The sequence below is a fragment of the Candidatus Zixiibacteriota bacterium genome (genome assembly GCA_036397555.1).
Lineage (GTDB): Bacteria > Zixibacteria > MSB-5A5 > WJJR01 > WJJR01 > DATKYL01.
On the sequence record DASWIS010000020.1, the window covers coordinates 57,672 to 108,162 of the forward strand.

Annotated in this window: 43 protein-coding genes and 1 tRNA gene (1 of these 44 running past the window's edge); 31 read left to right on the top strand and 13 right to left on the bottom strand. The window is 60.1% G+C overall.

What is annotated here, in order from left to right; genetic code table 11:
* The 9 genes from VGB22_06920 to VGB22_06960 all read left to right on the top strand — a co-directional run.
* Positions 1–283: the final stretch of a hypothetical protein gene (locus VGB22_06920; GenBank protein ID HEX9750996.1), read on the top strand. 353 nt of this gene lie to the left of the window's left edge; the window shows 283 of its 636 coding nt (coding positions 354–636); its start codon lies off the left edge, out of view; it ends in the stop codon at positions 281–283.
* Positions 267–458, top strand: a complete 192-nt coding sequence (locus VGB22_06925; protein HEX9750997.1) for a hypothetical protein — start codon at positions 267–269, stop codon at positions 456–458. Before VGB22_06920 ends, VGB22_06925 begins: the two co-directional genes overlap by 17 nt.
* A gap of 73 nt (positions 459–531) precedes the next feature.
* On the top strand, positions 532–762 hold the full coding sequence (locus VGB22_06930) for a hypothetical protein (GenBank protein ID HEX9750998.1): 231 nt from the start codon (positions 532–534) through the stop codon (positions 760–762).
* An 83-nt stretch (positions 763–845) separates the two neighbouring features.
* Positions 846–1,061, top strand: a complete 216-nt coding sequence (locus VGB22_06935) for a hypothetical protein (protein ID HEX9750999.1) — start codon at positions 846–848, stop codon at positions 1,059–1,061.
* 96 nt (positions 1,062–1,157) lie between these two features.
* Positions 1,158–1,403, top strand: coding sequence for a hypothetical protein (locus VGB22_06940; GenBank protein ID HEX9751000.1), 246 nt, complete (start codon positions 1,158–1,160; stop codon positions 1,401–1,403).
* 204 nt (positions 1,404–1,607) lie between these two features.
* Positions 1,608–2,729: an XdhC/CoxI family protein gene (locus tag VGB22_06945; protein HEX9751001.1), complete on the top strand. Its 1,122-nt coding sequence runs from the start codon at positions 1,608–1,610 to the stop codon at positions 2,727–2,729.
* 134 nt (positions 2,730–2,863) lie between these two features.
* On the top strand, positions 2,864–3,493 hold the full coding sequence (locus VGB22_06950) for a nucleotidyltransferase family protein (protein HEX9751002.1): 630 nt from the start codon (positions 2,864–2,866) through the stop codon (positions 3,491–3,493).
* Positions 3,494–3,544: 51 nt separating this feature from the next.
* Positions 3,545–4,372 (top strand): selenium-dependent molybdenum cofactor biosynthesis protein YqeB, encoded by an 828-nt coding sequence (gene yqeB / locus VGB22_06955; GenBank protein HEX9751003.1) that lies wholly within the window; start codon positions 3,545–3,547, stop codon positions 4,370–4,372.
* A 315-nt stretch (positions 4,373–4,687) separates the two neighbouring features.
* The gene (locus VGB22_06960) at positions 4,688–5,713 is read left to right on the top strand and encodes a fibronectin type III domain-containing protein (protein ID HEX9751004.1); all 1,026 of its coding nucleotides are present in this window, start codon (positions 4,688–4,690) and stop codon (positions 5,711–5,713) included.
* 342 nt (positions 5,714–6,055) lie between these two features.
* Here the strand turns inward: VGB22_06960 and VGB22_06965 are convergent, their stop codons facing one another.
* The 3 genes from VGB22_06965 to VGB22_06975 all read right to left on the bottom strand — a co-directional run bounded on the left by VGB22_06965 (position 6,056) and on the right by VGB22_06975 (position 12,087).
* The gene (locus VGB22_06965; GenBank protein HEX9751005.1) at positions 6,056–7,117 is read right to left on the bottom strand and encodes a hypothetical protein; all 1,062 of its coding nucleotides are present in this window, start codon (positions 7,115–7,117) and stop codon (positions 6,056–6,058) included.
* A 584-nt stretch (positions 7,118–7,701) separates the two neighbouring features.
* The gene (locus VGB22_06970; GenBank protein HEX9751006.1) at positions 7,702–9,894 is read right to left on the bottom strand and encodes a protein kinase; all 2,193 of its coding nucleotides are present in this window, start codon (positions 9,892–9,894) and stop codon (positions 7,702–7,704) included.
* 150 nt (positions 9,895–10,044) lie between these two features.
* Positions 10,045–12,087 (bottom strand): FG-GAP-like repeat-containing protein, encoded by a 2,043-nt coding sequence (locus VGB22_06975; GenBank protein HEX9751007.1) that lies wholly within the window; start codon positions 12,085–12,087, stop codon positions 10,045–10,047.
* Positions 12,088–12,377: 290 nt separating this feature from the next.
* Here VGB22_06975 and VGB22_06980 point away from each other — a divergent pair, with 290 nt between their 5' ends.
* Genes VGB22_06980 through VGB22_06990 form a run of 3 tightly spaced genes read left to right on the top strand, consistent with a single transcriptional unit; the run spans position 12,378 to position 15,360 of the window.
* Positions 12,378–13,709: a cytochrome ubiquinol oxidase subunit I gene (locus VGB22_06980; protein HEX9751008.1), complete on the top strand. Its 1,332-nt coding sequence runs from the start codon at positions 12,378–12,380 to the stop codon at positions 13,707–13,709.
* Entirely contained in the window at positions 13,706–14,704 is a 999-nt protein-coding gene (locus VGB22_06985) for a hypothetical protein (protein ID HEX9751009.1), read from the top strand. Before VGB22_06980 ends, VGB22_06985 begins: the two co-directional genes overlap by 4 nt.
* Before the next feature lie 17 nt (positions 14,705–14,721).
* Complete coding sequence (locus tag VGB22_06990) at positions 14,722–15,360, top strand: YigZ family protein (GenBank protein HEX9751010.1); 639 nt, start codon at positions 14,722–14,724, stop codon at positions 15,358–15,360.
* 86 nt (positions 15,361–15,446) lie between these two features.
* Here the strand turns inward: VGB22_06990 and VGB22_06995 are convergent, their stop codons facing one another.
* The 4 genes from VGB22_06995 to VGB22_07010 form a co-directional block, all read right to left on the bottom strand.
* Positions 15,447–17,207, bottom strand: a complete 1,761-nt coding sequence (locus VGB22_06995; protein HEX9751011.1) for a hypothetical protein — start codon at positions 17,205–17,207, stop codon at positions 15,447–15,449.
* Positions 17,208–17,423: 216 nt separating this feature from the next.
* Positions 17,424–18,074, bottom strand: coding sequence for a hypothetical protein (locus VGB22_07000; GenBank protein HEX9751012.1), 651 nt, complete (start codon positions 18,072–18,074; stop codon positions 17,424–17,426).
* Positions 18,071–19,999, bottom strand: a complete 1,929-nt coding sequence (locus VGB22_07005; protein HEX9751013.1) for a tail fiber domain-containing protein — start codon at positions 19,997–19,999, stop codon at positions 18,071–18,073. The genes VGB22_07000 and VGB22_07005 overlap by 4 nt, the downstream gene beginning before the upstream one ends.
* 275 nt (positions 20,000–20,274) lie before the next feature.
* Entirely contained in the window at positions 20,275–20,760 is a 486-nt protein-coding gene (locus tag VGB22_07010) for a tetratricopeptide repeat protein (protein ID HEX9751014.1), read from the bottom strand.
* Positions 20,761–21,357: 597 nt separating this feature from the next.
* Between VGB22_07010 and VGB22_07015 the strand changes: the two genes are divergently transcribed.
* From VGB22_07015 to VGB22_07025, 3 genes are all read left to right on the top strand, one after another.
* Positions 21,358–22,542 carry an acetyl-CoA C-acetyltransferase gene (locus VGB22_07015; protein ID HEX9751015.1) on the top strand — a complete coding sequence of 395 codons (1,185 nt, stop codon included), beginning with the start codon at positions 21,358–21,360 and terminating at the stop codon, positions 22,540–22,542.
* A 21-nt stretch (positions 22,543–22,563) separates the two neighbouring features.
* A complete protein-coding gene (locus VGB22_07020) occupies positions 22,564–22,794 on the top strand; it encodes a hypothetical protein (protein HEX9751016.1) in 231 nt (76 codons plus the stop codon).
* 264 nt (positions 22,795–23,058) lie between these two features.
* Positions 23,059–25,173, top strand: a complete 2,115-nt coding sequence (locus VGB22_07025; protein HEX9751017.1) for an acetate--CoA ligase family protein — start codon at positions 23,059–23,061, stop codon at positions 25,171–25,173.
* Between the two features lie 313 nt (positions 25,174–25,486).
* Here the strand turns inward: VGB22_07025 and VGB22_07030 are convergent, their stop codons facing one another.
* Together VGB22_07030 and VGB22_07035 are read right to left on the bottom strand one after the other, a co-directional pair.
* Positions 25,487–26,461, bottom strand: coding sequence for a hypothetical protein (locus VGB22_07030; protein ID HEX9751018.1), 975 nt, complete (start codon positions 26,459–26,461; stop codon positions 25,487–25,489).
* 522 nt (positions 26,462–26,983) lie between these two features.
* The gene (locus VGB22_07035; GenBank protein HEX9751019.1) at positions 26,984–27,640 is read right to left on the bottom strand and encodes a hypothetical protein; all 657 of its coding nucleotides are present in this window, start codon (positions 27,638–27,640) and stop codon (positions 26,984–26,986) included.
* A gap of 125 nt (positions 27,641–27,765) precedes the next feature.
* Between VGB22_07035 and VGB22_07040 the strand changes: the two genes are divergently transcribed.
* Positions 27,766–28,857, top strand: a complete 1,092-nt coding sequence (locus VGB22_07040; protein ID HEX9751020.1) for an ABC transporter ATP-binding protein — start codon at positions 27,766–27,768, stop codon at positions 28,855–28,857.
* 33 nt (positions 28,858–28,890) lie between these two features.
* Here the strand turns inward: VGB22_07040 and VGB22_07045 are convergent, their stop codons facing one another.
* The 3 genes from VGB22_07045 to VGB22_07055 form a co-directional block, all read right to left on the bottom strand.
* Positions 28,891–31,128: a M48 family metalloprotease gene (locus VGB22_07045; GenBank protein ID HEX9751021.1), complete on the bottom strand. Its 2,238-nt coding sequence runs from the start codon at positions 31,126–31,128 to the stop codon at positions 28,891–28,893.
* 151 nt (positions 31,129–31,279) lie between these two features.
* Positions 31,280–31,462, bottom strand: coding sequence for a hypothetical protein (locus VGB22_07050; GenBank protein ID HEX9751022.1), 183 nt, complete (start codon positions 31,460–31,462; stop codon positions 31,280–31,282).
* Between the two features lie 171 nt (positions 31,463–31,633).
* On the bottom strand, positions 31,634–31,801 hold the full coding sequence (locus tag VGB22_07055; protein HEX9751023.1) for a hypothetical protein: 168 nt from the start codon (positions 31,799–31,801) through the stop codon (positions 31,634–31,636).
* Between the two features lie 313 nt (positions 31,802–32,114).
* On the opposite strand from VGB22_07055, the gene hisS reads away from it, so the two are divergent.
* The 10 genes from hisS to VGB22_07105 all read left to right on the top strand — a co-directional run bounded on the left by hisS (position 32,115) and on the right by VGB22_07105 (position 44,370).
* Positions 32,115–33,398, top strand: a complete 1,284-nt coding sequence (gene hisS, locus VGB22_07060; GenBank protein HEX9751024.1) for a histidine--tRNA ligase — start codon at positions 32,115–32,117, stop codon at positions 33,396–33,398.
* A 155-nt stretch (positions 33,399–33,553) separates the two neighbouring features.
* A complete protein-coding gene (gene aspS / locus VGB22_07065; protein HEX9751025.1) occupies positions 33,554–35,374 on the top strand; it encodes an aspartate--tRNA ligase in 1,821 nt (606 codons plus the stop codon).
* Positions 35,375–35,929: 555 nt separating this feature from the next.
* Complete coding sequence (locus tag VGB22_07070; protein ID HEX9751026.1) at positions 35,930–37,012, top strand: PhoH family protein; 1,083 nt, start codon at positions 35,930–35,932, stop codon at positions 37,010–37,012.
* Positions 37,013–37,093: 81 nt separating this feature from the next.
* Positions 37,094–39,442, top strand: a complete 2,349-nt coding sequence (locus VGB22_07075) for an HDIG domain-containing protein (protein ID HEX9751027.1) — start codon at positions 37,094–37,096, stop codon at positions 39,440–39,442.
* Between the two features lie 128 nt (positions 39,443–39,570).
* Entirely contained in the window at positions 39,571–40,020 is a 450-nt protein-coding gene (gene ybeY / locus VGB22_07080; GenBank protein ID HEX9751028.1) for an rRNA maturation RNase YbeY, read from the top strand.
* An 8-nt stretch (positions 40,021–40,028) separates the two neighbouring features.
* Positions 40,029–41,309: a hemolysin family protein gene (locus VGB22_07085; protein HEX9751029.1), complete on the top strand. Its 1,281-nt coding sequence runs from the start codon at positions 40,029–40,031 to the stop codon at positions 41,307–41,309.
* A gap of 33 nt (positions 41,310–41,342) precedes the next feature.
* Positions 41,343–41,945, top strand: coding sequence for a SprT-like domain-containing protein (locus VGB22_07090; GenBank protein ID HEX9751030.1), 603 nt, complete (start codon positions 41,343–41,345; stop codon positions 41,943–41,945).
* Between the two features lie 173 nt (positions 41,946–42,118).
* Positions 42,119–42,195 (top strand) — tRNA-Met (locus VGB22_07095).
* A 505-nt stretch (positions 42,196–42,700) separates the two neighbouring features.
* On the top strand, positions 42,701–43,465 hold the full coding sequence (locus VGB22_07100) for a sugar phosphate nucleotidyltransferase (protein HEX9751031.1): 765 nt from the start codon (positions 42,701–42,703) through the stop codon (positions 43,463–43,465).
* Positions 43,462–44,370, top strand: a complete 909-nt coding sequence (locus VGB22_07105; GenBank protein HEX9751032.1) for an SDR family oxidoreductase — start codon at positions 43,462–43,464, stop codon at positions 44,368–44,370. Before VGB22_07100 ends, VGB22_07105 begins: the two co-directional genes overlap by 4 nt.
* Before the next feature lie 77 nt (positions 44,371–44,447).
* Here the strand turns inward: VGB22_07105 and VGB22_07110 are convergent, their stop codons facing one another.
* Positions 44,448–45,554, bottom strand: coding sequence for a hypothetical protein (locus VGB22_07110; GenBank protein HEX9751033.1), 1,107 nt, complete (start codon positions 45,552–45,554; stop codon positions 44,448–44,450).
* Positions 45,555–46,005: 451 nt separating this feature from the next.
* On the opposite strand from VGB22_07110, the gene rpmH reads away from it, so the two are divergent.
* From rpmH to VGB22_07135, 5 genes are all read left to right on the top strand, one after another.
* A complete protein-coding gene (gene rpmH, locus VGB22_07115) occupies positions 46,006–46,155 on the top strand; it encodes a 50S ribosomal protein L34 (GenBank protein HEX9751034.1) in 150 nt (49 codons plus the stop codon).
* Between the two features lie 80 nt (positions 46,156–46,235).
* Positions 46,236–46,643, top strand: coding sequence for a ribonuclease P protein component (locus VGB22_07120; GenBank protein HEX9751035.1), 408 nt, complete (start codon positions 46,236–46,238; stop codon positions 46,641–46,643).
* Positions 46,627–46,860, top strand: coding sequence for a membrane protein insertion efficiency factor YidD (gene yidD / locus VGB22_07125; protein ID HEX9751036.1), 234 nt, complete (start codon positions 46,627–46,629; stop codon positions 46,858–46,860). Before VGB22_07120 ends, yidD begins: the two co-directional genes overlap by 17 nt.
* Positions 46,861–46,870: 10 nt before the next feature.
* Positions 46,871–48,658: a membrane protein insertase YidC gene (gene yidC / locus VGB22_07130; GenBank protein HEX9751037.1), complete on the top strand. Its 1,788-nt coding sequence runs from the start codon at positions 46,871–46,873 to the stop codon at positions 48,656–48,658.
* Between the two features lie 161 nt (positions 48,659–48,819).
* A complete protein-coding gene (locus VGB22_07135) occupies positions 48,820–49,515 on the top strand; it encodes a hypothetical protein (GenBank protein HEX9751038.1) in 696 nt (231 codons plus the stop codon).
* Positions 49,516–50,491: the final 976 nt, after the last annotated feature.

Below are 50,491 nucleotides of genomic sequence, written 5' to 3' on the forward strand. Positions count from 1 at the left end.
CCTGTTCGTCGAGTGCGACGACCCGTACGTGGGAGCGTTTTCAGCGCACTTCGCGACGTTTCTGGTCGCGTCGATGTTCGCCAAGCCGCGCCTGTCGCCGCATTACCGCGACATCGTGCAGGCGGCGCACTGGGCGCACACGCAGCCCGGCCGGATCGACCGCGCGGAGTTGGCCGCGGCGCTCGCGATGTGTCCGATCCGCGCGCAGTGGGCGATCAGTGCGCTGGAACGGTTCGAATTCTTCAACGGCAACAGCAGAGGTCACGATGAACTCCGTCGCTAAGAACACCGAGACATCACAGACGGTCGCCGAGCGGAAAGACCGTCACGTCGTCGCGCGCATTCCGGCGGCCGACACGATGCCCGTGCCGATCATCCTCGGCGAACCGGACTACCGGCTCTTCCTGTGCTGCCGGGGACCGGAGACCGGCAAGAATGAGCAGAACGAGCAAAACTGAAAACCAGGCAGTCAGGTCATAACGGCTGTACCGTCGTACAAACACACAATCACCCAGAGGAGGAGGTGACAACATGGGCAAATTCACGTACAACGATTTCCGTTGGCTCGAGAAGACGCCGACCTCGCCGAAGCAGTTGCACGAGGGCGTCTGCAACCTGGTGTTCTCATCGGTGAACACGAAGTGCAAGGTCGAGGGCTGTAACGTGGAGACGGGCGAGTATCGCATCGTGCTGCAAGGCACGCTGGATATGGACAATAACCAGGCCATCTCGTTTGGTCACGGTTTCGGTCCCGGCTTCTAAGAGTATCAGCACCGTCAGTGTCAACCAACACCACCACCGGTCTGTCGCGGTGACGGAGCAGGCCGGTCAAGGGAGGATTCACAATGCCGTACAACTGGACAATCAAGGACGTCTACACGGTCGAGAAGAGCCCGACGTCCCCTTCGCGTCTGCAGTGGAAGATTTCCGAGATCATGTTCAACTCTTCGGCCTGCCGTTGCAAGGTCGAGTCGGTCAACCCGACGACGGGTGAGTATCGCATCGTGCTGCAGGGCACCCTGGACACCGTTGAAGGCAACATTCCCAATTTCAACGGCTAAACAAGCTCTGGATTTCCGATGTCAACGGGGAGACGTCACGCAGGTGGGGTCTCCCCGAATTTCACAACAGCGAACGCCATGGACAGTGAGGATGTAATGGCCACCAGACGCAAGAGTTCACGTACCGCCAAGTCCCGGACTCGTCGGACCGGACACAGTGCCGATTCGGCCAGTCACGCCTTTGGCGGCAACGGCACGACGCGCCGCGCGGTCCGTCGCGGCAGCAAGGGCAAGACGGCCCGTCGCCGCACACGCACCGTCGTGCGGCAAAACAAGCCGTTTGCCGTGAAGGTCAACGGCAAGAAGACGGCGGTCGCTTCGGCTTGGTTTTTCGGCGGCTGAACAAACCCCGTCTCGTCGATTGCACGTCTTTCGCCACCCACAGGACGTGGGCGGTTTTAACGTCCGAATGCCGATTCGGTCGTGTCGTGTCAGGTCTGCCCGCTCTCCGTATCGATTGCCTCTCTGCTCGCGGTTGTCACATACTGTTCTTTGCCGAGCATGTCGGGTTGCCGTACCGGCCCGGCCGGCATGGTGTGCTGAGTGATGACAGTCGACCATCCGACACAACACTGGCTGCCGCGCGCGTTGGCATCATTGCGTCGGGATGAGACGCTGCTGACGGCGCTCGTCATCGGCCCCGACGAACATCCGCGCCTGGGTGAACGGCTGATTGTCGAGGTTTGTCCGTCGCGCATCCCATACGGGCCGCTGTCTGATGCCGCCGCGGCGCTCGATGATTCGTTCGACAGGGTTATCGGCGAGGTCTCCGCGATGATTGTTGAAGCCCGATTGCCGGGTGATCACGCGCATGCGGCGCGTCTGCTGGTCAGCCGCATCGGGCCACACGACACCGCATGGATTTTCGGCGCCGGGCACATCGCGCAGGCATTGGCGCCGCTCCTGACGGGGCTGGGATTTCGCATCCATGTCTGCGACGATCGTGCCGAATTCGCGACCGCCGAGCGCTTTCCCGACGCGTCGCAACGGTTGGTCGATTCATTTCCCCGGATGGCTCGCGCCTGTGCGTCATCGCAGCGACCGTGGGTCGTTTTGGTCACGCGCGGGCATTTGCACGACGAGCAAATCTTGCGCGCACTGCGACACTCCGATTGCGCCTACCTGGGCATGATCGGCTCGAAACGGCGTGTGCGTTCGGTCATGGACCGCTTGAAGGGTGAAGGCGCGGCCGCGGAGTTCATGAATCGTATTCATGCTCCCATCGGTGTGCCGATCGGCGCCGATTCGCCGCAGGAAATCGCGGTCTCCATCGCCGCCGAGATGATCGCAGTCCGGCGCGGCGTTGACGCGGGGCAGCGGCTGTCTCCCGGCGCGACCGCCGACACCTCGGGAATCTCAGAGTTGTGGTCCCGTGTCGCCGAAGTGATCACAACGGGTCGGCCCGCCGTGTTGGCGACGATCGTCGAGCGCAAGGGCTCGACCCCACGCGGGCTGGGCGCGCAGATGGCGGTATTCGCGGACGGCGCCATCGCCGGCACGATCGGCGGCGGTTGCGGAGAGGAAGAGGTGCGGACAGCCGCCCGTCGGTTGCTCGTTGCCGATCAACCTGCGTCACTCCTGACCATCGATTTGACCGGCGATCCCCGTGCCGAAAGCGCCGACATCTGCGGCGGACGCTACGCGGTGGTGCTGGAACGACTTCCATAGAAACTTCGTTGATTTATTGTCATCTCCCACAGGGCGGGCCTGCCGTTTTCGATTGCGTCCGCCGCGCCCAGCGGACACATTCCAGCTAACAGAAGGCTTTGTCCCTTGGTCCTCACCACCGGGGGAGAGGGTTGATGATTTCCGGTCTGATTTGCGCGGCCGGGCTCGGCAAACGGCTCGGCGCACCCAAACCATTACTGCCGCACGAACACGCGACGATGCTCCAGATCGTCTTGGATCGCTATCGTCCAGCCGATCTGAAGGAGATTATCGTTGTGTTGGGTCATGATGCACGCCGTATCGTCGGTGAAATTCGCCTCGATGGGCTGAAAGTGGTTATTAACAGCCGTCCGAGCCAGGGATTGTCCAGTTCGATTCAGCGGGGACTCGCCTATCTCTCGCCGGGCGTTCGCGGCGTGATGATCGGAATGGGCGATATGCCGCTGGTGGCGACCGCGACCATCAATACGCTGATCGACGAGTTTCGAACGGCGCAAAAGGGAATCGTCGCGCCGAAGTACAAGAAACAACGCGGTCACCCGGTGATCATCGATTTGAAGTATCTGGATGAACTGTTGGCGCTGCGCGGCGATGTCGGCGCCAAATCGATCCTGGCGGCGCACGACGATGATGTGCATGATGTCCCCATCGACTCCGATGAAGTCGTCACCGACGTCGATACATCAGAGCAATGGGAGCACGTGCGCATCCGTCTGCCGCTGCCGCCCCCGGTCGAAGCCGACGAGATCTCATCGGATGAGTAGAGGCCGATCGAACGACGCCCCCTCGACACACTCCATCCCCCGTTCCGAATTATGAACACGTTTCGCCAAAGGTCCTCTATTGAGGATCGCGCCCTCATCCGTGGCGGCGGCGAGATGGGATCGGGCGTCGCGTGGCGCCTGCACCGTTGCGGTTTCGATGTCTTAATCACCGAAATCGAGCACCCCACCGCGATACGCCGCTGGGTCTGCTTCGCCGAGGCGGTGTATGACGGCCATCAGAAGATCGAAGGCGTCACCGCCGTCCGAGTTCGCACGATGTCGGAGTGTCAGGCAGCTTGGGAGCGCAACGAAATCGCGGTGATGGTCTCGCCGGACCCGTCACGTCTGCGGGAATTCAAAGCCGACGTTCTCATCGACGCGGTCCTGGCCAAGCGCAACACCGGCGTCGAAATCGGCATGGCCCGGCGCGTGATCGGCTTGGGGCCGGGATTCGTCGCCGGAGACGATGTCGATTGCGTGATCGAGACCAACCGCGGCCCAAACCTGGGGCGGGTCATCTGGCAGGGGCAGGCCGAACGCAACACCGGCGTTCCCGGTGAACTGGCCGGCGAGACGATCAAACGGGTCCTGCGCGCCCCCGGAACGGGCGTGATGGAAACGATCCTGTCAATTGGTGATGAAGTCAACGTCGGCGATCTGGTCGCCCGCATCGGCGACGTTGAGGTCTGCGCCAAACTCGACGGTATCGTGCGCGGACTGATGCGTTCCGGGCTGCCGGTCACTCCCGGCGTCAAGATCGGCGACATCGACCCGCGCAACAATCTGTCCCTCTGCGGCCGCATCTCCGATAAGGCGCTCGCCATCGGCGGTGGCGTGCTGGAGGCGATCTTTTCCAAACCTCCGTCAACTGATTCATAGGCAGTGTCCACCGGCTCAGTGGCGGCGGCGGTGTGGTCCTGACGGTGCCTCATCCGTCGGGGTCACATAAGCCACCTTGATGGGGCCACGTCAACTCCAGCGAGATCGCGTACCTTCGTATTGATGCACTTCAGAGTATCGATCGTTCCTTAAGCAAGCCCTGCCGTCGATCCCGTTTGGGGGACCAAAGGCTTGTCCGCCTCCGGCGGACGGTCATGGCAACTCGGCCGGGGGGGAATTCTTTCCACTCCCGCGGGTATTAGACGTATCTGTGACGCATGCGTGTGGGGGGAAGCCATGCGCTGGAGGCCACGATTGACGCATTCGCACGAAGCCGCATTGGCCGTTCTGATCCTCGTGCTGGCGGTTGCTTGTTCGGAGGAGCGCGCCGCTGATTCCGATGCCGACATCATTCCCCCGGCTGCCATCGTAGATCTGCGTGTGGCAATGGCAACAGACGAATCGATCGAGCTGATCTGGTCACCCTCGGGAGATGACTCATTGACTGGATTCTGCCCATATTATGAAATAGGTTACTCTGTTGATCCTATCAATGAGTCCTCATGGCCGACCACTGATAAAGTGCATGTCCAGATACTGGCATCGGCAGTGACTGACACCGTCACTGAGATCGTATCGGGATTGGCCCCAGCGAGGAGCTACTACTTCGGAATTAAGGGAATCGATGACGCGGGAAACCATTCTGCACTTTCCAACATCGTGAGTGCCAAGACGCAAACTCTTGATATTTCTGCTGACGAGTTCCAATTTGCACCTGGAACGGAGTGGTGTTACGAGGTCTCAGTTATTGTTCCCGACGCACCCGACCTCAATTGTATCGATACCATGACGATTTCAGTTCTCTCAGTGTCAACGAGTGCACTGAAAGAGCAGGTCGCCAGATGGAAGGTATCCTACAGCAGGTGTCCGCCACGTCCATACGGAAATGAAGATATTTCGACGGTATCGCACTTTGCCGACTCCTGCACGTTCGTTTCCGATCGTTTCGGTGATTGGTGGAATCCCCCAATTGTTCGCCGCTTGCTTTTTCCCCTGAAATCCGGACTGAGTTGGCGTGTCCCGTATGGCCCTCAAGGCATGTTTCGCGACACCAACGTAGTGTCTGAAGGCGGAGTTGTCTATTTGCATGGCGTTGGGCTTGATTCTGTGTTCAGCCTGAAAGTGTACTATCGTGCGGATATATTCAATGAGGTAGTATCTCGAGACTATTGGTTTACCCCTGATGTCGGACTTGTGAGAATGAATGCGATGCATTCGGTGTTTGGGGGCTATTCAATGACCGAGTGGAGGCTGATAAGATTCCATTCCCCTGGCATATAGATGCGGCGGCACTTGTCAGTCACCCCGCGCCTGTTGGCATTGCTGTCCTGTATCAGCCCAACTTGGGCGGATTCGTGTGATACGGACAGCACGGATTCGGATCGTCCGGCTCTGGGTAGCTCTGGTTGACGACCTGGCGGTGTGGCCCTGACGGGGCTTTATCCGTCAGGGTTCACATAAGCCACCTTGATGGGCCCGCGTTAAGCCCATCGAGTTCGCGTACATTCGAATTGATGCACTTCAGAGTAGCGAGCGTTCCTCAGGCAAGCCCTGATGTCGATCCCGTTTGGGGGACCAAAGGCTTGTCCGCCTCCGGCGGATGGTCAGGGCCACGCACCCGATTCAGGGGATTGGGCCTATTTCCACGTAATACGGAAAGTGTTCATAATCGTCTAATATCAGGTTTACTACTTCGCGTTTCCGCACATCAATTACGAGGACCGGGCCGGTAGAGTACTGCGTGTTACCCGCGGCGACGTACGCCTTCTCCCCGTCAGGGGTGAACACCATTTCCTGTGCGGACAGCGGTGCGCCATGATCCAGATATCCATAGAGCGATATGCTATCCCAGACAGCGCCCGTCAGCGGGTCGTGGACATAAACGTATCCGGTAATCAGCGGCCAGAGAACGTTGCCACGATCAGCGCGCCAAAGTTCGCACACATCGGGCGTGAAACGTAGATACCCAAATGATGTCAGAATTCGCCGCGACCAAACGAGTCCTTCGTCTTGCAGATTGTAGCAAAATGCGTATGAGGCCTCGGATGATCCACCTAAGCCGTACAACAATGCCTTGCCTGGCTGGATAGCTAATGAGTTCACTTGGAATTGCCCTCCCGGAAACGCGTCTGAAAGATTCCATTGCCCCCATACAGTGCGGTTGCGGTAATCCCAAGCCATGACCTCCCAGCGATCCACGGATGTCCCGCCAAATCGAAGGATTGTATAGGCCAACCCCAATTCCTCATCCAGCACGGGACGCGTCATCGTCGGTGATTCGTTCAAGGTCAGTGAATCCGAGTGCAGGAGTACAAAACCGGGGTATGAGATGCAGTCGATTCTACGCGGATAGAATGCGAGAATGAGGTTGTCGCTGCCGACAAACACCAGTTGTGAAGCGCAGCCAGGCAGTTCGCCGATGGACAACAGTGAATTCGCATCCAATATATCGGGACAGGTAAATGCCGAGCGCCGCAACAGGTACTTTCCATCGGGGGAAACCACCGAACGCGTCAAGGAATTGGCAGAGACTCCGCTGCTATCGATGAGTGAGTCCGTCTCAGTCTCTGCAACAAAGATGCGGCCATTGAAAGATCCGTCGCTGATATAGAGCCGATACTTTTGCGGGGCAGGCTCGAGTCCCCGCTCCGATACGCAGGCGAGCCAAAACGCCAGCGCCGCCAATAAAGCGAACGCGGCCCATCGCGAGCCCCGGCCCTTGGGTCCCTGAAGGCGGTTCATTTGCACTCCGATCTGCGTGGCAATCTATCACGCCCAGATCCTATGTCAAGCGAATCGCGCGCGAATCTGACAGATCGCTCATCGCCGCAATACCACCGAGTCGTCCCGATATTCCCGCCATATTGAAATCGCGGCTCGGCCGCAGCGAGCGACACGCACCGGGCAACAGCGAGCCTTCCCCTCGGCAATTTGTCCCATCTCAGACCAACCCGGATGGATTTGGCGTTTTAAAGTTGATGGATTGCGCCGGGCCTCCGAGCGAAACTGAGGAGCGGAAGACGATGTATGGACCCGGATCAGCAGGCGGGGTCGGCTCATGCGGAACGAATGGGCCGCGACCGTTAGCGGCTATTCACGCCGCGCCAGTAGCTGGGAATTCTGCGGGAAAGGAAGCTGACGGGCAACGAGCGGGGTTGGCGCGATAGTCGATGCCGTTCATTTTGCGACGACCAGCAATCCACGTCGATCTTTCGGAACCGGCCCGGGTCTTTGCCGCCGTCGCCTGGTCTGGCATTGAAGAAGCGGCCCTAATCTGCCAGCCCGATCTTCTCCAAAAACTTCGGCCAGCGCGGGTCGCTGTGCAGATTGGTGAAGACGTCGTGCAGTCGAATCGAATGGATCCCGGAATCGTGCAGCGTGAACGCGCGTTCCAGCCATTCGAACGCCCGGTCGTTTTCGCCGCGAAATGCGTACACCATCGCGAACTGAAATGCCCACTGATCGCCCTCTTTGAGCAACTCCCCAAGCGCGGCCTCCGACTTGGCCGGCTCACCGCGCGCGTGATGGATGATGGCCAGGCTGCAACATCGATATCCCGGCTTCTTCTCTTTCATGGCCTCAACCATCGCATCATCGAGTCGCCCCTGCTGCATGTCGATCCCAGCAAGGATGGCATGTACGCTGGTCAGACCCGGGCTGAGCTCGAGCGCTCTCCGATACGATTCGCGCGCCGCATCGAGCTGTCCGCACCACCACTGGATGCGGCCAAGGTACTTGTGCGCGATCGGATCGAGGGGATCGAGCTCGACCGCACGCCGGGCCAGCCGCGATGCCTCTTCGGCTCGGTCCCGAGTCGCCGCGATCGTCGCCAGTCCGGTCGACATGCGGCTGTCCCCCGGCGCCAGCGAGATGGCGCGGCGAAACTCCTGCTCGGCCTGGTCCCACGCGAACTCAAAACTCATGTAAATCCAGCCCATCATTTCGTGCGCATCCGCGAGGTTGTCGTCGATCGCCAGCGCCCTCAATGCCGCTTCCCGGGCAAGGGCATGGCCTTCGGCCACATCTCTGAAACCGTACCCGGCGCCGATCGCATACACCCGAGACAGCCCGGCCCAGGCCCGTGCGTCATCTGAGTTGATCGCCAGCGCCCGACGGAACAACTCTTCCGCCCGGAAGGCGGCCTCTTCGGTAAACCGCTGCGCGAAATACATTCCCTGCAGATACAGATTGTAACTTTCGACATTGACCTGCTTTGCCGGCGTCGCCATCCCCAGCAACGTGACATTCATGGCTGTCGAGACCGATTTGGCGATATCGTCCTGCACCGCGAAAATGTCGTCGAGCATGCGGTCGTATGTCTCCGACCACAGATGAAATCCATCGGTGACATTGACCAACTGCGCCGTGATGCGCACACGACTGCCCGCTCGGCGCACACTTCCTTCCAACAGCGTCTCGACGCCCAGTTTGTGTCCGATCTCGCGTAAATCTTCGCGTTTACCCTTGAATGCGAACGATGACGTGCGGCCTGTGACTTTCAACCCCGGATTCTTGGCCAGCACATTGAGCAATTCCTCGGAAAGTCCATCGGAGAAATACTCGTTTTCCGGGTCGGCGCTCATGTTGGTGAACGGCAGCACCGCGATCGACGGTTTTGCGGTGCTGGCTGCCGTCTCCGGTTCGATTGCGGTCTGCGCGCGGAATCGCTGCAACTCTTTGGCCAGCTCGGTGCAGTTTGCAAACCGCTTGGACGGTTTCTTTTCGAGACAGCGAAGGACCAGTTTCTCCAATCCCGACGGAATCTCCTTGCGGGATTCGCGCATCGGGCGCGGCTGCTCGTTGAGAATGCTGTAGAGCAAACCCGCCTCGTGATCGGCGTCGAATGGCAGCCGTTCGGTCAGCATCTGATACATCACCACTCCCAGCGAGTAGATATCGGATGCCGCTGTGGCGTCCTGTCCCTGCGCCATCTCCGGCGGCGCATAGGCGAGCGTCCCGACGGTGCTGCCGGTTTGCGTGAGCCGGGCCGCGCCGCGCAAACTGGCGATGCCGAAGTCGAGCACGCGCACACGGCCGCGCTCGTCGACCATGATGTTCCCCGGCTTCAAGTCGCGATGGATGACACCGGCGTCGTGCGCATGCTGGATGCCATCGGCCATCTGCAACGCCAGGCCGATCAACTCATCGATGGTCCGATGTGTCGATGTGCAGTACTGCTTCAGTGTGGAGCCGCGCACATAGGCCATTATGATGAACGGCTTCCCCTCGAACTCTTCGATCCCGTAGATCGTGACGACGTTGGGATGATCGAGTTTTGAAGCCGCCCTGGCCTCGCGCATCAGCCGCTGCTGCGCCTCGGCGACATTCCACAGCGACGACGGCAGGAACTTGAGCGCCACCTTGCGATCGAGCTTCGTGTCGTCGGCGAGATACACCTCACCCATCCCCCCCGCGCCGAGACTTTCGACGATTCTGTAATGTGAGATGGTCTGCCCGATCATGCGTCAACGGCCCTCATTCGGCCACAGCGCGGCCAAGATAGGCGGGGCAGGGGTCGTATACAATCCGCTTGTCGTTGAATAAGTGTCGGCGCCCCACCACTGCCGTCGGAGCGGTATGGTCTTGCAATCGTGCCAGTATGACGAATGCTCTTACGGCTTCGGGCACTGGTTGCCCGCCAGGCAGGGGTTGCAACCGGGGCCGCCGTTGCGGAAGGCGATGTCGACGAATTTCACGACGTCGAAGACATTGACGATGCAGTCGCAGTTGAGATCCAGACGGCTGAAGTGCGGGCAGCAGTCGTCCGTGTAGACATTCGGCGCGTTGCGGAATGCGACATCGACCGCGATGACCACGTCGAACACGTTGGTGACTCCGTCGGCTTTCGGGTCACCGTGGCGCAGGCAGTTGCAGAACTCGCCGTCGCGGCGGTAGAAGTTGACGCCGCCGTCGTTTTCCCCGATGAACAAGTCCCGGTCGTAGTCGCCGTCAATGTCGGCGAACGCCGCCGCCAGCCGCCAGCCCATTGTCGAACCGGGCAGCGAATCGGGCTGCAGCACGAGCGTGAATGAATCGGGGACTGCTCCCTCGGCCGCTGTGTTGCGCCACCAGGCCAGGCCGAACTCCTCGGCGCCGACCAACAGATCGCGCACGCCGTCGCAATCCCAGTCGATGATCGCCGGGAGCGTGAACGCGCGAAACGCGCGCGGAAGCAGCGTCGAAGTGATCTTCGTCAGCGACGGATTGCCGATGCTGCCGGTGTTTTCGTAGTACAGCAGATTGGCGAAGCCGTTGAAATCCCATTCGCCGATGACCAAATCGACCAATCCGTCGCGATTCCAGTCAACCGGGCGCGGCGTCGCCAGAAAATCGACCTGGATGCCCGCCAGTTGGTTGGAGACCAGCACCGGATTGAAGTTGGTCGTTGAGCCGGTGTTCCGCCAGTATTCCACCCGCCCATGGGCGGCGCCGATCAACAAATCGAGATCATCGTCGTTGTCGAAGTCAACGAGTGCGGGCGCCGAGGAAACACCGACATCGATCCCCATGTAGAAGTCGCTGGTCCGCTCGAAGACCGGATCGGTCCGGGTGCCGATGTTCTCGTAGTGACGCAGCCGCCCGTCGGCCGCGCCGATCAGCATGTCGATATCGCCGTCACCGTCGAGATCGCCGAACGCCGGGACCGCTTCGCTGCGCTCATCGATGCACTTGATAATGTTGGAATCGATGATCGCCAGATCGGGCGAACCGGGGAGACCGTCGTTGCGCAGGTACAACAGATTGTCGATGTCATTGGCGCCGCCCGCGCCAAGCACCATGTCCAAGTCACCGTCGTTGTCCAGATCGCCGAATGCCGTATGGTTGAAACCGAACGTATTCAGGGGCAGATACGCCTCGGAAAGCTCGGTGAGATCCGACGTATCGACCGTGCCGAGATTGGCGAAGTAGTAGAGGTTCGTGTTGTTGATGTCGCCATAGAACAAATCCAGGTCATCGTCATCGTCCAGATCGGCAAAGCTCAGCGCCGAAAACCCGTGCTGCGGATTGTCCGGTGTCTTCAGCCCGCCGGGGAAGGCCAGCACGCTGTCGTAAAACGTCGAGCCGAGCACGAACGATGGATTAGCGGAGTCGCCGTCGTTGCGGTATTGCTCCAGTTGTCCACTGACATTTCCGTAGAAAAAATCGTAGTCGTTGTCATTGTCCAAATCGGCGAAATCGCCGGTATTGTTGAACGCCGTGGGGAATCCGCCGAAGGTCGTGCTGATCAGAGTGAAGACGAGGTTCTCGCCGACCGAATCGTTGCGCCAATAGGCCGTCTGCCCGTTGCGCGCATCGCAGAACAAATCGAGGTCGCCGTCGGCATCGATGTCGCAGAACCGGTGCCACGTGCCGACATCCAGCCCGCCGAAGCGGTCCGACCCAACACTCCAGAGCGGCTGCGACACGGTCCCGACGTTACGGAAATAGCCGAGGATCCCCTTCGATTCACCGACAAACAGATCGAGCAATCCGTCGCCGTCGAAATCCACCAGCGAGGGTTTGGGGCTGTTGATGCCGCCCCAGTACGGAAAGGGGATCGTGTCGCCGTCGCGGATCACCGGCCACGGGGTGATCTCGCGCGTGAACTGGCCATGCGCCGGAATCGCCGCAAACAGCATGACCGACAAAACTGCACCCTGTATGAGTTTTCGCATCACGGCCGGTAACAACAAGTGGGGCAGTGCCAATTTACCTGCGATGGCACCTTTTGTCAATTGACCGCTTCCGGCGGCCCACACATAGTAGCATCGGACAAAGCGGGGCACCGCATCACCGTGACTCAGTATCGTATCCGGACACGCTGAACCCGCCCTCGGGTGACCCCGTGAAACGGTCCCTTGAGATCCGGTCTCTCTCAGTTGCGGATCGCGTCCGTCAGCGAGGTTTTGACAAACGCTGAACATCTTCTGACGTTGATTGAAGATTCGCCGCATTTGTGACAGCCATGGACTATCCTATCTTCGATCCCGGTCCGATCGGACCATCCACTCTGATCGCCGTCATTGCGATCTTGCACGTGGTGATCGCACAATTCGCAGTGGGCGCGGGCATTGCGACTCCCTGGCTGGAGGCACGGGCGCATCGTCGCGGCGATAGGGTCCTCGCCGGTTTTCTGCTGCGTTACGCGCGATTCCTGATTCTGCTGTCGTTTGTCGCCGGTGCGGTGACCGGAGTCGGCATTTGGTTCGTCATCGGATTGATCGCACCCGAGACGACCGCGCTGCTCCTGCGGCAGTTCGTCTGGGGCTGGGCGACCGAGTGGGTCTTCTTTTTGGTCGAGATCATTTCCGGGTACGTGTACTACTTCTACTGGGACCGTCTTCCGACCAGGACCCATATCAAAATCGGTTGGGTCTATGCCGTGGCCGCCTGGGGATCGCTTTTCATCATCAACGGCATCCTCACATTCATGCTGACACCGGGAGATTGGCTGACCACCGGATCGTTCTGGGACGGCTGGCTTAACCCGACCTTTTGGCCCTCGCTGGTGCTGCGTACGATCTCGTCTCTGGCCCTGGCGGGATTGTTCGTCGCCATTGTCGCCAACATCGACCGCACACTCGACCGCGAACAGAAACGTCATGTCATCAATGAGGGCTCAATCTTCCTGGTGCCGCTGGCGTTGATGATCCCGGTCAGCGTTTGGTTTTTCGCACAGTCCCCGCACCAGGCGGGCGGTTTGGTCATGGGCGGCGCGGTGGCCATGTCGCTGTTTTTTGCATTCGGAATCGCTGCGTCGACATTGATCGGGCTGTACGCATACTTCGGACTGATTCGCAACAAACGGTATGTCAGTCTGGAGACGGCGCTCCTGCTGGCGGGAATCGCCCTCGTCGCAACCGGCGCCATGGAGTACGTGCGTGAAGGAATTCGCAAACCGTATGTGGTCTACGATTACCTGTACGCCAATGGTTTGACGCGCGCGCAACTGGAACGCTTCGATCGCGAAGGATTCTTCAGCGAGCCGATGGTCGCCGCTGACGGATTTGAACCGTCAACAGCTACAAGCATCGAACGCGGACGGGTCATCTATAAAATACAATGCCAGCGCTGCCATGCCGTCGATGGATACAATGCCATCCGTCCGCTGATCGACCCGTGGACCATCGAAATGATCCGTGACAACACGCGGCAACTGCATCGCCTCAAACCGTTCATGCCCCCGTTCGGCGGCACCGACTCTGATCTGGAGGATCTCGTCAGCTACCTGGCATCACTGCGGTCCGAGCAGTGGCGGCAATTGGATCGGACAGGACCGGCGGAGGACTCGCAATGAACCCGAATGCCCTGCCCGCGCCGCCGGCGCTGTTTGTGACGCTGCTGGGCGCGACATTCGTGTTGCATCTGGCAGCGCTGGGATTGCTGGTCGCGGCGATCTGGACTCGGTTCGGCGCGGAATGGAGCGAAGCGGGCAGCTATGCGATCGAACCGATCCACCGCGCGGGTATCGTTGGGTTTTCGATGGTGATCACACTCGGTGTCCCGCCGCTGCTGTTCGTGCAGGTGTTGTACGGCAAATACTTCTACGGCTCCTCCATCGGCATCGGGTATCCGTGGCTGGCGATCGTCGGGTATCTGATGATCGGATTCTACTCGCTGTATCTGTCACGTTGGTGTTGGGATCGCCACAACGGTCCCTCGGCAGGCGGAAAGCTGTTCTTGATCCTGACGGTCGCATCGATGATTCTCATCGGGTGGACCTATTCCTGGAATCATCTGCGTTCGTTGTCGACCACGCCGTGGGAATGCTCGGTCACCGCCGCCCAAGTGATGAGCCGTTTGACCGGCTATCTCGGCGCGATCCTGACTGCATCCGCCGCATGCCGTGTCTGGTTTGGACGCGGGTGGCGCACCGCCGTGCCGATACAAACCGGCGCGGCCATCGCCTTCATTGCGGGCGGTGTCCTGGCACTGTATTGGGCGATGACATCGGCCCATGCGACGGGTTCATGGGGATGGGCCGGGCGGCTTTTGCAGTTGGCCGGAGCGCTGGTCTCGATCGGCGCCGGTGTCATCGGTTTGGTGAACCGGGGAATGCTGCTGCGTCTGTTGGCACTGTTGTCGGGGTTCGCTGTTTTATCGGGGATGTCGCTGCAGCGTGAGTCATACCGGCTTTTGGCGATCGGCATCGAGTACGATCCCGCCTTGCGGCCGGTCGATCCCCAGTGGAGCCCGTTGGCGATGTTTTTGCTGGCCGTCGTGATCGGAATCGGCGTCTTGGCGTGGCTGCTGCGGCTCGTACGTCAGGCGCAATCGCAAAGTACCCTGTGACCGTCATAACTGTCCGCATGCCCGCCACGACATCCCTCGATCGCTTCCGCACAGTAGCCGGCGCCGTCGAAACATCAATCCTCATCACCGCATCGAAGTTCATCGCGCGCCTGAGCCCGGCATCCGGCATCGACGATCACGAAGCGGCGCTGAAGACCGCACGCAGCCGTTTCCCCGATGCCTCGCATCACTGCTGGGCATACCGATTGGGCCGACCCGATGTTCTGATTGATCGATCGTCCGACGCCGGAGAACCCAATGGCACCGCCGGACGTCCCATTCTGGATGCGCTTCGCAGCGCACAGTTGGAAAACGTCTCCTGTATTGTGACGCGCTATTTCGGCGGCACCAAACTCGGGACCGGCGGCCTGGTCCGCGCCTATGGCGATGCCGCGCGCGCAGCCATTGCTGAAGCGAGCATCGTCGAACGCACAATCGTGCGTGAGATCAGCTTATCGTTTGAGCACTCCGCCACCGGCGCGGTCTACCGCGTGCTGGAAGAGTTGGGGCTGCACCTGCGTCCCGGTCAGTATGACGAACGCGCCCACGGCACCGTGCTCGTGCCCCTGTCACTGTTGCGCACGCTGATCGACCGGCTGGAAGCATCGGCGAGGGGGATGCACAAGATCATAACAGGAAAACTGGAGCTAATCTGACATCACGGCAACGCAGAAGTACGGGCGCGGTCTCCGCACCCCGCCGTGCGGGCGAGTATCTCCATGCAAAGGCGTCCTAAACGGGCTCACATGCACGGATTGCAAAACACCATCGCCGGGTTGCCCGCACGGAACGAGACGTCGACTAAAGCAACCACATCAAAGACGTTTATCACGTCGTCGCAGGTGACATCAGCCCGATCGTACGGGCAGGTGACTTCGCGCGGCGCGGGCTGACCGCTGCGGAATGCGTAATCGACACACGCCACAACATCGAAAACGTTGTAGACGCCGTCACGGGTGATGTCGCCGTGCGGGTCGCCCGGGCTGCCGCAGTCGCACTCTTCGTGCGTGTCGAAGTACACATCGCCGCTATCGTCATCGTCGACTCCGAAACGGAAGTTGTAATCAAAGCTCGTGATCTCATACTGCCCAGGCACAGGATTGGGGATACGCAGTTTGACGTAACGGACGGTGAATGCCGTGTCGGGATCGAAGACAACCGGGATCGGAACACTGCCCAAGCCCATCTGCGACGGCAGAGCGTTTGCATCCTCGGCGATTGTGAGCGTGTGTATCTGGACGTTTTGCGCTGACCACCAGACTTCCCAGGCAGGCGGAATCGCGCCGTCTTTCCAGTCGATGGTCACGCCTCCTACGGGATATGGGTAGTCGGCCAGCAAATCGACGTCGATTTCGACATGACTGCCCACCGGGTGCATACCCGCGGGGATGGTCCACGACTGGCCCTCGCCGATGGGAATGGACGCTCCGCCCAGTGTTACCAGCGTCGAATTCGTCGAGATTGATTTCTGCGCCGATGTTGTGGCAAAGTACGCGGCAAACTTCCCCATGCCGGTCGAGTCCTCGTCTTCATCCTGATCAGGCAGTACCAGATTGCCAAAGTACGGACCGATCCGTGTAATGATCCGGTCGTCGTCGCAATAGGGATTGCCGTCGTCGTCCAGGTCGATCCCCCAGCCGCGAATCTTGTAGACGTACGAGTTCTTGAGCGAGACATCTCCCAGTGTCGTGTATTGGAGGATGTCCCGGTACCATGTCGTGCGGACATGCGCCCAATCGGCGTCGGAACCGTACACATCGGGGCCGCTGTCGTAGGCGATGTTGCCGTCGATGACACAGACATCGATCTGTCGCACGACGCCGTTGAGGTAATGCACAATGATCGAGTCGATCAGTTGGCTGTGGCCTATGCCGTCGGTCTCAATCCACTCGCCGGTGAGCGTGTCATAGCTGTCGAGAACCTGGTATGCGCCGGGGCAGGGACCATTGACGCCGGGGATGAAATTTTCGTAATCGAGACGGCTGCCCCACGCCCAGCGACCGTGGCTGCCGTCGGGTTCCAGCAAGTCGCCGAAAATCATCTCGATCTGGTACCACTCCCGCAGTTCCTGGATGCCCCAAACGTATTTGCTCGGATGCATTTCCGACACGTACCCGTCGTTGCGCGGCACGTCGACCACATTGTGCCAGTACCCGATGACTTCGGTGCACCACGAGCTACGGGGATACCGGTCGATGAAGTCGGGGTCGTAGTGGGCCGCATGATGCGCGGCATCGGGACTTGTCAGATATAGCTGCATCTGCCAGTACGGTTGGCCGCCATGTTCGATGCACGACGTGGTCGTGCCCAGTGTGCGTTCCGCGACATCGGGCACATTGGGCAGAAAGGGCCCGAACAGCGGCCACTCGCCGCCGGAGACATAGCACGGGCACTCATGCATGTCAGGAACAAAATCACCGCCGATACAGTCGCTTGGCGTCGACGTGGGTCGCAATACAAACGCAACCACCGCCATGCTCAGGAGCAAGCTTGGAGCGCGCATTGGAACTGCCTCCTACTGTGGAACTGTCGAGGACGCCGCTGCGAGATGGCGGGCGCCGGTGCGGGCGGCGTGGTGATGCCAAACGATCTTAATTATAGTCTAACGAATCGACTAATCGTTGGCAAGCTATAGCAACCTCATTGCAGATAAACAGCTTTCAGTACCGCCTGTAGGGGCACGGCGCGCCGTGCCCCTACAGATTGTGTGAGGCGCACTCTATAAGCACGGATTGCAGAACGCGAGCGCCGGATCTCCGGCGCGGAACGCCACGTCGACAAACTTCACCACGTCGAAGACATTGGTGACGCCATTGCAGTCGACATCGGTACGCTCCCGCGGACATCCTGCATCCGTGACCGGCGTTCCGGCGCGAAATGCGACATCGACCGCGACGACGACATCAAAAACGTTGACCACCCCGTCACAGACCGGGTTGGGGGCCGGATCGGCAAAGCACGGCAGACAGTCGCACGAGCCGCTGCCGGCTGCACCGTACCAGAATCCGATTCCCGCTTGGTAGTTCTCCGACATCGCGCTGCCAATGGCCGATTGTCCGATCGATGACGACAGTTTATAGCTTGGCGACATCGTATTAATCGCGCCGCCGCCGTTGATCGACTGCCAGGGGATGTCGTAGTTGGCATTCGCCTCGTGAACTGTTGCGGGCGGAGCCGTTTGATTCGACGGCGTCACACTCTCCGGCGCAACCGCCGCATCATTCGCAGGCTGTTCGACAGCGGATGTGGTCGAAGTTGCGGTGCTCTGATCCACGGTGGACTCCTGCTTGGGCGTCGCCGCCAGAAGCAAGAGTGACAAAGCCGGAATCAAACTCCCGACTGCGATCGAGATCGGTTTTGAGTTTTTCATCGGGTGTCTCCCATCGACGAAACCTCGTGTCCATCTGCCAACCGTGCCTCCAATGCTTCGATGCGCTTCTGTTGTTCCTTCAGCCTTTCAATTTCCGCACGTTGAGATTCAAGCTGACGCCTGAGTTCCTGATTCAGCGCGTAGAGCGCTTGGATTGACGCAAGCGCCACACCATCGGCATCAACCGAAGTGATGTGTCGGTCGTCCTCTCCAACTTCGAAGGCAGCGTAGAAATCTTGAGCCATGGGCCCGATGTGCCTGATCTCGGCATCTTGGCTAATGTATCTCCAAGTTGACATTGGCATGGCGGCGACTTTCTCAAGAATGGATGCGACATCAACAGATTCTATATCGGCCTTAAGATTTCTGTCAGAGAGAGACGACCAAGACCCTCCACCTGAAGCAACTTGAACTCCGGTAGATGGCGTACAACCGCTTACTCCCGTGACAAAGCGAACCCCTCCTGTCGCTCGAGCAGCGAATTCGTTACTAGCTATGGATTGGAAAAAGCAATTCAGGGAATCAGCCCATAGGAATGTTCCTCCGTGAGAGGCAAGTACTTCCGTGTTCCGTCCAGCTGCCAAGGAATGGGGAGCGCGAATGAGGTTACCATCCCCGCCCGGAACGGTCGAGTATCGGGCGTTTGCGTAGATATGGTTGGAGCCTCCTCCTATCGCCGCTGCGTCTGCCCCAGCATCGATCTGATTACCGAAGCCGCCCGCGATCGTGGCACCTGTCACGCCGGGATCAATGTCATTCTGATCGCCGCCGCCTATGACAGATAGTTCTCCCTCATTGACGCAGTGAGATCCGCCGGCAACTACTGACGCGATTGCGATTGCTTGGTTGTTCCAGCCGCCGCCTACACTGGCGTACTGTCCAACCGCCCGATTGCCGTTTCCACCACTGACGGTGGCGGATGATCCGATTGATAGATTGGAGCGTCCTCCCCCGATCGTTGAATAACCGCCGGAGGCCGAGTTTGAGTCGGTCGCTGTGAATCCACCGCCCCCACCAACAGTAGAGTAGTCACCCCGGGCCCTGTTATGCATACCACCACCGATTGTCGACCACTGTCCACTCGCGGTGTCCGATTCTCCGCCACCAATCGTGCTGTAATTGCCGATTGCGGCGTTGAAGGTCCCACCTCCCACTGTCGCAATCGTGCCATCTGCCTTATTGACACGTCCACCACTTATCACGGCAAGTTCACCACTCGCAACATTGCCAAACCCGCCGCCGACGGTCGCGTGGTTATTACCGGCAATATTCCGTTGGCCGCCTCCGACAGCAGTGTACTGACCATGTGCGGAGTTTGAATCCGAGGGTGTACCCCCTCCGCCACCACTGATGACAGAGTAATCCCCACGGGCATTATTGTTTCCTCCCGCGACAAATGCGCCGCTACCTGTATTTGCATGCCCGCTTCCAATGGTGGCTTTCGCAGTGGCCCTGATTTCGCCATCCACATCAAGATTGCTGGCGATCGAGACATCGCCCGTGATGGCTCCGCCGGTGGAGCCGTCCACCGTCGCCACGCGATGCGCGTACGGGACTGTGACGAACCGAATCCGTGGGATCATCTCACCGTCACCTTCGACATCGATCCCCAGCCAGCGGTCGCTTGCGGAGAAAATCGACTCATCGAGTGCCACACTGGTTCCTAACAGGACATTGAAGAGTCCCAGCGCGTCGGATGTGATATTCTGGGTTTCCTCCCAGACGGGCAAACCGCCCGCCGGGGTCGGGTAGATGCGAAAAGTGACCGAAAAGGTCCCGGTCTGTGGATCGCCGTCGCCGTCCTTGAGAATGCCTTGATAGTTGATGAGCGACGGGACAGCGGCTTCGACGACGCCAGTCGTCGCGACCAGAATGGCCATCGACACCAACACCGCGTACGACACAAATCGCACTGTGTGTTTCATAGAATTGCCTCCGCGCTGAAAACGATTCAGCAGTAATGTTTTGTTGGTCCAGATCGCGAGAATCAGGCTCTGGACGGGCCGTGGGATGACGATGAAAAGTTACACAGGAGAGTCGGGTAACGCAAGGGGCTAACCCACGCATAGTCGGTCAATCCGGCACAGAAGCGCCGCACGCTCTCACTGATCCAGTCTGGAAAACCGGCCGTCTATCCCTTTCAAGGGGGAGAATGAGCTGCGGAAGCCATTGCTGCGCACAGGAATGCGCTACCGGGAGACTAATTCATCATTCGAAGGATCTTGTAGTAAGCATCGCGGGCGGGACGGTATTTCGGATTCAGTTCCAAGGCGCGGCGGTATTCGGAAAACGCTTTGTCGAAGGCGTATTTCTTTTCGAAGGCGCGCCCGAGATTGAAGTGAGCGAAATAGCGCGGGTCATAGCGCCGTGACTTGACCGCGCGACGCAGGTAGGGGATCGCTTCATCGATCTCCCCCTTCTCCAGCAGATACGCGCCGATGTCGTTGTAGGGATTGCCGTAGTCGGGATCCAGCGAGATCGCGATTTTGCAAAACTCGATCGCCTGATCGAAGTCGCCCAACAGCGCCAGCGACCAGCCAAGGTAGGTGTACGCCTCGGCGGTGGGATACATCTTGATCGACCGGCGAAAGTAGTGCGCCGCGTCGCGATTGAACTCCATCTCCAAAAAATCCAGGCCCATCGCGAAGTACTTCTCGGCAAACTGCATGCGCTTGCGCCGCGTCATCGACATCCGTGGCTCCCTCAGTATCCGGCCTAAAACTGTCGCCGGTACAAGTAAAGATATTCCCAGACCGGGAGGTATGCAATCAGCAGCGCCTTGGTGATGAAGAGATGAATACCGGCAGCGATTCGGCGGGCGCGACAGTGCTGCGCCTAACGATCGGGCCCAAATGTCAGAAGGAGTTCCCCCCTCACCTGGGAACTCCTTCCACCCCACTTCGTCAGCGCCCCTTCACCGCTTTTGCTGACGACTCTGTCTCCAGAGTCTGACTTGGGTACTAACAATCGACGTGCCAATCGGCCCGACCCGGCGAAGAACATGTAATCTGTTGTCTTGTTGAGGATTGCGAGGAACGGTCATCCGTTGAGGAATCACCTGAAAGCGCGCCGAACGCAGTCTTTGCGTCGAAGGTCTGGCTGCTGCGAATCGAGAGCGGTAACCCGTTGTTAATAGTCGTGCCCGCCCGGCGCACAAGCTGCGACGCAGAAACGCAGCTTCGCACAAAGTCAGGTCGATTAGACCACTCGACTGTTTGCCAAGACGCTTGTAACCGTGCGATCAACCGCGTATTGTCGATGGGATTCCGATTGAGGAGTGAAAATGACACCTGACGTGATGATTTGCGAAGGAGCGCGGACTCCATTCGGGGAGTTTTGCCGCTCGCTGAAGGATGTCTCCGCCATCGATTTGGGCGCGCACGCCGCCAAAGCGGCGATGGCCAAGTCCAATGTCAAACCCGAGACCGTGGACCATGTCATCATGGGCAACGCCACTCAGACATCCGGCGATGCGTTGTATGGCGCGCGTCATGTCGGCCTCAAGTCCGGCGTGCCGATCACTACGCCGGGGCTGACGGTCAATCGCATTTGCGGGTCGGGCTTGCAGGCGATTGTCTCGGCAGCGCAACTGATCCAACTCGGCGATGCGCAGATCGTGCTCGCCGGCGGCATGGAAAACATGTCGCAGACCCCGCATGTCATCCGTGGCGCGCGCTGGGGCATCCCCTTGGGACAAGCGCCGATGGAAGACCAGCTCTGGACGGCGCTGACCGATCCCTTCTGCGGATTGAACATGGCGCAGACCGCCGAGAAGCTTGCCGAACAACATGGAATCACGCGACGCGACGCCGATCAATACGCGCTGCGTTCCTTTACCGCGGCTCAGAATGCGCGTCAGAAGTGCTGGCTCTCCTCGGAGATCGCGCCGGTCGAATTGCCGGGACGGAGAGGCGAGACGATCACGATCAAAGACGACGAACATATTCGTGAGACATCGCTGGAGCAATTGGCCGCGCTGAAGCCGGTGTTCAAGAAGGACGGGATTGTCACTGCCGGCAACGCCTCCGGCATCAACGATGGCGCGGCGGTGTTGGTGATCGCCTCAAAGCAAGTGGCCGAGAAGCACGGATTGAAAGTCCTCGGACGTCTCGTTTCCTATGGCATCGCCGGTGTTCCGCCGGAGATCATGGGGATCGGCCCGGTCGATGCGATCAAGCTGGCATTGCAGCGCGCCAAGCTCGACCTCAGGGACCTCGACTTGGTCGAAATCAACGAGGCATTCGCGGCGCAATACCTCGCCTGCGAGAAGGCGCTCGGCCTCCCGCGCGAAAAAGCCAACGTCAACGGCGGCGCGGTCGCCATCGGCCATCCACTCGGCGCCTCGGGCGCGCGGCTGACGCTCACGCTCTTGTATGAAATGCACCGCCGTGGATCGCGCTACGGCTGCGCCTCGCTCTGCATCGGCGGCGGCCAGGGCATCGCCGCGATTTATGAGCGGGTGGGGTAGCGCTTTGTCCGACCGGCACGTATGAAAGAACGCAACAAGCCGTTAGCGAACGCGCCATTCAGCTATCGCCCGCTGAAAGGCAATCGTGTGCAACTGCTGTATGGGGGACGGGTTGTCGTAACTCTGTCGAGTGCGGAAGGCGCGAAGTTTCTCACGAAAGTCGCCGCGTGTCCGCCGGAAGACGCACAACTGTTGCTGGCGCGTGCGACGAAAAACTTCAAGCGCGGCAACGAACGGCAGAAGCAGAACTAGGGATCGCCGTCGCAGCGACCGGCGAAAGCTCCCAGCCCAGTCCGGTAGGGGCACGGCCCCGCAAGCGGGATCTTCGACGCGCCGTGCCCCGATGGGACTTGTCAAAACCTGACAACAATTGTCAACACCGCACTTCTCCACTCCACAACTGACGCGCTTCCGTCGTATTTTGGCCCTTGGTTGGTTTTGGGAGGGCGAGGGTTCTGCCGAGCCTAAAGCGAGGTTCGGTAAAACCGCGCCCTCCCAAGGCAGATGAATCGTGACATGAATACGCCCGAAGGACTCGACAAGATTTTCAAACCCCGTTCGGTGGCGGTCATCGGTGCGACCAGCCGTCCGGGGACCATCGGGCGCGAGCTGACCCACAACCTCATCGCCTTCGATTTCAAAGGCAAAATCTTCCCGGTCAACCCGACCGCACAATACATCCACTCGATTAAGTGCTACCCATCGGTGCTCGACATTCCCGATCCGGTCGATCTGGCGATGATCGTCGTGCGCCGCGATCTGGTTTTGGGAATTGTCGAGGAATGCGGGCAGAAGGGTGTCGGCGGGATCGTCATCATCACCGCCGGGTTTCGCGAGACCGGAGCTGAGGGCGCGGCGCTCGAAGACCGGATCATGGAGCGCTGCCGTCACTACAAGATGCGCCTGATCGGTCCCAATTGCTTTGGCGTCATCAACACCAATGAGTCGGTCTCGCTGAATGCGACTTTTGCGCGCACGCCGCCGTTGCCGGGCCGGATCGGCTTCATGTCGCAGTCGGGGGCGCTGGGCGAGGCGATTCTCAATCACGCGCGACGGTTGGGCATCGGCTTTTCGATGTTCGCCTCGGTCGGCAACAAGACCGATGTCTCCGGCAACACGCTGCTGTCATACTGGCGCGACGATCCCGACACGCAAATCATCCTGCTGTATCTCGAAAGCTTCGGCGATGCGGAATCGTTCACCCGCATTGCGCGCGAGGTCTCGCGCAGCAAGCCGATCATCGCGGTCAAGTCGGGCAAGACCTTCGCCGGGGCGCGGGCGACCATCTCGCACACCGGGGCGATGGCCGGGCACGACATCGGCGTCGATGCGCTCTTTGACCAATGCGGCGTGCTGCGGGTCGAATCGATGGAGGAGCTCTTCGATCTGGCGCTGGCGATGGACCGTCAGCCGGTCCCCCGGGGAAACCGTGTGGCGATTCTTACCAATGCCGGCGGTCCCGGAATCCTGGCGACCGATGCGGCGGTCAACTCCGGGCTGGAAATGGCGACGCTGGCGGACAAGACGGTCGCCACGCTACGGGCGAACCTTCCGGCGGCGGCCGCCACCGGCAATCCGGTCGACATGATCGCCTCGGCCGACGGCAAGGACTATCGCATGGCGCTGGATGCCTTGTTCGCCGACGCCAATGTCGACGCACTCATCTGCATCTTCGTGCCGCCGGTGATGATCGATGAACTGGCGGTGGCCGAAGCGATCATCGACGCGCGCGGCGGCACCGACAAGCCGCTGCTGGCCTGCTTCATGGGCCCGGGCGAGGGCATGGCAGGTTCCGCGCGTCTGAAGAGCGCCGGAATCCCGGTTTATACCTTTCCTGAAGAAATCGCCAACGTCTATCGGATGATGCACAAGTACAACGTGTGGCGCGCCCGTCCGGCGCGCGGCGCCGGCCCGGTCCCCGACCGTGTCGAGCAGGCAAGGCGAAAACTCACGGAACTGGCCGCAGCCGGCACACAGCAGCTCTCCGGACAAACCGCCGGGGAGGTGCTGGCGATGGCGGGCATTCCGACTGCCCCGCTGCGAACCGCGGCCGACCCCACCGCAGCGGTCTCAATCGCCGAATCATTGGGATATCCGGTCGTACTGAAGCTGGAAGCCGATGGACTCACCCACAAGACGGAAATCGGCGGCGTGATCGTCGATATTCGTACGGCCGACGAGGTGACCCGGCACTACGCCCAACTGATCATGCGCGCGCAGAAGAGCAAGCTGATGCATCCGCGCATCGCGGTGCAGGCGATGGTGGACGGCGGAGTCGAAATGGCGCTGGGCATGGTGCGCGATCCCAAGTTCGGCCCGCTGGTGATGTGCGGACTCGGGGGGGTTTTTATCGAAGTCGTCCGCGACATCGCCTTTCGACTGCCGCCGGTCACGCGGGAGGATGCCCGGGAAATGGTCGAGTCGCTGAAGGGATACAAACTGTTGACCGGATACCGAGGCGCGCCGCCATGCGATTTAAATCCCCTGCTCGATGCGCTCGTCGCCATATCGCAATTGGTCTCCGGGATGCCATGCCTGCACGAGCTGGACATCAATCCTTTTGTGGTGACTCCGGCCGGGGAGACCAGTTGCGCCATCGACGCCCGCATCCTCTTCGCAGACTCGGTGTAATCGGCAATTCCTCCCTCATTGCCATCAATCAAACGGCCCCTCGCGTGAGGGGCCGTTTGCCGATCTTAGGGGAGAACAACTTCCCGGTACTGCTTGCAGGGTTATTTGGAAAGCACTACCTGGGCCATGGAAAGCTGCCCTCCCGAGGGACTCGGATTATCGGTTGTCCCCATCCCTTGATTGACGTGAATGCGGGCTGAGGGACCGACAGACATCAGATTTGGGTTTCCCGACCAGATGCAAATTACCGGCGATTGCCGATTCTGTCAACACTTCAAAACAGGCGAATGACAATTCCGTGACGCCGATGCCGCTACGAGCACGGGAGCGGCTGCGGTCCGGCACGGAAGACATGGTTGACGAGCGCCACGACATCGAAGACGTTGATGGTCCCGTCGCAATTGAGATCGCCCACCGCGAACGGACACGGCGCCGCTCCGTTGCGGAATGCCGTCGAGACAAGGTAGACGACATCAAAGACATTGAATACGCCGTTGTGATCCACGTCGCCGATCAGCGAATAGGGCACTGTAACGGTGCCGTCCTGAATGCGAATGCGCCGTTCATAGACAACGAGCGAGTCGAATAGCAGCGTCGTATCGGGATTCACGATCGTCGTGTCGGGCATGCCGTAATAGACCGAATCATTCCCCGGGATGACCTTCCCCTTGGTGTCGGAAAAATAGGTGCCGACCGTATTGATGTCGAACGTCACCACACGATCGGAATCCGAGTCGGGGATCTCACAGGCCATTTGACCGATGACCTTGATCAGCACACCCTGCACGAAGGGCACGATCGGCAGCGGGTACTGGTCGCCGTCGACGTCGGCGATTCCGGTCAAGCGGATGTTCAGACCGCCGAACGTGTTTGCCTGGGTGAAGTCCCACTGTTGGACAAGTGTTCCCTGGGTCGTGGACGGCACCACCGCCAGAGTGCACGCCTCCTCGATGATCTCATCGCACACCGGGGGATTGGCGCATTCGTAGCAGGTGGTCGCGATCGTGTCCGATTCATACACCATCAGGTCCGGACGCGAGAGCGTGATCGACAACTGAAATCCCTGGACGGAGTCCGTCAGGTTGTCCAGGATGACCGAGACCGGCACACCGGTTCCCGGCGAGCCCAGCGTATCGCCGATGTCGACCGTCAGAACCGTGTCATGATAGATCGTCGTATCCTCGCCCGTGCGGATGATTGTGGCCTCCGCCGATGCCGGGATTAGCGCGGCGCACACGATCAAGACGGCAACGATCCCGAGCATCTGGATCCAGTTGTTACGGGGCATGGACTACTCCTTGCAGTTGAGGGACCTACGGCGTTGCATCCGGTCGCATGCGCATGGACCTGTCGCATGTGGGCACGTCCGCGACCCGAGGCGCGGTCGCCCTCAAGGTGGTCCCACACCTTGTGGACCTGCGTCTGTTATCGTTTATCGAACCGATGAACGCATCGCTCGAGCGCCGAAATCACCACAACGACCTGAGCTTGAATCGGTCCGACAAACCGTGCGCAGTTTTAAATGGCTGCAACTCCCGTTACTTCATCCGTCAAGTCTCGCTTGACGTCCTAGGCAGAAAAAAAGAGGTATTGGGGCCCGGCATTTTCACCTCAGCCCACCAGTCATTGACCATAATTAGCAGGAAGATTGGCAATTGTCAAGCGGTTGGGACGCAAAACTGAAGCGTCGCGACGCCATCGACACTTAACGCAGCACACACAGCCGGGCCGAATGCCCACAATACATTGACACACTGTGAGTTACGCGAATTGACGGCCGTCCATGGCCCCTCGATTAAATCTTTGTTCATCAATAGCCTTTGCACTTTTCTTGTGTCGCACTGGTCGAGCGTGTGATCACCGGGTTGTACAACTCTCCGCGAGTATTGGCCACAAACGTCCCCATCGGTTCAAATCGCACGATCGCGCTATCGGAGCGCGACACGATGCCTGCTACCGACGGCTTCGCTGTCAGCGGCAACCTGAACAGCAGTCCGCGGCTGAGAGGCGGCAACGCTTTGGCGACTACAGAATCTTGCGCTATCATCTGCGACAGCAGCGTGACTTTTGCCGTGAACAGATTCGGGCTGCTGGCGCCGACATACTCCCACTCCGACAGCAGTCCGCCGCTGGTGTCACAACGCAGCTCGGTGCCTGACAGCGCGCGCAGCGGGGCCGTCGCCGAATCGTCGCGGTGCACGGGCGCAGCGCTGTTGAACCGGAGTGAATCCGGACGCTGGAAGGAGAACAGATCGGGACGATCCCAGGTCAGCAGTGCTTCGATACCGGCGATCGAATCGGGCGAGGACAAAAGCCAACATTCCAGCGACTGCGGACAGCCGGACGCATCAGCCGCAATCCGTAGCTCCAGGGTCACGGGGCCGGCGTTCGCCGGTGACGCCGATTTCGTGGTCTCGGCCCTCGCGGCGCCGGCCGCGACGAGTGCCGCAACGACGTATCGAATCATGGAATATCGCATCATCTCAACCCCTCAGGGTTATAACCCGCTCCTCACGCAATATCGGTTGATACACCGACGAATCCAAACGCGGTGCAGTCTCATATCGGCCAGTGGCGTACATTCCCGATGACATGGCGACACCATCGTCGAAAAACGCCCGCGTGTCGCTGACCGTCGGCAATCTGTTCGTCCGCTACGGCGGGTACACGGCTGTCAACGACGTCAGTTTTGAAGTCGGCGGCGGGACGATTCTCGGGATCATCGGTCCCTCCGGCGCGGGGAAATCGTCGATTCTGGCCGCGCTGACCGGACTGATTGCTTCGACCGGCGTCGTTCGTTTCGACGGCACCGATCTGGGCAATCGGCCGCCGCAACAACGACGTTTCGCCAATGTCTATCAGGATCACCGACTGTATGATTGGATGACGCTCGCCGAGAATGTGGCATTTCCCTGTCGGGCGCAGCGGTGGCCCCCACACCGAACCGCCATCGCTGTCGACCGGTTGCTCAGGGAATTTGGTTTATCCGATCGAGCGGATCGCCCGGCCAGACTTCTCTCCGGGGGCGAGGCGCAGCGTGCCGCACTGGCCCGTGCGCTGGTCTTTGAACCTCAGGCGCTTCTGTTGGATGAACCCTTCTCCGATCTGGATCCGCCGTTGCGCGGACGTTTGCGTGACCATGTCGCCAGACTGGTGCGAGAACGCGGCATACCGACGATCCTCGTCACGCACGATCGCGATGAAGCGTTGTCTGTTTGCGATCGTCTGGGGATCTTGATCAACGGCGTTCTGCGGCAGTGCGGCGCGCCGCCCGAACTGCTCAACAATCCGGCCGACTCCGAAACCGCGGAGTTCCTCGGTTACGCCAACAGTATGAACGGCACCGTCACACAACTGCGCGGCGGCGTTATCGAGTTTAAGGCCAACGGGCGACGCTGGATCGGCCGGTCTGGAAACGGCCGTCAGTTTGCCGAGGGTGAACACGTGCGGGCACTATTCCGTCCGGCGGATGTGCTCCCCGCCGGCAACGAGCCGCCCGATGCGCCCAATGGAGTGAGCACAACTTGTCTGCAGGTGACGGTCACCGAGCATGTCCGGCGGATCGCATTGGCCGCACCCGCGACGGACCCATGGGTCGCCCACTGGCCGATGGATCTCCCGGTCACTCCCGGTTCGACGGTTCACTGCCGGATCGCCCCGGAGCGACTGCTCGTCTACCTTTAAGATCGCCATGACCGATGGCCGTTTCCAGACCGGTCAATCCACCCATTCGGCGATAAAGACGTTCGTCTCGTACGGTTCTGAGTTGTTGCGATTCGACGCCCAGACCAGTTTGGTCCCGTCGTGATTGAACATGGGAAAACCGTCGAAAGTCTCGTTGGTCGTGATCCGCCGCAGCCCGGAGCCGTCGATGTTGATGATGTACAAGTCAAAGTTGCGACCGTGCGGATCGTCCATGTTTGACGCAAAGATCAGTCGTTTGCCGTCGGGATGGAAATACGGACAGAAACTGGCTGCCGCAAAGTCGGTGATCTTCGTCTTGCTGCTGCCATCGGCGTCCATGACGTACAACTCCAGTTTGCCGGGACGGATCAACCCCTGCTTCAGCAGGCCCCGGTAGTCGGCCGCCTCAGCGGAATCGGCGGGACGGCTGGCGCGGTAGCAGATCTTGCTGCCATCAGCGGAAAAGAATGCGCCGCCGTCGTAACCCACCTCGTGGGTCAAACGGATGACGTTCGAGCCGTCCGGATTCATCGTATACAACTCCAGATCGCCGTCGCGCACGGACGTGAACAGTATCTTCGAGCCGTCCGGCGAGTAGACCGCCTCGGCATCGTAGCCCGGCGTCGTCGTCAGGCGCTTGATGTCCGAGCCGTCGGGATTGACCGAAAAGACGTCGAATCCTTCGTACAAGGCCCAGACATACCCCTGCGACCGATCCGGCTTGGGCGGGCACGAATCATCGACCAGATACGTCGAGCAGTAGATGACGCGCTTCCCATCGGGCGCGAAGAACGAACATGTGGTGACGCCGCCCGGAACCGAAACCTGCCGGACGTCGCCGCCGTCGATGTTCATACTGAAAATTCGGTCGCAGTCGTAGCCGTCGCGCGTGGTCTGAAAAATCAACCGGTCGCCGGTGCTGTTGAAATACGCCTCAGCGTTTTGTCCGCCAAACGTCAACTGACGGATGTTGCGCAGGTGGGTCTCGCCGGGAAATGCGAGCGAATCGATCGGTGCCGCCCCCGATCCGCCCGATTCGCCCCCGCCTTGAAAGGCCCGTGCGAAGCGAACACGCTCGGAGAGCGTCGGGTGGCTGTATCGCCAGAATCGTATGAACGGATGCGGATCGGGATTGGCCAGATTGGCGCTGGCGAGCTTTTCGAATGCGCCCTCCGCGGCCGCCGCGTTGCGTGTCGCCTCCAAACCAAAGATGTCCGCCTGATGCTCGATGTGTCGGCCGAAACCGTTGACCAGCGGCTCGCTGAGGAAGCTGCAAACGCTGAGAAACAGCGCAATCAACGGCAAACTGGCATAGCTCGACAGGCGATCGAACCCGAAACGCTCGGTGTGCATGGCAATGATCCTTGTCATGTAGCGGTGAATGAGGTACGCAAAGATAAACAGCATCATCACGGCGATTCCGAACCCGATCCAGACGTGATTCAGCACGTAGTGTCCCATTTCATGCCCCACGACAAAGAGAACCTCGTCGGGCGACATGGTCGCGATCAGGTTGTCGAAGAGCACGATGCGCTTGGTCTTGCGCAGTCCGGTGACATAGGCGTTGAGCTTCTTGGTTTCCCGCGAAGCGTCGAGCACGAAGACGCGCGACTCGTCGATCCCCGACCGGGACGCCAAATCCAGAATCCGGGTCTTCAGCGGACCTTCGTCCATCGGGCTTTGCTTGTAGAAAAGCGGCGTGATGATCAGGGGAGAAAGAACAATCAGGAAAAACAGGATCGGCACCGAGACCACGCCGACCCAGGCCCACCAGCTTTTGGGACAACGACGGATCAGCGCATAGAGAATCCAGACAAAAACAGCCAGGAGTACGAACGAAACCCCAAAGCCCTTGGCCCAGTCGAGCATGAATGCCCCGACCGTCTGGTTGGACAGTTCATACTGATGCTCGAGCACATAACCGAGGTAGTAGGTCAACGGCAGCGAGGCCGCCTCGGACACGGCCATGAAGAGCAAAAGAAAGATCAGCATCGTGAAGAAACGACGGCGCCCGACGCGTTCGGCCCACGCCAGCATGCGTGCGGCAAACCCGGTGTAGAGAATGACCAGCAGTACCAGCGCCGAATACGCAAAAGTGACAAAGTAGAAGATGTTCCTGGTGGTCGAGTATGCGATCGCCTCCGCGCGGCGTTCCGGAGTCATCTCTCCCCAGCCGGGATCATCTGCGGTCGCGATGGCGGTATCGTGCGCGGCAGTGGCCGCATCCTGGGCGTGACAGGACCCGCCAATCGGCGCCGTTAGGAGCGTCACCAGCAACATCGCCGCTCCCCAAACTGCCCCGTGTGAGAAATGTCGAATAGCCCACCCGTTCACAACGGCAATCTATGACACCGTGTGCGGAACGGGCAATTGCAATGGAGAATCACCCGTCTATTCTGACAACGGCGCGCTGCGGGGGGGTCTAAGAGCGCGGCGCCGCGCCGCGTTCGACCCTGGCACCGTGGCGCTTTGGCCATGAAGAAATCAGCATTAGACGCTCGCTGAGGATCGAATTGACAACGCGTGAGAAATGACCCGGCGCCAACTGCTGCAACGACAGCGGATGCCAGTACATCTTGTTGGGGGCACGGCGGGATTCGGACACGGTGGCCCTCCCTTTGTCGGAAACCGATTCGACAACCGTTGGAACCATCGTGCGTCAGAAAGCCCGTTGTTGATGGAGCCCCGATTAAGCCAAGTTGAAATCCCGGTAAATCGGGGCGAGGTGATGCTATACAGCGATTCGGGCACGACTCCCGGTCGGTGCCGGCCGGACTCAACGTTTCGGCCGGGTCTCCGGGCCGGTTCGCGGCAGGCCCAGCGGTGTCAATGTCAGGTGTCCCGCCAGAATATGATCGACGACGCTCACCAATCGATTGGGCGGGAGTTGCTGGAGCGCCAGCGGATGCCAGCAAAACTTCGCGGGCCGTCGGTTCCGTTCCATCGCACACCTCCGTACCGGCGATCTATGGCCATCACGAGGAGGTGGTGAGGGTTCCTTCCCCGCACGCGTCAACGATCGGGAAGATCGGCTTGCTGGCTTGACGGTGAGGCGACGGTCTTCCTATGTCAAATACGTACCGTCGCCGAATTGCGTGAGCAAAATCGTGACCCTGTGATCGTGCGCGTCATTTTCCCGATTGACTCCGCGCACCGGCACGCGACAGTATCGTCGGTCGTCTGCCGGCTCCGGCGTGTCCGGGGCGTTCTGTTGCACGGACACAACACAGACGAAAATTCGGGACAATTGACGTATCATGCGCGTCATGCGAGACGGATTCCAAAAGCTCCTGGGCACCGCCGATCTGCTGCCCGAGGAATCGGCGCGCTGGACGCACGCGGAAGCGATCGTCCGCGCCACGATGCGGCGATTCGGTTTCGGGGAGATTCGCACCCCGATCATGGAGCCGACCGGCCTCTTCGAAAAAGGAACCGGCGCCAGCACCGACATCGTGCAAAAGGAAATGTACACCTTCACCGACCGCGGCGACCGCTCGATCACGCTAAGGCCCGAGGGCACGCCCTCGGCGGTACGCGCCTATCTCGAAGCCAGTCTGGGCGCCCAGCGCCCGGTCTGGAAACTGTTCTACTCCGGGCCGATGTTTCGCGCCGAACGTCCACAGAAAGGACGGCTGCGCCAGTTCCATCAATACGGCGCCGAGCTGGTCGGGTCGGCATTGCCCGCCGCCGATGTCGAGATCATCACGCTCGCCGAAGCGACATTGCGCGACCTCGGAGTCGGCGAGTTCTCACTGATCCTCAACTCCATCGGCGATGCCGATGCCCGCAATGCGCATAATGCGGCACTGCGCGACTATCTCGGACGCGATGATGTGCGGACCAAACTCTGCGACGACTGCATCCGCCGCGCCGCGACCAATCCCTTGCGCATCTTCGACTGCAAGAAGGAATCGTGTTTACGCCTGATTGCCAGGGCGCCGACCATCGATGGATACCTGACGGACGATGACCGGTCACACTTCGATACTGTCCGCTCGTCATTGAAATCGTTGGGCATCCCCTACGAGATCGATGTGCGCATGGTGCGCGGCCTGGATTATTACACGCGCACAACGTTTGAGATCAAATCGAGCCGGCTGGGTGCGCAGGATTCGTTGTTGGGCGGCGGACGCTACGACCGCTTGGTCGAATTGTACGACGGCCCGCCGACCCCCGCGGTCGGCTTTGCGGCGGGCTGGGAGCGGATCCTCGATGTGCGGGAGATGGCGGGCGCCCCTCCCAATGCATCGCCGCCGCTCGATGTTTTCGTCTGCACGCTCGGCGAACAGGCGCAGACGCGCGCGGCGCATATCCTGGCGGCGATTCGCACGCTGGGATTCTCAGCCGACCGTGACTTCCTGGGGCGCGGCCTGAAGGCGCAAATGAAGGACGCCGACAGGTCGGGCGCGCGCTATGTTCTGATTGTCGGCGATGATGAAATCGCCCGCGGCCGATTCACGCTGCGCCGCATGGACACATCGGAACAAACCGATATCGATGCCGATCATACAAAGTGGACACAAGGGACATTTGCGGTGTAGGGTGGCACAAGGTGTGTGGACGCCAGGCGTCCTCGCCTGGCGCAACCCACGCTGGCGGGGAACGGCTGGCCGGCTCTGTGACTATGGTGGATTCAATGTGACTTCACTCCGCCACGCGAGGACGCGCGGCGTGCACGATCGGTGTTAGATCGCCCATGCTCCCCATCGAAGCCATCAAACGCACCCACACCTGCGGGCAACTGCGTGCCGAGCACACGGGACAGACTGTGCGTCTCAACGGCTGGGTCGCGCGCTGGCGCAACCTCGGCGGACTGCTCTTCATCGATCTGCGCGACCGCTACGGCATCACGCAGATCGTCTTTCATCCCGAACATGTCGACGCCGCGATGATGGACACCGCCTCGGCGTTGCGCGCCGAGAGCGTGATCGGCATCGAAGGCACAGTCCAGCTACGTCCGGCCGGAACCGAGAACAGCAAACTGCCGACCGGACAAATCGAAGTCGCCGTATCACGACTCGTCATCCTCAACCGCGCCGAGACGCCGCCGTTTGAAATCGTCGACGACACCAACGCCTCCGAAGACTTGCGCCTGAAGTACCGTTATCTCGATCTGCGCCGCAAACCGTTGCAGCAACGCTTGCACGTGCGACACGATGCCGCGCTGGCGACACGCGAATATCTCAGCAGCCAGCATTTCCTCGAAATCGAAACACCGCTCTTGATGCGTTCCACCCCCGAGGGCGCGCGCGACTATATCGTGCCGTCGCGCGTCCACAAAGGCCGCTTCTACGCGCTGCCGCAGTCGCCGCAGTTGATGAAGCAGATATTGATGGTCTCCGGTTTCGACCGCTACTTCCAACTGGCCCGCTGCCTGCGCGATGAAGACTTACGCGCCGACCGTCAGCCCGAACACACGCAAATCGATCTGGAGATGACCTTCGTCACTCCCGACGACGTCTTCGCCGTCGTCGAGGGATTAATGAAGCACGTGTTCCGCAAAGTCCTCGACGTCGACGTCATCACGCCGTTCGGACGGATGACCTTCGACGAGTCAATGGACACCTACGGCATCGACAAGCCCGACCTGCGTTACGATCTGCCGATTGTCACGCTCAACGACTCAGTCAAGGGCTCCGGATTTCGCGTGTTCGATGACACGGTCGCCAATGGCGGGCGCGTCGCCGCTATCAGAGCGCCGGCATGGGCCAACCTCTCACGCAAGCAGATCAGCGATTTGGAAGAGCTGGTCAAAGCCGAAGGCGCGGCGGGGCTCGCCTACATCTTATATCAGGAAGAAGGGGTCAAATCGCCGATCGCGAAGTTCCTCTCGCCGGAATCACTCGACAAAATCACCGGCGCGACCGAGGCGCGCGTCGGCGATGCAGTGCTCATGGTCGCCGCCGATGTGAGGACCTGTCGCAAGGCGCTGGGGCAACTGCGCATCCGCATCGCGCGAGAACTCGGCCACATCCGTCCCGGCAAATGGGCATTCACCTGGGTGCATTCATTCCCGCTCTTCGAATACAACGCCGAAGCCGGTCGCTACGATGCCATGCACAACATCGTCACGCATCCCTTCGAGGAAGACCTGCCCAAGCTCGAGGCGGGCTTTTCGACCGACATTCCCGGCGGCGATCCGCGTCACCCGTGGGAACAGATTCGCGGCCACCAATACGACTTGGTGCTCAACGGTGTCGAGCTTGCTTCCGGCGGCATGCGCAACTACCGCGCCGACCTGCAAAAGCGCGTGCTCAACGCCTTGGGCATCGACGATGACCGCGCCGAACGGATGTTCGGTTTTCTATTGGAGTCCTTCAAGTACGGCGCCCCGCCGCACGGCGGCATCGCGCTCGGCTTCGACCGCGTGGTCGCGCTGTTGTGCGGCTGCGACTCGATCCGCGAAGTCATCGCCTTCCCCAAGACCACGCAGGCGCAATCGCTGATGGATGGCTCCCCGTCATCCGTCGACCCGCATCAGTTGGCGGAGCTGGGGATAGAAATCAGCGGCAAGTGACGGCGAATGAGTGGGGCGGACGTCTTGTTCCTGTGCAGGCCAGACGTCCTCGTCTGGCCTGCCCCCGTCAGGTGGCAGAACACACCCTGACTTGTTGACGAATCATGCTTAGCTGTGGGATTGCACAGATGCACGTACGCAAAGAGCATGAGTGTCTATTGGCCGGGTGCCCGCGACGACATCGCGAGCTGTGTGCCCGCACCCTGGTGGCGGAATCCCCGTCGGAGGGTGGGGCACGAACATGCGGAATCCGTAGAACGTCGATCCATCGAACCCCATGGATGGGCGCAATGAATTGCTTGTCCTGAGCGCAGTGTGAGGGCGCCCCCACGACCTCCATTTCATACGGCGTAACTCTCTGAGCCCCAAACGCATGGGATACATGCGCCAACGCCCTGCCACATTTCCCCGCCCAAACCTCCTCGGCCGCGTATATTCCCATCCGCAGGACAATGACGCGACAAGCGGGGGCGATTACATCGCGGGCGAACAGTCCGATATTACCTGAGTAAGACATCATACAGCCCGATCCCGGTGAGAATTGTCTGATACGCTTTGAGTAAACCCAGCCAGCGAATCATTTCGATTGAAGGATGCGACCCGCGCGTGTTGCTCGGGCGGCATGGTGTCTTTTTGCCGCTGATCGAGGCGCGTTTCGGCGTGGCGCTGACCGCGCGCGGCGAAGAGATCATCGCCGTCGGCAAGCCCGAAGATGTGGATTCGGTCGCGCGGCTCATTGACGACCTGATGACCCACATCGCCAAGACCGGCGAACTCTCCGAGCGTTATTTGCACTACGCGATGACGATCATCGGCGAGGGGCAGGAGGGGCCCTCAGCGCAACTCGAAGCCGCCGCGCCGGGTGGAACGCGCTTTAAGATCACTGCCAAGACGTTGGGGCAGAAGGAGTACCTTGAAGCGATCGAGAACTACGATCTGACTATCGCCATCGGTCCCGCCGGCACGGGAAAGACATACCTTGCGGTCGCCATGGCGGTCGCCGAACTGAAAGCCAAGCTGGTCAACCGCATCGTCTTGGCCCGTCCGGCGGTCGAGGCGGGCGAATCGCTCGGCTTCCTGCCGGGAGACATGCGCGCCAAGGTCGACCCGTACCTGCGGCCGGTCTATGATGCCATGTACGACATGATGCCGACCGACAAAATGCACCGCATGCTGGAGAACAACACGATCGAGATCGCGCCGTTGGCGTTTATGCGCGGGCGCACGCTCAACAACGCCTTTGTCATTCTCGATGAAGCGCAAAACACGACCGCCGGGCAGATGAAGATGTTTTTGACCCGTCTGGGCGAGCGTTCCAAGGCGGTGGTCACCGGCGACATTACGCAAATCGATCTGGACAATCCGGCCGCTTCGGGCCTGCTTTTGGTCGAAAAGATTCTTTCGGGGATTAAAGGGGTGGCTTTCGTGCGGCTGACCGAACGCGATATCGTGCGGCATCGACTGGTGGGCGAGATCGTCCGCGCCTTCGACCGTCACGAACAGGCGTTGCGCGCCGCCGGGGCGGATCTTTCCAACGGCACCAACGGCCTTCCGTCCAGCCCGGTCCGTCGTCCCCATCGCAAGGCGCCCTTCGGGACACGGACCGCGCCCTCAACCTCGCTGCAATCCCGGCCGTAACACGCGACATGGATGGTTTGACGCGGGTGTCACAAGCACCCTGACGATGCCCGCTGGGCTGCCGATACTGAGAGACTGACGATGTTGCAATCGTTGCTGCGAATCCGACGCGCCATCACCGCCCGAGTCCGGGCGCGGTGGGAGCGCTTCGAAGACACACAGACCGCTCGCCGCTGGCGCATCGGCATCGGTGTCGCGCTCGGACTGGCTGTCGTGGCGCTATCGGTCTTTTTGTTTCCGCGCCCCGACCTGTTCGTCCCCCCCGATTTTCCGCGCGAGGGCGACATCGCCACCGCCGACATCATTGCGCCGTTCGATTTCCCGGTCTTAAAGTCGCAGGAGGAACTCGATGACGAGCGCCGTCGCATCTTGACAGAGACGCCGCCGGTGCTCAGTTACGACCAATCGGTCGCCGATTCGGTCCAGCGCACCACGACGCTCTTCTTCGACTACGCCGAACGCATGGCCGAGTCGAAGATATCCTTGAAACTCAAAGCGGAACGGCTCGCCGAACAATTCCCCTGGCTGGATTTGAGCGGATTGTCGACGCCGCGCACCGGCGGCGGCTGGCTGGCTTTGCGGTTTACCGTCGAGGATGTAATCCGTCGGATGTACGCCTCCGGTATTTTCCCCGACAACCGTTATTTGCCTGCATCCCAGAGCCAATTTGTCATGGTGACTCGCGAGGCGCGCGGCGATCTGCCGCTGCAGCGCGAACAGATACTCGACCTCAAGGGTGCGCGGACCCGCCTGGCGAATGAACTGGCGGAGATTCCCGGTGTCGATTCTCTCGAACGTGCCACGCTGCTGGCCGTCGTCGGAGAGATCGTCACCCCCAACCTCCGCTACAACCACGAGACCACCGAAGCGCGCCGTCAGGCGGCGCTCGCCGATGTGCGTCCCTACAAAGTCCGCATCTTCCGCGGCGAACGCATCGTCGCCAAACACGAACGCGTGACCGCGGCGCACGCCGAGCGCTTGCGCGCGCTGGCGCTCTCGCGCGCGGCGCAGATCGAAGAAGAACGCGCGATCATTCGCTGGCTGCCGTACGCGGCGCGCATCGTCTTCGCGGCGTTCTGTGTCGTCGCGGTCGTGGTGCACTTTCGCTATTTCCGGCCGCGGTATCTCAAGCGCCTGGGCCCGCCCTTCGCCCTGGCGGTCATCTGGACCGCCATCCTTTTGGCGACACGCTTTGCCTCCGCCGCCGACGGACCGGCGCTGTATCTGATCCCGATTCCCTTTGCCGCGATCCTTGTCACCATTCTCTTCGATCTGGGAACGGGGCTGGTCTCGACGGTCTTTCTCTCACTGCTGGTGGGAATTGTGACCGGCTACGACTACACCGTCTTCCTGGTCGGTTTCAGCGCCGGCATGATCACCGCGTACACCGTACGCACGGTGCGCCGGCGCTACGATTTCTACCGTCCGGCGCTGTACGGCGCCTGCGTCTATATCGTGGTCATCGCGCTGGTGGAAGCGCTGCGTTACACTCCCGGCGAGCAATTGCTGAACGCCGTCGGGTTCGGACTGGTCAATGCTGTCAGCGGCGCGGTCGTCGCCGTCGGCGTATTGCCGGTCTTCGAATCGCTCTTTGGCTTCACGACCGATCTGACGTTGTTGGAGCTCTCCAATCTGAATCATCCGCTGCTGCGGCGTCTGTCATTGGAAGCGCCCGGGACCTACCACCATTCGATCGTAATCGGCAGTCTGGCGGAATCCGCGGCCGAAGCGATCGGCGCCAATCCGCTGCTGGCACGAGTCGGCGCGTACTTTCACGACATCGGCAAGATGGAAAAGCCGGAGTATTTCGCCGAGAACCACCCGCACTACAAAAGCCGCCATGAAAAACTGACGCCGTCGATGAGCGCGCTCGTTTTGGAATCGCACGTCAAACAAGGAAAAGAGCTGGCGCTGGAGTACGATCTGCCCGACGCGGTCATCGATTTCATCGAGCAGCATCACGGCACGACGACCATGGCGTACTTCTTCCATAAGGCCAAAGCGCACGACCCCGACGCCTCCGAAGAGGAGTTCCGATATCCCGGTCCCAAGCCGCAGTCGCGCGAGACGGCGATTCTGATGCTGGCCGATTCGGTCGAGGCGGTCAGCCGCACGCTCGATGATCCCAAACCGGCGCGTCTGCGCGCGGCGATCAAAAAGGTGATCGAAGACAAGTTCCTGGCGGGACAACTGGAGGAATGCAACCTGACCCTGCGCGATCTGCATCTGATCGAAGAGAGTTTCCTGAAGATACTCGGTGGCGTGTTCCATCAGCGGGTCAAGTACCCGGCGCAATTGGGACTGGACGTGGCCGAACCCGAAAGCGACGCGGGCCCCGATGAGGAGCAGGGGTTGCGTGATACTCCGGCCCCGGGCACGATCCCGGTCGAGCCGGAGCGCACCGGAAACGTACGACGTTCACCCGTTTGACCGCTATATTGGCCGCGCGTCACAGTCAAACCGATCGGCCACAGTCGATGTCATCTCCTCGTTCCGAATCCAACGATCCCGTCCCGAGGCCCGGCCGCCGATCCCGGTCGATACCATGGCGTGTCACCGTGGCGCGCGGAATCCCGCGCGTGCGGATTCCCGCCGACGAGCTTGTTGCGGCGCTGCGTCGCGTCGGTCGCGGTGAGAACGCGTCTGGGCGAATCGGAGTGGTCATCGTCGATGATCCGGTCATGCACGAACTGAATCGTCGCTACCGTTGCAGGAACCGCCCGACCGACGTGCTCTCGTTTCCCCTGGCAGCAGGAGCTCCAGTCCATACCGACCGCCTGGTCGGCGAGGTGTACTGCAACTACGATCACGCGCGCCGATGGCGCGCCGGGCATGGCGGCACGATCGCCGACGAGCTGGTGCGGTTGGCGGTGCACGGTTGTCTGCATCTGCTGGGATACGATCACCACACAGCCCCGGATCGCGACCGGATGGTACGCGCCGAGCGGAAGTATCTGCGGATGAGTGGATTGATCGCGCATCGCAACGGACAGGGGCACGGTTCGTGATTCTCGAAATGCTGGTGACCGCCGGCGCGATCGCCCTCTTGCTGGGTGCGATCTACGCCGCGGCATCGGCGGGAGTTCAGCTCTTCACGATGGCCGATCACGAGATCACAACGACACAACTGCGCGGGCACCGCGCGCGATTCGTCGAAACGCTCACACGGAACCCGCGCGAGATCCTGCTGGCGGCCACGCTGTTTAAGTCGTTGATGTTTCTGGCGGTCGTTGTGATCGTCGTCTGGATGGTGCCCCGCTGGGCGCGACAGTTGGAGTGGCCGGGGCCGCCGTTTGTGGTCGTCGGGCTGATTGCCGTCTGGCTCTTGCGCATCTGGGTCGGCGAGATTCTGCCGCGCGCGTCGATTCCCGACAGCAACAACGGCGGCGAGAACCCGCGTCTGGCATGGCTGGCGCTGCTCTGGTGGGGATTTCGTCCGGTGCTGGCACTGACACGCCCGCTGCATCGGCGCCGGACGCCGCAGGAACGGTTCACCGACCGCGAGGAGATCGTCGAGCATGCCATCGATTCGCTGGCTGAGTCGGCCGGACTCGATGAACCGGTCATCGAGGAAGACGAACGCCGCATGATTCAGGGCGTCATCGGCCTCGAAGACACTGAGGTCCGTGAGGTCATGGTCCCGCGCATCAACATCGTCGCAGTCGAGGCGCACGACTCGATGGACAAGGTCCGGCGACTGGTGCGCGCTTCGGGACACTCACGGCTGCCGGTGTACGACAAAGACATCGACACGATCGTCGGCATCCTCTACGCAAAGGACGTCTTCTGCGCCGACCATTCCGACACACCGCCCGAACCGGCCACCTTGGCACGGCGCGCATTCTTTGTCCCGGAAACGAAGCGTGTCGATGCTCTGCTTGAAGAATTCAAGCGCACTAAGACACACATCGCCATCGTCGTCGATGAATTCGGCGGTACCGCCGGACTGGTCACGATGGAGGACATTCTCGAGGAAATCGTCGGCGAGATCGAAGACGAACACGATGCCCGCCATCAGGCCATCGAGCGACTCGATAACATGAGCGTACGCGCCGACGGCGTCGTGCCGCTCGAAGACGTCGCCGATCTCTTTGAGGTCGAGCTGCCCGAGGACGACTTCGAAACAGTCGGCGGGCTGATCTACGACCGCGTCGGCGGTGTCCCGCAACGCGGACAGACCGTCTCCGACTTCGGTCTGGAGTTTACCGTCGAGGAAATGGACGGGCAGCGGATCCGGCGCGTGCGGGTCGAGAAACGCCCCGAACCCAAACCCGAGTCGCCCGTGCGCGAAGATTGACACTTGAGTCTTTTCTGGTTGAATTACCGCCGTATGGTTCGACCACGCTCCCGACAACCGTCACAGGTCGATCTCTTCGCCCCCAAGCCGATTCTACTCCCCGACGAAGCCGAACTGGCAGGGCGCTTCGCTCAATTCAATGCCGTCCACTTTGACGGGACTCTGCCGCCTGCAATCGTGCGCTGGTCATTGCGTATGCGCATCGCCGGCAGTTGCGACTACGAACATCGCATCATCACGCTGTCACGACTGTATCACCTGCATTTCCCCGAGGAGATCGACGACACGCTCAAGCACGAGATGATCCATCTCGTCTTTCACCGCCACGATGCCGTCTTCGCGGCCGAGGCGCGACGGGTCGGCGCATCGCTGCATTGTCGCGAATACGACGGGCTGCATCCGCGCGCACGGTATGTCTACATCTGCCCCAACTGCCGAACCCTCTTTCCCCGCTCCCGGCGTGAACGGCTGTATTGCGGGCGCTGCTGCCCCCGACGGATCGACCCGAGATTTGAACTGGTCCTGCGAGAACCGGCGTCGCGTCTGGCCGCCCGCCGTCCGCTCACCGCTCGGCAACGTCCATCTCCACGACACCGAAAGCTTCGTGCCAACGGCGACCTCTTCGACTCGTGGTGAGCGACTTGTTCCGCTTGTCTCCGGCAAGGGCGAACCACAAGACGGCGAGACCGGCAATGCCCGCTGACTCATCTCGGTTGCCCAGCAGCGGATTGCCGCCCGTCTTGACTCCCTCGGGTCGATTACGCTACTCTTGGATCGCCAGACCCATCGGGATGGGTTCGGCACCGTGTGGCGGAGTAGCTCAGTTGGTTAGAGCAGCGGAATCATAATCCGCGTGTCCGGGGTTCGAGTCCCTGCTCCGCTACCATCGCCCGGTGGATTCTCGACATCCGATCATCGACTGCTATGAGACCGAGCGGGAAATCCTTTCCCGCCTGACCCGTTCAATCTTTCCGCATCGTCTGGCCATTTGGAAATCGGCTCTGCTCTGATTGGCTCGTAACACACTGACCCCAAAACAGTTAGCCCTTCCATCGGACATCTCCCATTACCGGCACAAGTTTTGATCACCTGTGCAAGGTCGGCACCACCCCGGGAGAGGGTCCTCGGCCCGTGCGGGATGGACCACGCAACGACGACAATCTGAGTGGGGGCAGGATGAAACAAAAGCAGGGGTCTGGAATCGGGTTCTGGCTGTTTATGGCCGTCATCATCTTCGTTCTGTATTGCCTCGTCATGCAACGGCCGTACTGCCGGACTCTGGACATGAGTTTGGGTCAGACGAACGCTGTTGAAACGACGAGGACCCTCTGACGAGAGTCGATGCTCCCTCACATCGCGCCCAAGGGCGCAACCGATCCCACACCGCAGTGATTCTCGCCGGCGGTCGCGGGACGCGTCTGCGCCCGTACACGACGTCGTTCCCAAAGCCGTTGATGCCGGTCGGCGACCGTCCGATTCTGGAGATTCTGGTCGGCCAACTCGCCCGAGCCGGATTCTCGCAGTTGATCGTCGCCGTCGGACACCTGGCAGGATTGATCGAAGCGTACTTCGGCGACGGTTCGCGATTCGGCGTGCACATCACTTATGCTCGTGAAGACGAACCGCTCGGTACCGTCGGGCCGTTGCGGGCATTGGACGACAGACTGCCCGAACACTTTCTCGTCGCCAATGGCGACGTCCTCTGCGACGTCGATCTGACGGCATTCTTAAATGAACACGCCCACGCTGCTCCCGCGCGCGATCTCTCCATCGCGACGGTCCAACGGCGTGTGCATTCCGAATACGGCGTCATCGAATGCGGCGCTGACGGCATCGTCTGCGGATACCTGGAAAAGCCGACGTTTCCCTTGCGTGTCTCCACCGGCATCTACGCGTTTTCGCGCACGGCGCTGGAGCTCATTCCGAAAGGCGCGCGCATGGACTTTCCCGACCTGGTGCTGAAGCTGTTGCGCCACGGATGCCGCGTCGTCACGCACGATCATTCAGGGCTCTGGCTCGATATCGGCCGCGCCGACGACTACGAAGCGGCGCAGCAGTTGATCGCCGAACAGCCGAATCGATTCGAAACGGTGATGACGAGATCCGAATCGAAAGTGCCATCGTCGCAATCGCCAAAACGGGAGGTGACACTGTGAGCACGGCGTCTGTGACGTCATCGTGTCCGTCGTATGTGCGCGAATTGCCCGGGCGCGCTGATCGATTGGGAATGACAGGCGATTCGCCGCGCACACCCGCAGAAGTTCATGGCGCGCTGCATGCAAAAGTGGCGCTGGTCTGCGGCGTCCGCAATGCCATCGGCCGGGCAATCGCCACGACGCTGGCGCAGCACGGCGCGCGGATCGCTTTCGACGCCGTGCCCGGATCCAACACCGCCGAGACGCTCAGCGCGGTCATCGAATCATTCGGCACCAACGCCATGCCCACCGGCAACATGACCGACCCCGAGACACGATCACACGGAATGGCCGAAGGTCCGCTTTGGGGGGCGGGGCAGGTTTACGAACGCTTCGGACAGATCGACATTCTCGTGTATGTCGTCAGTGGGAATGAATCGCACGATCGCACGCCGCTTCATCAGATGCACAACCGTCAATGGGATGAGTGTGCGCACAGACATCTTGACTTGGTCTACCGTCTGGTGCGCGAGGTGATCAATCCCATGCGGCAGCGACGTTTCGGACGCATCGTGCTGATCACCGATCCTATCGCGCCGTCGCAGTACCAGGCGCACGCGTATAGCGACATTGGCCAGTCCGGATTGGTCGCGTTGACCCGGACATTGGCGCGTGAGAACGCCGACCACAATGTCACCGCTAATTGTGTTTGCCCCGGCCTCATCGAACGACCGGGGTGCCGTTCCAATGGTCCTGACGACCCGCAAGCGAAAACGTTTCGCAAACGCGCAGAGATCGAACACATTCCCGCACAACGCTACGGCCGTCCCGAGGATGTCGCCCATCTCGTGACGTTTCTGTGCTCCGACCGCTCCGCCTACATCACCGGCCAGCGCATCGCCGTCGACGGGGGATTGTCGGCGTAAAGTTGCAACAGAGTCGCATAAACACAAACCGCCCCGTCAATCACCCAGGGCAGTTTTAGTCGCCTCTGGCGACTGTGTTACGGCTGCGGCTTGACCGGCGGTTGCCACGCCAGGCCGTAAGACAGCTTTCCGACTTCGGTCGAGTCAATGATCCTCGGCGGATGGGAGAAGTTGTCGATCGCGTAGACCCAGCCCTTGCCCGTGGCATTGACACACGTGAAGTAGACGCGCCGCCCGTCTTCGGATTTCACAATGCCGAACGGCTGGATCGCCTGCGGTCGCAGAATCCAGAAATCCTCGCCCTCTTCGCCGTGCGCGCCCCCCTCGGGGTGCCCGACCCAGACAAAGTTTTCGAATTGCGTCGTGACGAAGATGTGATCGTTGGCCGGATCATGCAGCACCTGCGTGGGTCCATAGAGCGTCTCATGGCTGCCGCCGCCATGCCCGTGCTCGGAGATCTCGATTGAGTCGGTGATGTCCAGATCATTCAGATCCATGACGCGCACCTGCCCCGCGTGCTGGCAGGCGATGAACACGCGACGCCCCCCGTGCGCCGCCAGTGCGTCTTCGGATTCCTCGATCCAGATTCCATACGGGCCGTATTTCTGCGTGCCCGTCGGATAGAGACTGTCGGGATCGACCGAGATGTTCTTCACCGAGTCGGCGTCGAGGTAGATCACTGTGACGTCATTGGTCATCATGTTGCAGGCGACCGCGAACTGCCCATCGTCGGAAACACGGCAGTCGTGTGTCATGGCCCCGGCCGTCATGTTGGTCGGGATGATCGTCATCGTGCTCAAATCAAGTTTCATGATCTTGGTACGGGTTGTGATGTCCAGTCCGCCGAAGTTGACCACATAACCGGTTTGCCCATCGGGAGTGATCCCGATCGACGTCGGCTGAAAATCAAACGGCATCTGCACCGACCCCATGGGCGTATTGTCGGAGGCGCGCCACTTGGTGATCATGCCGCCGATGCTGCGCGACGCGACATAGTAGAATTCGCCTTCCGGATCGAATCCGATGTAGTGCGGATTGGTGACTTCGAGATTGACCGAGTCGATGCGATCCAGAGTGTTGGCATTCAGGATAAACAGAGTCCCCTCACCCTGATTGAGCACATAGAGTCGCGCGGCCAGTTCGATGTTTTCGCCTCCCTCGTCAGGGCATCCCGCCAAGCTCAATAAGCCGAACACTCCGATTGCTGCGAGCAAACCTCGTGCGAGAAGCAAACTTAAACGACGCATTATTCCTCCTGAGATAATACCGCCGATGGGTCGCACGATTGCGTGGACACCTTCCAGACAGAACACGCGGCAGGGTCTTGAGTGGTGAGGCAGGCCGGGTCGCGCGAGATCGTGTGGTTGTCGTGCGTACAATGCTCTGAACAGTTACGAATCCTCAGGACAGTCCGCGACCGTCCTGATAACACAACAATGTAAGGGGAGCGTTGCTCCTTGGCAACGGGCAGGTGACACCTAAGCAGCGCGTGCCGAACCGGCACAACCCAGTGACCAATAAGGGCTTGAGTTCGTGCCCCCACGGCCCGCTCAGGGTGACGTTCGCCGAATCGCCTTGCTTCAGGGCAAAAAATGGTTATCCTAACGACTTCCCGGATTCCAAAGCAGGGGACCAATGAAGAGAACATTTCAACCATCGAATCGCAAAAAACTGGCCGATCACGGTTTTCGCGCCCGCATGGCGACGCGTCAGGGACGCGATGTCCTTCGCCGTCGTCGCGCCAAGGGGCGCAAGCGCCTGACCGTCCGCGCAGCGTCGAAGTAATCCGCCCAACAGTTCCGCACCATTCGGCCCGCACGGGTCGAGCGACGCGGGACGCAACTTCACTGACTTTCGTGACAGCGATGCAACGGCAATCCCGGTCGGCCCACGGACCGGGGCTGACTTTTCCGCGCCGATGCCGCCTGAAGAATCCGCGCACCGTGCGTGCCATCGGTGATTCTCCTGATGGTCGACGGCGCGTCGCCGCCTTTCGTGCGCTCTGGAGCGAAGGCGAACCGTCGGCGGCAGCTCCGGCGCAGTTTGCCTTTGTGGCGTCGCGGCATTGTGGAGCCGCGTATGTGCGCAATCGCATCAAGCGGCGCTTGCGTGAGGCGGTGCGAGCCAACAAAGTGAGTTGGCCCATCGGATTCCGCATCGTCATCAAGGCCAATGGCAACCGTGCCGCGTATGAGAGTTTTGAACACCTGTGTGCACAGATGAAAACAACCCTCGAACTGGTTCGGAACGACAGCGATGTGGAATCGGATTGACCGATTGCTCGGCGAGGTCGGCATTGTCGCGATTCGCGGTTACCAACTGTTGATCGCGCCATGGCTCATCGGCGGCTGTCGTCACATCCCGTCGTGTTCGGAATACGCCGCAGAAGCGTTGTCGCGTCACGGTGCGATCGCAGGCGGCAAACTGGCGGCTAAGCGTCTCGTGCGCTGCCGTCCCGGCGGCTCGTTCGGATACGATCCGGTCCCGTAGACTGATCCCGATGGACGAACAAAAACAGCCGATCAACTTCAACACGCTTCTGGCGTTCGTGGTCTTAATCGCGATCGTGCTGCTCTTGCCCGTGTACTGGGAATGGATCGGCTACAAACCGGCTCCCAAAACCGAACCGGTCGCCACCGATACGACGGCAACTTCGCCATCGGCGACACCCGAACAGCAGTCGCAAGCGATCGCCGAGAAGTCAGCTTCACAACCGGCGCAGTCTGAACAGACCTCCGACACTACAGCCGCGTTCTTCGTTGCGCGCGCCGACTGGCGCAATGAGACGATCACAGTTTCGACACCGAAGATCGAAGCGCTGATCGCCACGCGCGGCGGTCGCATCGTGCGGCTGGTGCTCAAGGACTATGTCTACAACGATGTCTACCGTCGCGGCGAGCCGATTGTCCTGCTCGACACGACCGACACCGGCGGCCCGCGCTTCGAGCCATTCTCCGATTCACTCGATTTGGCCGATGCGCCCTTTACCTCCGACCGGCACTCGCTGACGCTGCACGGCGATGATTCCGCGACGGTAACATTGACGACCCAGACACGCGCGGGCGGAACGTCCCCCTCTGGGGGAAGCACCTGGATGTTGTCCTACACGTTCTTTGCGGATCGGCATGATTTCCGTTTGCGCCTGTCGATTCCCGATCCGTGGCGCGCGGGGGTCGAACGCGAAATCGGTTACGGCTGGACCGGGGGCCTGTGGCCGACCGAACCCTCGGCCTCCGACGACAACGGCCATTTCGCCGCGGTCGCTCTGATGGGAACGGACCTGGAGAAAGTCAAGGATGTCGACAAGGACAAACCGACGCAAACGCTCACCGGCGAAACACACTGGGCCGCGGTGCGCACGAAGTATTTCGTTTGCGCGGTGATCCCATCGCACGTTGGTTCGGAGTTCCATGTCGTCAGCGACACCCGCCCCTGGATCGCGCCCGGTGCATCGGCCACGCTCAAGCAATTCTCCGCCTGGGTCCGCAGCGATCTGCGCACCGGCGAACCGGTCGATCTGACCTGGACGGTCTACGCCGGCCCGATCGACTACGACGTGTTGAAGTCCCACAATGTCGGCCTGGAGGAGATGGTCGATCTGGGGTGGCGCTGGATCGTGCGCCCGTTCGCACTGCTGTTGCTCTGGCTCTTCGGAATCCTGCACTCGGTGATCCCCAACTTTGGCGTCGTCATCATCATCTTCGCGCTGTTGATCAAGACCGTGATGCATCCGTTGACCAAAAAACAGATGCGCTCGATGCGCCGCATGCAGTCGCTGCAGCCGAGGATGGAAAAGCTGCGCGAGCGATTCAAGAAAGACCCGCAGCGGATGAATCAGGAGATGATGAAGATGTACCGCGAGGCGGGGGTCAATCCGCTCTCCGGCTGCCTGCCGCTGTTGCCGCAGATGCCGATCTTCTACGCGCTCTTCCAGTTGTTCCAGACCACGATCGAGCTGCGCGGCGCGCACTTTGTCGGCTGGGTCACCGACATGTCGCAAAAGGACCCCTACTACATCCTCCCGATCATCATGACGGTCGCGATGTTCGTGCAGCAGAAGCTCTCCACCAAGGACCCCAAGCAGAAGATGCTCATCTACCTGATGCCGTTGCTGTTCGGATTTCTGTTTCGCAACTTCCCGGCGGGCTTGAATCTCTACTGGTGCTGCTACAACATCTTCTCGATCATCGAACAAGTCTGGCTCATCGGCCACCCCGACGACGAATCCCCCGCCGATGCCGACGAAGTCGGCTCCGGCCGCATCCTCAAGACCGAAACGGCTGCGTAACCTGCTCGCCTTACCGGCAACGGATTGGTGCACATCAGAGACCTACTGCGACTTGCACTTAAGTGCGAGCCAATGGCCCACCTGCTTCTTCCCAACCGATCACAATCTGCTTGCGTGTCAGCCCGAAGCCAGCATATTCATTCAATCCGGAGGACAATCGAATGGGGTCACATCTCTTGAACAGTGTACGTGAGAGTGCGGCTTATCGTGGCTTCATCGAGATTGCTACTCAAGCCCTTGTTCTCTTTGGCCTGCTCGGTATGGGAATAGCTACGTATAGGCACTTCACTCCCCCCGACCTATCGATCACCTATCAGATGCTCGATACTATCAAGCCAGTTCACACGAAGACGGCCTGGGATACAGCTTCGAACTCAATCCCTGACAGTCTCTCGACCTTGAAACAGCAAATTAGCAAGTTCCTTGGAGTAACTCAGATACTAAGAGTGACATTTGAGAATAACTCAAGAATGACAATAACTGATATTGCGCTCTCACTCCGCCTGGCTCGTGAAATAACTGACTGCGCTGTTGAATCTCGTGATCTCTTGTTAATCAAAAGGCAGTCGGAGATTTGTACGTACGCCGAAAGGGAAGATGGATCATTCGTATTCGAGAGTATTGGCGAACTCCCCCCTCACGCAGGCTTCGTACTAACAATTTGGGGTTCATTTGGCTCCCGAGAACAGCCGGCACCAATCGACGTTAGTTCATCCGCCAACAGCAATTCTGTCCGGCGTGCCTCGCTCATAACCGGAGTCGGTTTGTATCTCGCAGAGAATCTGTTCTCTTTGACGGTGACGTTTATCTTTTTCATCGTCCTCGCGATAGCTGTACGGCTTGGAAGGAAGAAATGAGAGAGGGCCACCTCCTCGTGCACAAGGCTGTAGCGTTGGGACGGGCCTTCGCGTTTGTGTTACGGCGCTTCACTGCCGCGTCAATTGATTTGCTATGCATCTCCTTCATTTGCGTCTTTGGCGCACTTATTGGAGGATTATTCGGCCCTCTTTCGCCTCACCTCTCATCGGCGACCTTCATATTGGTATTCGTCTTGTACTATATCGTCCTCGAAACGTTCCAGAACGGAACGACAGTTGGAAAGTGGCTGCTTCGATTATCGCGCGCATCATCAACTAACAAAACATTAAATCTGGCTAGGTCATCTCTGAGAGCGGCGCTCTTTGTACTATGGCCGTTAACATTAGCCATCTTGCTTGATTTAGTATTCATGATCTTGCAACTGCCCCAATTACTATCTGTAGGACTGAACCTGTTCGTACTTGGAGTGATAGTGTTTGCATGGCCAGTCTCTGTCTTGTATTCCGGCGGGCAGTCATCTCTGTTTGATGTTATGGCCGGAACGCGCGTCCTTAGCATGGGAAGGGGCGATGACGCCTCATCGCGCGGAGGGATTGCAGCGCAGATTGTCGTGTCGATCCTGGCATCTGGTTTGCTTCTCGTCGTCCTCTCATGGCTGGTCCCACACGTGAGGAGGAGCATAGACACATCCGCAATGCCGCCTCGCGGCGTGGATAAGGACACTCGAGTTGTTTCGGTACTGCGAAGTCGGACATTCCCACTCATCCTCGCACACTATTATTCATTCCTGTATGACGATCCATTCATCCAAGTGACACATTTCGGCGAAGGCATCGATACACTGACCTTTAAATCGTCAATCCTCTCAGGCATAGAATCAGTTTCATAACCTCAAAAACATCTTGCCAAGCCATTTCGCGGGTGTGATGCTCGCCTCCGTGAGGGGGGGCCTCATGCCACGATACGAACGGATGTTGACCGACCGGCAATGGCGGCAACTCGCGCCGCTATTGC

Excerpts from the sequence above, each read along its gene's own strand:
- VGB22_06925 (HEX9750997.1), top strand. The coding sequence starts at position 267 with ATGAACTCCGTCGCTAAGAACACCGAGACATCACAGACGGTCGCCGAG.
- VGB22_06930 (HEX9750998.1), top strand. The coding sequence starts at position 532 with ATGGGCAAATTCACGTACAACGATTTCCGTTGGCTCGAGAAGACGCCG.
- VGB22_06935 (HEX9750999.1), top strand. The coding sequence starts at position 846 with ATGCCGTACAACTGGACAATCAAGGACGTCTACACGGTCGAGAAGAGC.
- VGB22_06940 (HEX9751000.1), top strand. The coding sequence starts at position 1,158 with ATGGCCACCAGACGCAAGAGTTCACGTACCGCCAAGTCCCGGACTCGT.
- VGB22_06945 (HEX9751001.1), top strand. The coding sequence starts at position 1,608 with ATGACAGTCGACCATCCGACACAACACTGGCTGCCGCGCGCGTTGGCA.
- VGB22_06950 (HEX9751002.1), top strand. The coding sequence starts at position 2,864 with ATGATTTCCGGTCTGATTTGCGCGGCCGGGCTCGGCAAACGGCTCGGC.
- yqeB (HEX9751003.1), top strand. The coding sequence starts at position 3,545 with ATGAACACGTTTCGCCAAAGGTCCTCTATTGAGGATCGCGCCCTCATC.
- VGB22_06970 (HEX9751006.1), bottom strand. The coding sequence starts at position 9,894 with ATGATCGGGCAGACCATCTCACATTACAGAATCGTCGAAAGTCTCGGC.
- VGB22_06975 (HEX9751007.1), bottom strand. The coding sequence starts at position 12,087 with ATGCGAAAACTCATACAGGGTGCAGTTTTGTCGGTCATGCTGTTTGCG.
- VGB22_06980 (HEX9751008.1), top strand. The coding sequence starts at position 12,378 with ATGGACTATCCTATCTTCGATCCCGGTCCGATCGGACCATCCACTCTG.
- VGB22_06985 (HEX9751009.1), top strand. The coding sequence starts at position 13,706 with ATGAACCCGAATGCCCTGCCCGCGCCGCCGGCGCTGTTTGTGACGCTG.
- VGB22_06990 (HEX9751010.1), top strand. The coding sequence starts at position 14,722 with ATGCCCGCCACGACATCCCTCGATCGCTTCCGCACAGTAGCCGGCGCC.
- VGB22_06995 (HEX9751011.1), bottom strand. The coding sequence starts at position 17,207 with ATGCGCGCTCCAAGCTTGCTCCTGAGCATGGCGGTGGTTGCGTTTGTA.
- VGB22_07000 (HEX9751012.1), bottom strand. The coding sequence starts at position 18,074 with ATGAAAAACTCAAAACCGATCTCGATCGCAGTCGGGAGTTTGATTCCG.
- VGB22_07005 (HEX9751013.1), bottom strand. The coding sequence starts at position 19,999 with ATGAAACACACAGTGCGATTTGTGTCGTACGCGGTGTTGGTGTCGATG.
- VGB22_07010 (HEX9751014.1), bottom strand. The coding sequence starts at position 20,760 with ATGACGCGGCGCAAGCGCATGCAGTTTGCCGAGAAGTACTTCGCGATG.
- VGB22_07015 (HEX9751015.1), top strand. The coding sequence starts at position 21,358 with ATGACACCTGACGTGATGATTTGCGAAGGAGCGCGGACTCCATTCGGG.
- VGB22_07020 (HEX9751016.1), top strand. The coding sequence starts at position 22,564 with ATGAAAGAACGCAACAAGCCGTTAGCGAACGCGCCATTCAGCTATCGC.
- VGB22_07025 (HEX9751017.1), top strand. The coding sequence starts at position 23,059 with ATGAATACGCCCGAAGGACTCGACAAGATTTTCAAACCCCGTTCGGTG.
- VGB22_07030 (HEX9751018.1), bottom strand. The coding sequence starts at position 26,461 with ATGCCCCGTAACAACTGGATCCAGATGCTCGGGATCGTTGCCGTCTTG.
- VGB22_07035 (HEX9751019.1), bottom strand. The coding sequence starts at position 27,640 with ATGATTCGATACGTCGTTGCGGCACTCGTCGCGGCCGGCGCCGCGAGG.
- VGB22_07040 (HEX9751020.1), top strand. The coding sequence starts at position 27,766 with ATGGCGACACCATCGTCGAAAAACGCCCGCGTGTCGCTGACCGTCGGC.
- VGB22_07055 (HEX9751023.1), bottom strand. The coding sequence starts at position 31,801 with ATGGAACGGAACCGACGGCCCGCGAAGTTTTGCTGGCATCCGCTGGCG.
- hisS (HEX9751024.1), top strand. The coding sequence starts at position 32,115 with ATGCGCGTCATGCGAGACGGATTCCAAAAGCTCCTGGGCACCGCCGAT.
- aspS (HEX9751025.1), top strand. The coding sequence starts at position 33,554 with ATGCTCCCCATCGAAGCCATCAAACGCACCCACACCTGCGGGCAACTG.
- VGB22_07075 (HEX9751027.1), top strand. The coding sequence starts at position 37,094 with ATGTTGCAATCGTTGCTGCGAATCCGACGCGCCATCACCGCCCGAGTC.
- VGB22_07085 (HEX9751029.1), top strand. The coding sequence starts at position 40,029 with ATGCTGGTGACCGCCGGCGCGATCGCCCTCTTGCTGGGTGCGATCTAC.
- VGB22_07090 (HEX9751030.1), top strand. The coding sequence starts at position 41,343 with ATGGTTCGACCACGCTCCCGACAACCGTCACAGGTCGATCTCTTCGCC.
- rpmH (HEX9751034.1), top strand. The coding sequence starts at position 46,006 with ATGAAGAGAACATTTCAACCATCGAATCGCAAAAAACTGGCCGATCAC.
- VGB22_07120 (HEX9751035.1), top strand. The coding sequence starts at position 46,236 with ATGCAACGGCAATCCCGGTCGGCCCACGGACCGGGGCTGACTTTTCCG.
- yidD (HEX9751036.1), top strand. The coding sequence starts at position 46,627 with ATGTGGAATCGGATTGACCGATTGCTCGGCGAGGTCGGCATTGTCGCG.
- yidC (HEX9751037.1), top strand. The coding sequence starts at position 46,871 with ATGGACGAACAAAAACAGCCGATCAACTTCAACACGCTTCTGGCGTTC.
- VGB22_07135 (HEX9751038.1), top strand. The coding sequence starts at position 48,820 with ATGGGGTCACATCTCTTGAACAGTGTACGTGAGAGTGCGGCTTATCGT.